Origin of the sequence: Stenotrophomonas sp. S49 (assembly GCF_016624905.1) — a bacterium.
Classification (GTDB): Bacteria; Pseudomonadota; Gammaproteobacteria; order Xanthomonadales; family Xanthomonadaceae; genus Stenotrophomonas.
Genome location: NZ_JACVUD010000020.1, coordinates 1 through 52,457, shown reverse-complemented (window position 1 = coordinate 52,457; position 52,457 = coordinate 1). Strand labels below are relative to the sequence as shown.

The following is a 52,457-nucleotide window of genomic DNA, read 5'->3' as shown; positions in this document are numbered from 1 at the left end:
CCGCCCCCCCCCCCCCCCCCCCCCCCCCCCCCCCCCCCCCCCCCCCCCCCCACCCCACCCCCCCCCCCCCCCCCCCCCCCCCCACTCTACGATGCGGCGTCCCCCTTGTAGAGTCGAGCTTGCTCGACTGATGCGGTGTTGGTATCACGGTTCAGCGCGGGTACGCCAGCAACACCACCAGATCCTCCTCCCCCACCTGCTGCAGCGCGTGCGTACTGCCGGTGCGTGTCAGCAGCGCATGGCCGGCACGCACGTCGTGCTGCTTGCCATCCAGCACGTAACTGCCCTGCCCGCTCACGATGTAGTAGATCTCATCCTTGTGCTGCGGATGCAGGCCGATGCCGGCGCCTTTGTGCAGTACCCGCTTGCGCAGCACGAACGGCAGATCCGCTGCATCGGCGAAGAACGGGTACGCGGTGGTCGGCCCGGCACCGCCATGCGGGCCTGGCTGGGTGCGCTTCACCGCATCCTCGTGCACCACCTGCGAGCCGCGCGCCGCATCGCCGCCCTGCGCGGGCGCCATTACATCGCAGTCGATGTCGCGCCTCAGCGCCGGTTTCAGATCGGCAAGCAAGGGCACCGCCTCGCGCAGTACCAGGCAGGCCACCGCATTGGCGCCGGCCACGCTGAAATGCGTTCCGTCGGCCTTGCCCTGCTCGGGCACGAACAGGAAGTAGGGTCGTGCGCCCTGCTCGCCCAGCGCGCGGATCCAGCGCGTGCTGCGGTCGTTCAGATCGATCAACGCGACCTGCTCGCGTGCCGCCAAGGCCTTCATCGACTGCGTATAGCGGCCATGCGTGTCCAGCAGCGATCCGAAGTCGTACAGCAGGCGCGCCACCGGGGTGATCAGCACCGGCGTGGCGCCGCGCTCGCGCGCCACCTGCACGTAGCGCATCAGCAGGCGCGGGTAATCGCTGTCCGGGTCGGTGTAGCGGCTGGCGTCTTCAAACTTCGCATCGTTGTGGCCGAACTGGATCAGCAGCACATCGCCGCGCCGCAGCTCGGCAGCGATTGCGTCCAGGCGTCCTTCGTCGATGAAGCTGCGCGTGCTGCGCCCGCCCTTGGCGTGGTTGTGTACTTCGAAGCGTGCCGGGTCCAGGTAGCTCTGCAGCGCCTGGCCCCAGCCCGCCTGCGGTGCGCGCTCGGGCCCGTATTCGGCGGCGGTGGAATCACCGGCAATGAACACCCGCACCGGCGCCGCCTGCGCGGCGGTGCATGTCAGCAGCAACAACAACAGCAACAGGGTGCGCATGGCCAGGCCCTAGTAGAGCCGAGCCATGCTCGGCTGCTGTGCGGAAGCGGTGCGGAGCACGTCCGCACCCGCCGTGCGTTGCTTGCCGGGTTACCGCGCCAGCCAGCCACCATCGACCGGCAACACGGCGCCGTTCACGTAGTCCGACGCAGACGAAGCGAGGAACACCGCTGCGCCGGCCAGGTCGTCCGGCGTGCCCCAGCGGCCGGCCGGAATGCGGTCCAGGATCGACTGGTTGCGCGCTTCGTCGGCACGCAGCTGGGCGGTGTTGTCGGTGGCCATGTAGCCCGGCGCGATGGCGTTGATGTTCACGCCCTTGCCCGCCCACTCGTTGGCCAGCAGGCGGGTGATGCCGGCGATGCCGCTCTTGCTGGCGGTGTACGACGGCACGCGGATACCGCCCTGGAAGGACAGCATGGAGGCGATGTTGATGATCTTGCCGCGGCCCTGTTCGATGAAGTGGCGACCGGCCGCCTGCGAGATGAAGAACGCCGACTTGATGTTGACGTTCATCACGTCGTCCCAGTCCTGCTCGCTGAAGTCCACCGCATCGGCGCGACGGATCAGGCCGGCGTTGTTGACCAGGATATCCAGGCCACCCAGGCCTTCGATGGTTTCGCGCACCACGCGTTCCACCGGCTCGATGCTGATCAGGTTGGCTTCGATGGCCAGGCAGCGGCGACCCAGCGCGGTGATCTTCTCGATGGTCTCGGTGGGCGGGGCGATGCCGGCCACGGCGACGTCGGCGCCAGCGGCGGCCAGCGCCACTGCGATGCCCTGGCCCAGGCCGGTGTTGCCACCGGTGACCAGAGCGACCTTGCCTTCCAGGCTGAAGGGATTAGCCATTGCGTGTGCGTTCCTTGGTAGGGGCCTGCGTGATGCAGGCCGAAGGCCACCGGCACCGGGTGCGCGGTGGCAGGGCAGGGCTTACTTGAGCTGGCAGATGTCCAGCACGTGCATGTCGGTGTAATCCAGGTTTTCGCCACCCATCGCCCAGATGAAGGCGTAGTTGCTTGTGCCGGCACCCATGTGGATCGACCACGGCGGCGACACCACCGCTTCGTTGTTCTGCATGACGATGTGGCGCTGCGCGTCCGGTTCGCCCATGAAGTGGTACACGCGGTCGTTCTGGCCCAGATCGAAGTAGAAATAGACTTCGCTACGGCGGTCGTGCAGGTGCGGCGGCATGGTGTTCCAGACACTGCCCGGCTTCAGCACGGTCAGGCCCAGCAGCAGCTGCGAGGACTGGCAGGTGGCCGGCACGATGTACTGGTAGATGGTGCGTTCGTTGCTGGTTTCCAGCGCGCCGCGGTCCAGCGCCACCGCGTCCTTGATCGACAGCTGCTTGGTTTCAAAACGGGCGTGGGCCGGGGTCGAGGCCAGGTAGAACTGCGCCGGGTTGGCGGCGTCCTGCGAGGCGAACACCACGTCCTTGCTGCCCATGGCCACGTACAGGCCATCCTTCGGGCCCAGCGTGTACACGGTGCCATCGACGGTGACGGTGCCGGTGCCGCTGCCCACGTTGATCACGCCCAGCTCGCGGCGCTCCAGGAACGGATGGCCGGCGGCCGAGGCCGGTTCGGTCTGCGCCGGCAGCGCCAGCGGGGCATCCACCGGGGCGGCACCGCCCAGCACGAAGCGCTCGTAGTGGGTGTACTTCAGGGTGATCTGGCCGGCGTGGAACAGGCCGTCGAGCAGATACAGCTCGCGCAGCTGGTCGTTGCTGGCGCCCTTGATGGCGTCGGGATGGGTGGCGTAGTGGGTCTTGCAGTACATGGCTTCTCCAGAGCAGGGGGCGGGCCGAAGGGTTCGGCCCCGGCGCGGTTCGTGATCGATTCTAGCGAGGCTGGTAACCGGTGTCATTTTGCGTCGCACGATAGCGGACTGAAGAGTCACGACCAACGGTCGTGACCCACAAACGGTCGTGACCTACCGGACTGATGCCTTCGGTATCAGTCCTCGGGCGGTTGGCAGGAGTCGCGGACGATCAGGTGCGGGCGCACGCTGGCGATCTGCAGCGCGGCCTGGCCTTCGGGCTGGATCAGCATGGCCGCGGCGGTGCGCCCGGTGTCGCGGGTATGGCGGCGCACCGAGGTCAGCGACGGCCACAGCCGCGAGGCCAGCGGGCTGTCGTCGTAGCCGACGATGGACAGCTGGCGCGGAATGTTGATGCCCGCCCGCAGCGCCACCTTGTAGATGCCGGCGGCCATTTCATCGTTGCCGGTGAAGATGGCGGTGGGCCGGCGCTTGCCCAGCAGCAGTTTCTCGGCCGCGGCCACGCCCGATTCGAAGGTGTAGCCGGCCTCGATGATGCGGTCCTTCGGCAGCTCGATGCCGCGCTGGGACAGCGCGTCGATGAAACCGGCGGTGCGTTCGTGGGCCGAGCGGTAGGCGCTGGGGCCGGTTACCAGGGCAATCTCGCGGTGGCCTAGCGACAGAAGGTAATCGGCCGCTTCGGCGGCACCGTCGCGGTCATGGGTCACCACCATCTGCGAACTGTCATCCAGCGGCAGCGCGGCCACGCGGGTGAAGCGGCAGCCGATCTCGTCCAGCATGTCGGCCAGCGCCTGGTCTTCCGAGGCACGCGGCACCAGGATCACCCCGTGCAGCTTCTGCTGCTGCACGAAGCGGCGCACGCCATCGATGTAGCCCGGGCTGCGGCTGTCGCAGGGGTGCACCACCAGTTCGAAGCTGGAGCCGCGCAGCGCGTCCAGCGCGCCGTACTGCATGTCCACGATGTACTGCGCGGTGGGGTTGTCGTAGACCATGCCGATCAGGAAGGAGCGGCGGAAGGCCAGGCCACGGGCCAGCGGATCGGGCGTGTAGCCGACCTCGCGCATCAGCGCCTCGACCTTGTCACGCGTGTCCTTGCGCACCAGCGGCGAGTTGTTGATGATCCGTGAAACCGTTTTCTTCGATACTCCCGACAGTCGCGCGATGTCGTTGATCGTGGCGGCCTTGCCCTTCGCCAATGCCGGCGTGGCGGCATCGTTCTTGTTGCGCACTGACATGTAGTGAACCCGGTAAGTCTGGGGATTCCAGCGCGCGCTCAGTCCAGCGCGCGATAGCGGAAGCTGCGGAAGGTTACCGCACCGTCGCCGGCCGCATACAGCGCCGGTTTCAGTGCCAGGAACTTGCCCGCCACATTGTGATGGTAACCGGACACTTCCATCTGAACCGGGTACTTCTGCCAGCGCTGGCCATCGGTGCTGGAGTGGATGGTGACGATGTGGCGGTTGTTGGTCACCCGCAGCCACAGCTTGCCGCCCTTTGCGCTGGGCGCCAAGCGGGTGGGGCGCTCTTCGCCGTAGCGGTGCATGATGAACTTCTCGCCGTTGCTGCCCACGCCCACGTACAGGCGGTCGCTGTAGAACAGCAGGGCGCCGCCCACCGCGCCCGGGGCGATGTCCATCTCCACCTCGAACTGGTAGGCCTTGTCGCCGGCGATGGCGGTCAGCGGCGAGCTGTCGCGCGGGGTCTGGCCCTTGCCCTGCAGCACCAGGCCCTGGCCGCTGAAGCCCAGCCGCCGGTACTCGTCCTGGGCCGGGTTGAAGAACGACCACTGCGGGCCAAGCGCCTTGCCGCGGAAATCATCGGACAGGGCCATGCCATGGCGGCCCACCGATTCCCCGGAAGGCTTGCGCAGCGGCTGGCCAAGGTCGCCGCCCTTGGCCACGAACCAGCCATCGTCGGTCCACTCGATCGGTTCCAGCAGAGCCTGCCGGCCCAGCGTCCAATAGCCGTTCTCGTAGCCGTGGTACATCATCCACCAGCGCCCGTCGGTGCCTTCGATCACCGTGGCATGACCGCGCGACCACCAGGGTTCGGCGGCCGACTGCGTGCGCATGATCGGGTTGTTCGGTGCGTTCACCCACGGCCCATGGATCGAACGCGAGCGCGCGGTGATCACCATGTGCCCGGTGGGCGGGCCGGCGGTGCCGCCCACGGCGGTGGTCATGTAGTACCAGCCGTCGCGGAAGTGGATCTTCGGGCCTTCCTGGGCGTAGGCCTCCACGTCCCAGCTTTCCGGGTATTTCCAGCCGTCGTAGACGTGCTTCGGCGTGCCGACCACGCTCAGGCCGTCGTCGGCCAGCTGCACGTAGTCGCCGCCGCTCAGGAACAGGTAGCGCTTGCCGTCTTCGCCCACCGCATGGCCGGGATCGATGTAGCCACCCAGGCCGATGTCGATCGGCTCGCTCCACGGGCCCTTGATGCTGTCGGCCCAGACCACGAAGTTGCTGCGGTGTTCACCGGTACGGGCCGGGAAGTAGATGTAGTAGCGGCCCTGGTGCTTGACGATGTCCGGTGCCCAGATCGCGCCCACGTTGCGGGTGATCGCGTGGCCCAGCGGCTGCCAGTTCACCAGGTCGCGCGAGTGCCAGATCGGCAGGCCGGGGTAGGCGTCGAACGAGGACAGGGTGAGGTAGTAGTCCTGGCCGTCCTTCAGCACCGACGGGTCGGGGCGATCGCCGGCGAACACCGGGTTCAGGAAGGTGCCATCGCCCAGGTCGGCCTGGCGCTGGTTCTCGATGCCGCGCTTCCACGCCGTGGACGCTGGCTGGGCCTCCGCCAGTACAGGCGTGGCCAGCAGCAGGGTGGCGGCCAACAGGGATTTCAGAGCGGTGCTGGACAGCATCGGGTTCCTCCGTGGTGCGGATGCGGGTTCAGGGGGCGCGGTGCCCGGTACGCGCGCGCCAGGCCGGCGCATCGCGGTCAAGCAGGGCCTGCGGCCAGGTGCCGTACCAGTGGTAGCCGGTGCGGCGTTCGCGGCCCACCTGCGCATAGGTCTGCAGGCGCTGGCCCTGGCGGTCGGCCAGCACTACCGTGTTGTCGGCCAGGTCGTGGAAGCGGCCCCACAGCGGCGGCGCGCCGGGGTCGGCCAGCAACTGCCGGTCCTGCGTGCTGCGGTGGTGGGCGAACTGTTCGGCCGGGGCATCCACGGTCTGCAGGCGCAGCCCGTGCAGGGCATTGGCCTGGAACCAGGCAAGCGCGCCGTCGATGGCCTGCACCGTCTGCGGCGACGGATCGGGGATGGACATCAGGTAGCGCACCACGCCCACGCTTTCGTCGGTGACCAGCGCGGCCAGCTCGAACTTCCGCCCCGGTGCGGGCTGCAGCGTGGCGGCATCGTATTGGCCCGCCCAGATCGTGGGCCGGCCCTGCTGGCGCACCTGCAACTGCAGCAGGCAGGCATCGCCACGCTGCACGGCGCTGGCCACCCGTGCACGCCGCGCGGCATCGACGAAGGCGAATCGCGGCGCCGTCTGCACCTGCCGCAGCGTGGTCAGCACGCCACTGGTCACATCGTCGGCGAAGGTGATGCGGTCGTGGTAATCGGTACGCGCCGGCACCGAGTGCGGCCAGCCGCCGCAACTGGCGATCTGCTGGTCGAGGATGAAGTCCAGACCGCGCAGCGCTGCATCGCGATAGCGGCTGTCACCGCTGCGGGTGAAGGCTTCGGCCAGGTAATCCACCTGGGTATAGGTGGTGCGGTTGTCGAAGCTGCCGCCCGGTTCGTCCTGCGCCTTGCGTGCGGCCTCGCAGGCCTCGCCATCCAGCACCCGCAGCGGGTCCTGGTTCACCGGCCAGCCGCCGGAGCGGCGCTGCAGAAGCAACAGGTTGTCGGCAATCTGCCGGTACTGCTGCGGCTGCAGCCGCGCGTAATCCTCTGCATGGCCACTGCGCCAGTGGTTCACCCCATCGTTGAAGCTGGCCACCGGAATTGCCTGTGATGCCGGCGATGCCGGCGGCGGCCCGGCCTGGGCGGCGGCGGCCGCCACGCCCAGGCACAGCAGCAATGGCAGCGTACGCCCGCGCATCATGCGCGCAACGCGGCCGGCAGCCACAGCGACAGTTGCGGGAAGAAGGTGACGATCAGCAGCACCGCCAACGCAGCGAACCAGAACGGCCAGATGGTGCGCATGCTCTGGCCCACCGTGATCTTGCCGATGGAGGTGCCAATGAACAGCACCGAGCCCACCGGCGGGGTCACCAGGCCAAGGCCACCGGTCAGCACCAGCACCAGGCCGAAGTGGATCGGGTCGATGCCATAGGCCTTGGCCACCGGCAGGAAGATTGGCGTGCAGATCAGGATCATCGGCGCCAGGTCCATGAAGGTACCCAGCAGCAGCAGCATCACCACGATCATCAGCAGCACCATGAACTGGCTGTGCGCGAACGACTGCAGGAAGTCCACGGCCGCGGTCGGCACCTGCAGGTAGGCCAGCAGCCAGCCGAACACGGCGGCGGTGGCGATCACGAACAGGATCACGCCGGTGCTGCGCGCGGCGTGGATCACCGTGTCGAAGAACTCGCGCCAACGCAGCTGCCGGTACAGCACGGTGGTCACCAGCAGGGCGTAGACCACGGCAATGGCCGCACTTTCCACTGCAGTGAAGATGCCCGCGCGGATACCGACGAAGAGCAGTGCCACCAGGCCCAGGCCGGGCAGGGCGGAGACGATGCGCAGCAGCACCGCGCGCCAGCCGGGGAAGGCTTCCACGCCATAGCCACGGCGGCGTGCCACCGCGTAGCCGGTCAGCATCAACGCCAGGGTCATCAGCAGCGCCGGAACGATGCCGGCGGCGAACAGATCGGCAATGGACAACCCGCCGCCTGCCGCGGCCGAGAACAGGATCAGGTTGTGCGACGGCGGCACCAACAGCGCCACCAGCGCTGCGGTGATGCTGACATTCACCGCGAAGTCGCGGTCGTAGCCGCGCTTGACCATCTGCGGAATCATGGTACCGCCGACGGCCGAGACGTCGGCGATGGCCGAGCCGGACACGCCGCCGAAGAACAGCGAGGACAGGATCGAGACCTGGCCCAGGCCACCGCGCATGCGGCCGACCAGCGACGAGGCCAGTGCGATCAGGCGTTCGGAGATGCCGCCGCGCATCATGATTTCACCGGCGAAGATGAACAGCGGAATGGCGATCAGCGACGCCGAGCCGGTACCCGCCGAGATCTGCTGCACCAGCACGATGGTCGGAATATCCAGGTACAGCAGCGTGGCCAGCGCCGCGGCCGCCAGCGCGTAGGCCACCGGCACGCCCAACAGCAGCAGCACGGCGAATACGGAGAACAGAATAGTGATGCCCATGGATCAACGATCTCCTTCAGCGTCATCGGCGCCGGCATCGGCCGCCGTCTGGTGCAGTGCCTTCCACGCACGGTTCAGCGCGAACAGCACCATCAGCGCACCGCCCAGTGCCAGCGGCAGGTAGTTGATGCTCTGCGGCAGGTTGGCGCCGGCCGCCTTGATGTCCAGGCCGTCCAGCAGCAGGTCGGTGGACCAGAACGCGATGAAGCCGCCCAGTACCGCCACCACCAGCTGGATCAGCACATCGACGGCGCGGCGCAGGCCGGCGCCCATGTAGGCGTGCAGCAGGAAGAAGCCGAAATGGCGGTTGGTATGCACGCCACAGGCGGCACCCAGGCTCATGGCGGTGGCCAGCAGCAGCAGGGTGACCGGCTCGGTCCAGCTGGGCGAATCGTTGATCACGTAGCGGGCGAACACCTGCCAGCCCTGCACCACCACCAGCCCCAGCAGGGCGGCCACGGCGCAGTAGATGGCAATGTCGGCAATGCGGTCCAGCAGGCGCTGTCCAGGCCCGGCGGCGGGCGTCGTCGTCTCGGTCATGGCAGGGTCCTCAGGCAGCGCGGATGCGATCAACCAGCGCGGCGATATCCGGCTGTTGCAGGTAGTGCTTCAGCAGTGGCTGTGCGGCCGCGCGGAAGGCCGGCATGTCCACGTCGTTGGCTTTCACGCCGTAATCGAGCACGGCGCGGCGCGCGGCGCTTTCAGAGGCATCCCACTGCTCGCGCATCACCGCCACCGAAGCGCGTGCGGTGTGCAGCAGCAATTGCCGGTCATCGGGCTGCAGCCGCTCGAAACTGGCCCGCGACATCAGCAGCACGTCCGGCGCATACGAGTGATCGCTCTGCGACCAGTAGTGCGCGGCCTCGAAATGGCGGCTGGAGTGGAAGCTGCGCATGTTGTTCTCGGCACCATCGATCATGTGCGTTTCCATGCCCGAGAAGGTGTCGCCCAGCGACATCGGCGTGGGGTTGGCCCCGAGCAGGCGCATCAGCTGGATGAAGATGTCCGACGAGGCCACGCGCAGCTTCAGGCCGTGCAGATCCTTCGGTGCAACGATCGGGTGCTTGGTGTTGTAGAAGCAGCGCGCGCCCGAATCGTAGATCGCCAGGCCGACCAGGTCGCGGCTCTCGAAACCACGCAGCACGGCCTCGGCCACGCCATCGTCCAGCGCGGCACGCTGGTGCGCCACCGACTTGAACACATAAGGCAGGCACAGTGCCTGGGTCAGCGGAAACGCGTTGTTCAGCGCACCGGCATACACGCGGGTGATGTCGATGGCACCGAAACGGGCCATGTCGATCGCTTCCGATTCGCGGCCGAGCTGACCCGAGTGGTATTGGCGCAGGCGCAGGCGGCCGTTGGTTTCGCGCTGCAGCGTCTCACCGATCCACTTCACCGCGGTCACGGTGGGGTAGTCGGCCACGTGCACGTCGGTGGCGGTCAGCAGGGCGCCGCCGTCCACGCTGCCCGCCGGCCCACGGCCGCAGGCGGCGAGCATCGGCGTGGCCAGGGCAGCAGCGCCACCGGCCAGGAAATTACGTCGTGTGATCATCTGCGCCCTCCCGCGCGTGTTCACTGGGGCGTGCTGGCGGTTACCCGGCCGGCACGGCCCTGCAGGCAATGTCGCCGAAGCCGGCGAAACGCACCAGCGCGGTCTGCCCGGCGGTGATGTCATGGATGCCGGTCGCGTTGCCGGTGGCGATCAGGTCGCCCTTGCGCAGCGGGCGGCCACGCAGCGCCGAACGGGACAGCGCGAACGCGTAGGCCGCGCGCAGCCCGCCCGGCAGGCGGGTGGCACCACCGGTGCCGACCACTTCGCCTTCGATCAAGGTTTCGGCGCGCAGCGCGGTTTCATCGCGCGTGGTCCAGTCCACGATCTCCGGGCCCAGCACCAGGCCGTTGTTGTTGCCGAAGTCGGATACCACCACGCGCGGGCCGAGCTCATTGATCGTGGCCAGCGGGCTGCTGGCCACTTCCACGCCGATGTACAGGCGGGCGGGCAGGGCTTCGGCCTGCTCGGGCGTCCATTGCACCTGTCCGGCCGGAGCGTCCTCCAACAGCTCCAGCACGTACTCGGCTTCGACCGCCGCGAAGCCGCCGACGAAGATCGGGATGTCCGTTGTTCCACCGGTAGCATTTTTCAGCTGACGAGAAAAAACCGGGCCCAGCAGGCGCTCGTCCCCGGACCCATCGCGGCGCTCGGCGGCGATGTAGCCGACTTTCCAGCCCACCACCTGGTCATCCCAGGCGGCAATGGCCAGGTCCTGCACCTGGTAGGCACTGACCAGGTCGGCCGGGATATCGCCCGGGAATGCGGGCAGGGCCTGCCCGGCGCGGCGCGCCGTGGTGAAGGCGTGGGCGATCGCGGCCGCATCGTCCGGCGGCGGCGTCTGCCCGTGTGTGCCGTGTTCGTTGCTCAAGAACGGTCTCCCTGTGTTTGTTGCACTGCCCATCGACAGCGTCTGCAGGAGGTGTATATGGTAAACCGGTGTCATCGTGCAAGCCGCAGCGCATCAAGTGCCACCGGACCTTGCCTTGGGGCACGCTGTTCCCTGCCTTCGGAGCCCTTGCCTGCCATGCGTCTGCGTCATGTGGTGCTGTTGTTGTGCGGTCTGCTGCTGGCCATGCCGTTGAACGGTGGCGCCACGCCACTGCGCGAGGGCGAACGGCCCGGCCAGGAGCTGGCGGGCGAACAGATCGCGCTGTGGCCGGCCGGGCAGGTGCCCGGCGAGCAGGGGAAGCCCCGGCCGCCACGGGTGGTCGAGCGCAGCCGCGACCCGGCGCAGCCCGACCGCTACGTCGACCAGGTGGACGCGCCCTACCTGCTGGTGCACACCCCCGCGCGCAGCAATGGCCGTGCCCTGCTGGTGATTCCCGGCGGCGGCTACCAGCGCGTGGTGATCGACAAGGAAGACAGCGCCTTGCTGCCGGAGTGGGTGGACCGTGCCGGCTACACGCTGTTCGTGCTGCGCTACCGGCTGCCGCAGCCGGGCCGCGACCGCCAGGCCGCGCTGGCCGATGCACAGCGTGCGATGCGCGTGGTGCGCGCGCAGGCGGCACGGCGCGGGCTGGATGCGCGGAGCGTCTCGGTGATGGGCTTTTCCGCCGGCGGCCACGTAGCGGCACGGCTGGCCACCGGCTTCGATGTTCCGGCCTATCCGGCACGCGATGCCATCGATCAGCGGAGCGCGCGGCCGGCACGGGCGGTGCTGGTGTATCCGGTCATCGACATGGGCGCGCACGCCCACAGCGGTTCGCGCAAGCGCCTGCTGGGCGAACAGCCGGATCCGGCGCTGGCGGCGCAGTATTCGATGCAGCAGCAGGTGCGCGCGGACATGCCGCCCACCCTGCTGGTGCATGCCGGCGACGATGCCGTGGTGAGCGTGCACAACAGCGCGCTGATGGCGCAGGCACTGGCGGCGGCCGGGGTGGAACACGAACTGCATCTGTTCGCGCACGGCGGGCATGGTTTCGGCATGCGCGTTGCGCCCGGTTCCACACTGGCGCTGTGGCCAGCGCTGGCGCAGGCGTGGCTGGCGGGGGGTGAGACGGGGGAGGGGTCTGAGCCCCTCCCCGGTGGAGAGGGGATCCGACCCCGGGGTAGCCGATGAACAACACACCGAACGATCTGCAGCGCCGTCGATTCCTGCGTGACAGTGCGCGCTGGGCGCTGGCCACGGCAACGGTGGCAGCGCTGCCTGCCGCGCTGGCGGTACCCGGCCCGCGCGCAGATACGCAGGTCGTGGCGCGGGTGCGTGGCGGCCGCGTGCGCGGCCAGCGCGAACACGGCGTGCACGTGTTCCGTGGCCTGCGCTACGGCGCCGACACCGGCGCCTACCGCTTCCAGCCGCCGCGCGCCGAGATGCCGTGGCGCGGCATTGCCGATGCACTGGAGTACGGCGCGGCGGCACCGCAGGGCGGCGGCGAAGGCCCGGGCAGCGAAGATTGCCTGTTCCTCAACGTATGGACCCCGGCGCTGAACGACGGCGCGCGCCGTCCGGTGCTGGTCTACATCCACGGCGGCGGCTTCAACAACGGCTCGGGCAGCGACCCGCTGTACGACGGCAGTGCCTTGTGCCGGCGCGGCGATGTGGTGGTGGTCACGCTGAACCACCGATTGAATACCTTCGGCTATCTGTACCTGGGCGCGCTGGGCGACCCGCGCTACGCGATGTCCGGCAACGTGGGCCAGCTGGATCTGGTGCAGGCACTGCACTGGGTGCGTGCGCATGCGGCCGTGTTCGGCGGCGACGCCGACAACATCACCGTGTTCGGCCAGTCCGGCGGCGGCGCCAAGATCGCCACGCTGATGGCCATGCCGGCCGCGCGCGGCCTGTTCCAGCGCGCCTGGACCATGAGCGGACAGCAGGTGACCGCGGCCGGCCCGCGTGCAGCGGCGCAGCGTGCGGCGCTGGCCATGCAGAGCGTAGGTGCGGCGGACATGACGGCGCTGCTGCGCGTGCCGATGGCCGATCTGCTGGCCGCCACCCGGGCCCGCGATCCGTCGCGGGTGGAAGACACGGCGCTGTACTTCGGCCCAGTGCTGGACGAGGTGGTACTGCCGGTGCATCCGTTCTGGCCGCAGGCGCCGGCACAGTCGGTGGCCATTCCGATGGTGATCGGCAACACCCGCGACGAGACCCGTGCGTTCCTGGGCAATGACCCGGCCAACTTCGCGCTGGACTGGAACACCCTGCCGGCGCAACTGGAAAAGCAGCAGTTCGTGGACCTGCTGCCGTCGGTGGTGATCGAGGCCTACCGGCACATGTACCCGCATTACACGGCGTCGGAGGTGTTCTTCGCCGCCACCACCGCCGGCCGTTCGTGGCGCGGCGCGGTGGAAGAGCTGGAGGCGCGCGCACGGCAGCCGGCCGGTGCGGCGCCTACCTGGGCCTACCAGCTGGACTGGCCCTCGCCGGTGGAAGACGGCCGCCTGCGCGCCTTCCATACGCTGGACATCCCGCTGGTGTTCGACAACGCCGGGCTGCCCAGCGCGCGCACCGGTGGCGGCAGCGAGGCGCGCGCACTGGCGGCGCGCATGAGCGACGCGCTGATCGCCTTCGCCCGCCACGGTGATCCCAACCATGCCGGTCTGCCGGCGTGGGCGCCATACACCCTGCCGCAGCGGCGCACGATGCTGTTCGACGTGCACAGCCGCGGCGCCGATGACCCGCGTGGTGGCGAGCGCGAGCTCTACCAGCGCGTGCCTTTCCTGCAACGAGGAACTGCCTGAGATGCGCTTTCTGACTGTCCTGCTGGCCCTGCTGGCGGCCGGCACCGCGCAGGCCGCGATGGATCCTTCGATCAGTGACCGCCCACCGCCCACGCCGATCCGCGCCAGCAAGATCGTGCTGGTCGGCGATTCCACCACGGCGGTGCAGGGGGGCTGGGGACCGCGCTTCTGCGCCGACCATGTGACCTCGTTCGCGGCCTGCCTGAACCTGGCGCGTGGCGGCCGCAGTACGTACAACTACCGTGCCGAAGGCTCGTGGGCGCTGGTCGAAGCGGAAATGCGCACGCCGGGCTACGCCGCCACCTGGGTGCTGATCCAGTTCGGCCACAACGACCAGCCGGGCAAGCCGGGGCGGTCCACCGATCTGCAGCATGAGTTCCCCGACAACCTGCGCCGCTACGTGCAGCAGGTACGTGCCGCCGGCGCCACGCCGGTGCTGCTGACCCCGCTCACCCGTCGCCAGTTCGAAGATGGCACGCTGGTAGATGACTTGGCGCCATGGGCCGACAGCGTGCGCACCGTGGCGCGCGAACTGCAGGTGCCGCTGGTGGACCTGCATGCGCGCAGTCGCGCCCTGGTGCAGGCGCTGGGGCCGGTGCCGGCCATGCAGCTGGCGCAGGCACCGGCCAGCCAGGCGCAGGTGGCCAGCGCGCTGGGCGGCACCACGGTCGGCGCCAGCCCGGCGGTGGCCGGTGCAACGGCGGCGGCGCAGAACGCCGCGCTGGAACCGATGGGACAGGCCAAGCGGGCCTTCGATTACACACACCTGGGTGCGGACGGCGCGGCCGTGTTCGCCAGCCTGGTGGCGACCGAATTGGCCCGCGAGGTGCCGACGCTGCGTCCGTTGCTGTTGCCATGATGTCGTAATTGACCCGCCATTTTCGTTGATGTTCGGCGATAACTGTCGCAATCGGGTGCATCCCACTCACCGCAGCGGGATGACAACATTCTGTTAACCCCGCTCGCCTAGACTGGCTGTCATGGGAGAGCGATTCACACCACTGCCGTTTGCGGGCCGGGAGCGCCTGCTTGCGGCCATCGACGGCGCTGTCTGCTTGGCCGATCCGCGCGCGATCACTGGCGCCCTGCAGCGTGTGCTGCGCGAGGCCATTGCCGATCCACAGATCCAGTTGCCACCCTGCGTACGGCGCCCGGTGGACGGCCACTACGCCCGTCGCGAACTGCACCGCAGCCCGACCCTGGGCTACAGCGTCATCGCCATGTGCTGGGGGCCGGGGCAGGGCACGCCGCTGCACGACCACGATGCCATGTGGTGCGTGGAAGGGGTCTGGCAGGGTGAATTGATTGTTACCCCGTATGCGCTGCTGGAATGCCAAGGCGAACGCCACCGCTTCGCCGCGCAGGAAGCGCTGTACGGCTACCGCGGCAGCGCCGGCAGCCTGATTCCACCGCACGAGTACCACACGCTGCGCAACGCCAGCGCTGACGACGTGGCCGTGTCGGTGCACGTGTACCAGGGCGTGATGGAACGCAGTGCGGTGTTCGATCCGTTGGGCGAGGGCTGGTACCAGCGCCGGGTGAAGATGATGGAGACCGACGCAGCGTGACCGCGTGCCGCCGGACGTGGCACGTCGGCCACGTTGTTCAACCGGCTGCGCGCTGCATTGCTTCGTAGAGTCGAGCTTGCTCGACTGTTGTTGGCGCCATGCAAAGCGCAGTCGAGCAAGCTCGACTCTACGAACGCCAGGGCGATCAGATCCCCCTCAACGCGGCACGTCGGCCACGTTGTTCAACCGGGTCACTTCCTCGCCACCATCGGCCAGGGCCACGCGCACGCGCAGGCCGCTGCGGTCGCCGGCCGGCAACGGCAGCGACACCACCACCGTCTTCGGCTGCAGCTCGGCCGGGGCAGCCATGGCCGGCACCTCGCTGCGCGCGATCTCGCGGCCACGCGCGTCTTCCAGCACGACCACGCCCACGCCAGTGCCAACATGGCCCAGGCTGTGCACGGTTACGTGTACCTGGCGCCCGTCCACGCGCAGATCGCCGCGGCCGATGCCCAGGTCCGGGCGGGTTTCCACCGGCGTACCCGCGCTCACCCGCTCGAACTCGAAGATCTCGGTACGGCCGGGGCGGAACTGCATCGGCACCGCGACGCTGGTTTCCAACTGCACGGTGCGCTCGCGCGGTGTACCGTCGATACGCCCATCACCATCGGCGTCCACGCCGCTGCGCACGCGCCAGATGCCGCTGGCCACGTTCCAGCCGGTCATGTCCGCGGCGATGGTGCGGCTGCCCAGGGTGTAGCTGGTCACCGTGAAGCGCTCGCGCGATGGCGCATGCACCAGCAGGGCGACCTGCTCGGCGGCGGCGTCGCGGTCGAAGCGCCAGCTGACGGTGTGTCCGGGCCAGCTCTGGTTGCGCTTCAACGCGATGCCGCCCAGGCGTGCACGCTGCAGGAACTCGCTGGGCGCTTCCACGCGATCGGACCACCAGTGGCCTTCGGTGTTCATGTATTCGCGCTGCGCCTTGGCCTGTACACCGTCGGCATGCAGTGCGTCGATGTACTGCAGGTCGCCGGTCGCCTGCCAGGCCATCAGGCTGGCGAAGCCGGTCTTGCCGGCCTTGGCATCGGCGGTCAGCTGCGGGTACCAGTCCTCCTGGCGGCCCAGCACTTCCACGTAGTTCTCGCCCAGGTTGGCCAGCGCACCCGGGCCGCCACGGGCCACGCGGTAGTCCAGCGCCTGCAGGTACTTCGCATCGCCGGTCCAGCGCCAGGCGGCCCAGAACGTGTGCATGATGTCGCCGCTGCCGGAACCGTTGTTCAGTTCACCGCCGCGGGTGGCGCCGGTGGCCCAGTTGATTTCGTTGGGCAGGGTGAAGCGGCCCTTGTCGTCGCGGCCGGCGTGGGCCAGGTAGCCGTCGGCCAGGCCGATCACCAGCTTGCGGCCGGTCGGATCGGCGTTGTACTGGCCGAGCAGGAACGCCGGGTGCAGCACCGGGAACGAGTAGGGCTTCTGCCACTGCCAGTTCGGTTCGCGGTAGACCTTGTTGCCGCCGAACCAGTTGCTGGAAAACAGCAGGTGGCCCTGTGGATTGCGCAGGATGATGCGCTCGTCGAACGCCTTCACCGTCTCCATCAACCGCTCCACCGTCAGCGGGTCACCCCAGTTGAGGTAGAGCATGGCGCTGTTGGTGTTGATGCCTTCCTCGTAGGAATGCAGTTCGTCGGTTTCGATGGTGCTCAGGCCGTTGCTGAACATGCCATTGCGGTACACCGCATCGGACAAGGCGGTGAGCGAGGCATTCAGCCGGTCCGGCTGCACGCCCATCAGGGCCAGGCCCGGCCATTGCTGGGTCAGGTCGGAATCGTCGGAGATGCCGCCGCCGAAATCACCGTAGGCCACCTGGCGTTCGTCGATCCACCAGTCCACGAAACGGCGCACGTGGGCCAGGTCCTGCAGCTGGTGGAACGCCCAGGCGGGCACGCCCTTGGGCACCTGCGGGGCGCTGAACGGCGGGCGGCCCTGGCTGTTGTAGCTGATGTAGTTCCAGTACAGCCGGCCCAGTTCGTGGTCGGGGTCGACCCGCAGCAGATCGCTCAGGTCGGCGTACACGCGCGCGTACAGGCGCTGGCGCTTGGACGTGGTGTGCTCTTCCACCAGGAAGCCCCAGTTGTCACGCACCTGGTTGAAGCGGTCGGCCACGTGTTCCTTCAGCGCTTCGGCACGCGGCTTGAACACCAGCCGCACCTGTGCGCCATCCAGCGCGGCGGCATCGAAGCCCGGCGCCGCCGAGGCGATGCTCAGCCACAGGCTGTCGGGGGTCAGGATGCGGTCGCGCAGGTCCAGCCACAGCGTGCGCTTCTGCCCGGGCTGCACCGACACCGAGACATCGATCATGTCGCGCGCCGGCCAGATCGGATCCTTGATGCGGATGTTCAGGGGAATCAGGCCGTCCTGCGTGGCCGGCAGATCCAGCGCGGGCAGGTCGATGGCCACGCCGTCCAGGCCGTCGTGCATGTTTTCCCAGCTGTAGGCCCAGCTGCGGATCAACGGCTGGTTGGCCGGCGCATCGCCCACGCCGGAGGGAATGAGCACGTGCACGATCGGGCGCGGCTGCGCCGGCAGCGTGTCGGCGCCACGGCGGCGTGAACCGGCGCCCTTGGGCAGGGCCATCACCGTGCTGCGTTCGGCGGCCGGATAGCGGCCGTCGATGTAGCGGCGCAGCGCGTCCAGGTTGGTGTAGTCGGGCAGGGCCTGGCTGTCGATGATGTAGGTCTGCTTCACCGTGCCGTCGGGCTCGGCGCCCTCGCTCACGTGGTAGGCCCAGATTTCCTGGATCGGGGTTTCCTGTTCCACATTGCTGAAGCGCAGCACGCCGCCGGACTGCGCGGGAATGTCCTGCACGCTACGCACCACGCCCTGTGCGCGCGTGGCCAGCACCTGGGTGGCATGCGCGGCATCGGCACCGTGGGCCAGGGTGCCGAAGGCCGCACCGCGGATCTCCACCCGGTTCACCGTTTCGCCCACCGGCAGGGTCAGGTCCAGGTGCTGGCCACTTTCGACGTAGGTGTTCCAGTCCGGCAACTGGAAGTAGTCGTTGCGGCCGGGCAGGCGCGAACGGTTGTAGACGCCGGGCCAGGTGGTTTCGGCAATGCCGTCGGTGGCCTTCCACATCCACGCTTTCAGGTCGCGGGTGTCGGCGAACTCGATCTTGCGGATGCGCGTGCCCGCCGCCGACAGTGCTGGCGGGGCGGCGCCTTCCCAGCCGAAGCGGTGGCGCCACGCGCGTTCGTCGGTGGCCGACGCCACCGCGCTGGCCGGCGCCTGGCCGCGCGCTAGTGCGGCTACGGCGGGACCATCCAGCATGCGGTCGTACACGCGGATGTGCTGGAAATCACTGCCGCGCAGGAAGTTGTAGCGGCTCTGCACCTGGTAGGGGGCCATCACCCGCCCGGCCAGGCCCAGCTGGTCCAGCGCGGCATCGAAATCGCCAGTGGCCTGCGTGCGTGCCACCTCGCGCCCGTCGACGAACAGGCGCACGCCCTGGTCCTCGTCCCAGGCGAAGGCCAGGTGCAGCCACTGGTCCGGCCGCGGCGGCGTGTCCATGCGGAACGACACGCGGCTGCGTGCCAGGTTGGCATCGGTCACGAACGCATCGAAGCCGTGGCCGTTCCAGTCGATGCGCAGCCAGGCCATGTCCCAGCTGCTGTGGTCGGCATAGCCCACGCGGAAGATCACGAACGGTGCTTCGCCCACCGCGTAGCGCGGGCGCCAGTCGAAGGCCAGGGTGCCGCGCTGGGCCTGGATGTTGCCGGGTGCATCCCAGGCCAGCACGCCATCATCTTCCCACTGGATCGCCTTGCCCCGTGCGCCGTCGTCCACCACGGCGGCCTTGTCGCGGAAGTTCGGCACCGCCTCGCCCTGCGCCGTCACCGCGGTCAGTCCTTGGTTGGCGTCCACGTGGAACAGCAGCGTGGGCGGTGCAGCGGCGCCCGCAGGCAGGGCGGTGGCCAGCAGCAGCGCGGCCACCAGCAGGCGGCGGCGCGGACGGGACGAAGCAGAAGCGGTGCGGTGCATGGAACCTTCCTTTCAGCAGCATTCGACGGTGCAGCGGTACGGCAGGGCAGGCAGGGGCTCAGAACTTGTAGCGCAGCCCCAGGTAGTACTGGCGACCGGTATGGGTGTAGCGGTCGGGCAGGGACAGGGCCGAGTCCACGTAACGCTCGTCGGCGCTGTCCAGCAGGTTGATCGCCTCGAAGCTGACGGTCAGCTGCTTGTTGAACTTCCAGGACATGTTGAAATCCACGTTCTCCACGCTGTACTTGCCGGTCACGTCGGCAGTGGCGTACTGGTTGCCGTCCAGGTCCCAGACGTTTTCCTGGGTCAGGATCTGGTTGATGTAGGCGTCGCGGTAGCTGGTGGACACACGCGCACTGAAGCGCCCGTCGTCGTAGTACAGGGTGGCGTTGTACGAGTTAGGCGACAGGTTCAGCAGGTCGTTCTCGGTGTAGGTGGTGACGATGGTGTCGCCGCTGCCGGAACTGAAGAGATATTTGATCTTCGAATCGACGTGGGTGTAGTTCAGCTGGATGCCGAAGTTCTTCCAGAAGCCCGGCAGGAAGCTGAAGGGCTGCTGGTAGGTCAGCTCGTAGCCCTTCAACGGGCCGCCCGGCGTGTTGAAGTAGCTCTGCACGTTGAACAGCGAGTTCGGACTGAAACCGGCCGGCAGCAGGTCCAGCGAATAGCCCATGTCCTGCCAGGTGGTCAGCAGGCGGGTGCGCTGCACGTAGGTCTCGATGTCCTTGTAGAACACCGCCGCCGACAGCAGCGCGCCTTCCTGGAAGTACCACTCCGCGCTCAGGTCGTAGTTGGTGGAGCGGAACGGATCGAGCTTGGGGTTGCCCAGGTTGATCGAGTAGTAGCGGTCTTCATCGACGAAGGCGGTCGGGCCACCGCTGACGCTGGGCGACAGGTTGGACAGGGTGGGCCGGGCCATGGTCTTGGCCGCGCCGAAGCGCAGCACGAAGGTGTCGGTCAGGTCCCACGTCAGGTTCAGCGACGGCAGCCAGTCGTCGTAGCGGTGGGCGACGGTGGTGCCGACCAGCAGGCGCTCACCGGCATCGGCGGTGGCGCTGGCCACGCCCAGGAACGGCTCGCATTGCGACGACAGGTCGTTGCTGTTGGCGGCCTGGCATGGCGCATAGCCACTGGCATCGATCTGCGTGCGCACGTAGCGCAGGCCCAGGTTGCCGCGGAACGGCCGGTCCCACAGCTCGGTGTTGAAATCGAGCTGCAGGTAGCTGGCGTAGCTCTTCTCGGTCACGTCGAAGTTGTTGTTCGATGCGCCGTAGTGGCCCACGCCGGCCAGCCGGTAGTCGCCGCCCAGGGTGCCGGTGTTGCAGTTGCAGTAGATATCCAGCAGTTCGGCGATGCGGCTGAAATCGGGAATCAACCACCCGTTCGGCGTGTTGCCGTCCAGGCCCTTGCCGAAGCCGTCCAGGGTGGTGGACAGATCGCCCACGCCGACGCCGTTGGGCAGCGCCTGCGACATGCGCCCGTAGCTGATGTTGCGGTACTCCTGCGTGCTCATGCCGTAGTCCTTGTAGGCCAGGCCGCCGCGCAGGGTGAAGGTGGGCGAGAGGTTGAAGGTCAGGTCGACCTTGGCGGTGTCGAAGCTGTTGTCGACGTACTGCGGGTTCAATCGCACTTCGCTGATATTGCCGCCGCGCGCGGTGCCGTTGGCATTCACCGGTGCGGTGCCATAACCCAGCCACTGCCACGATGCGGCATCGCCCAGCGCGAACGGGAAGGTCATCGAGGGCATGCTGGCGCCGTTGCGCATGTCCAGCACGAAGCCATCCAGGTTGCTGTTGTCGAAGCTGACCATGGAGAACACGGGGCGCTCGAAGCTGGACGAGGAATGGCCGACCAGCGCATCCAGGCGCACTGCGTCGTTGAAGCGATGTTCGAAGTTCAGGCTGGCCTGCTTGAACTCGGTGGTCTCTTCGATCGAGGTCGATTCGGTGCGGAAATCCACGTTGTCGAACACGCCGTAGACCAGGCGGTTCTGCGCATCCACCTGCGCCTCGCGCACGGCGATCTGGGTCTTGCCGCCGTACTGCGCGGTGCGGTGCAGGTTGGCGCCCAGCGAATCCTCGCGCTGATCCTTGTCCAGCCGGGAATACATCAGGTCCAGGTTCAGCAGGCTGTCGGGGCTGAAGCGGAACTGCAGCGCGCCGGTCACGCCCAGCCGTTCGATCTCGTGTTCGGTGCGTACGTAGCGCGGGTAGCGGGGAATCCAGGCGTTGGTCGCGGTCTCGTAGGCGGCGATGTTGTCTGCCGTGGCCGCCGGCCGGTCGATGCCGGTGCCGCAGTGGGTTGCATCGATGCCATAGCTGCCCCAGCCGTTGTTGCGCGCCTGGTTGGCGGCGCTGCCGACGCCCTGTGCGGTTTCATTGCTGGCCGGGTTGCGCGGCGTCTGCGGGTCGTAGCCCACCGGGCTGCAGAAACCGTAGGTGCCGTTGTTGGCGGCGGTGGACTGGTTGGAGTTGCGGTAGTTGCCGTGTTCCCAACGGACCGGGTTGTAGCCTTCCTCGAAAATGGTGCGCTTGCTCCACGCCACCGACATCAGCGCGCCGAAGCGGCCATCGGCCCAGGTGTTGCTCAGCAGCGCCGATACGCGCGGGTCCTTGCTGCGCGACAGTTCGTTGAAGCCGTACTGGCCGTTGAGCGAGGCCTGGAAGCCCTCGAAATCGAACGGCCGCGAGGCGCGCAGATCGACGGTGGCGCCCAGCGAGCCTTCATCCATCTGCGCCGACTGGGTCTTGTTCACCTTGACCCGGCTGAACAGTTCCGAGGCGAACGTATTGAAGTCGAAGCCACGGCTGCGGTTCACCCCGGTGGTGCCGCTGCCGGCGGTGGACAGCGCTTCCAGGCCGTTGATGCGCACGCGGGTGAAGTCCGACCCCAGGCCGCGTACGGAAATCTGCTGGCCTTCGCCGCCTTCGCGGTCGATCGATACGCCGGCAATGCGCTGCATCGATTCGGCCAGGTTCAGATCGGGGAATTTGCCGATGTCCTCGGCGTAGATCGCATCGACCTGTTCAATGCTGTAGCGCTTCTCATCCAGCGACTGCTGCAGGCTTTCGCGGTAGGTGGCCTTTACTTCCACCTTGTCCAGGTCGACCGCATCGGGTGCGGACGCGGCCGCTTCCGGGGTCTGCTGGGCATAGGCAGCCTGGCACAGCACCAGGCCGATCGACAGGGCAAGCACGGCGCGCGGCGCGCGGCCGCGATGAAGCGCGAGCGACGAATCCATCTGAAATCCCCTCCCAGGGTGTCCTCAAGCGTTGCAGGTACGTTGCTGCGTTCGTGCCGGCCTCCTCCGGCACGACGCGGGTGCAACGACGTGCTGACACCGCGGGTCATGCGTGAACGTAACAAAGCACATGGGACGCGGCATCTTGCGCCGCAGCAGTGCGCCGCAGCGGTATGTCGTTGCACGGGAATGCGGCGGCGTGCGCACACGCCGCCGCGGCTGCATCAGAACTTGTAGCGCACGCCCAGCAGATACTGGCGGCCGGTTTCGGTGTACTGCAGCGGCAGCTGACCGGTGGTGGGCGAGTACACCCATTCGTCGGATGCTTCGTTGGTCAGGTTGATGCCTTCCAGGCTCAATTCCAGCTGGTCGCTGATGCGGTAGCGGATCGAAGCGTCCAGCACGGTGGTGCCGGTCATGCCGTGGTAGCCATCCAGGTTGAAGCCGGTTTCCTGGCCCGGTGCCTGGGTCAGGTAATCGCTGCGGTTGGTGGCCGACACGCGGCCTGACCAGACCTCGCCTTCGTAGAACAGCGTGGCGTTCCAGGCGTTCTTCGACGTACCGGTCAGCTGGTTCTTCATCACCGCCACGCCGTTGCCGTTGACGTACTGGATGCTGGTGTCGACCCAGGTGTAGTTCAGCTGCAAGCCCAGGTTCGACCACTTGCCGGGCAGGAAGGTGAAGGGCTGGGTGTAGTTGGCTTCCACGCCGTACAGCTCGCCACCGGGGGTGTTCAGCGGAATGCTGAAGGTGAAGTCATCGTTCACCGTTGCACCGGTGCCGTCCAGCAGGCTGGCGGGCAGGCCGCTGGTGGAATACGGGCGCACTTCGCGGGTGGTCTGCACGAACGATTCGATGTCCTTGTAGAACAGGCCGATGCCGGCCATCGCGCCTTCGTTGAAGTACCACTCGAAGCTCATGTCCACGTTGGTGGCGCGGAACGGATCCAGGTTCGGGTTGCCGCCGGCCACGGTGCGCGCGCCGCCGGCCACGGCCACGGTCACGCCGGGGGTCAGGTTGCCCAGGCCCGGTCGGCTCATCACCTTGGCCGCGCCCAGGCGGATCAGGAAGTCCGGGGTGATCTCGGCCACCAGGTTGAACGAGGGCAGGGTGTCGTTGTACTTGCGGTTTGTGGTGGCCGGCACCAGCACGCCGCCCACGGTGGCCGCGCCACTGGAGGTCTGTTCGGTCTGCACGTAGCGCACGCCGAAGTTGCCCGACAGCGGAATGCTGCCCAGATCGGTGGAGAACTCACCCATCAGCCAGACGCCACGGTCCTTCTCTTCCACGCTGCGGCTGTTGTTGGCACGCGGTGCCAGCGCGAACGTGCCGGTGTTGCTGTAGATGTCCAGCGCGTCGGCCACGGCATCCAGGTTCGGCACCACCCAGCTCGACGGCGAACCGGAGATGCCCTTCAGCCCAGCCTGGCTGGTCAGGTCCACCGGCACGATGCGCGAACCGTTGGCGAACGTGGGTACCGCGCCTTCGCTGGTACGGCGCAGCTCCAGCGTGTCGAAGGTGTAGTTCTTGGCCAGCACGCCGCCCTTCAGGCGGAAGCCGGGGCTGATGTTCCAGTTGAAGTTGACTTCGGCGGTGTCGAAGTCGTTGTCCACGTATTGCGGGCGCAGGCGGATCTCGGCCAGCTCCCAGCCATTGGGGTTGGTCGGGTCGATGCCGTAGTTCAGTACCGGTGCACGGCTGTTGCCACGGTAGTCGTAGCTGTAACCATCCACATCGTACTTGTCCATGATGATGGTGGTCTGCACCGGGTTCTCGTGCTTGGAACGCGAGACGCCCAGCTTGCCGTTCAACGAGAACGCATCGTTGAAGCGATGATCGAAGTTCAGGCTGGCCTGCTTGAACTCGGTGCTCCATTCGTCATGGCGGTTCTCGCTGCGGATATCGACGTTGTCGAATTCGCCGTAGACCAGGGCGTTGTTGCGGATCTCGCCGTTGCGCACCACCATCACCGGCTTGCCGTCGCGGTCGGGGCGGCGGTTGGCACCGGTGGCGGCATCGCGGTTGCGGCTGAACGAGATCGCTTCGATGTAGTGTTCGTCGCGCGTGGCGTCGATCTTCGAATACAGCGTATCCAGCGATATTTCAGTGCGATCGGTCGGCTTCCACTGCAGCGAACCGGTCACGCCCAGGCGCTTCTGTTCGTGTTCCATCTGCACGTAGCGCGGGAAGCGCGGGTGGTATACATCGGCGCTGCGCGCGGCCGGGAACAGCGGGCTGGCGGCAAAGCCACCGTTGCTGGTGCCGTTGGCCCAGCGCCCGGTGTTGGAGCCTTCTTCCAGCGCCTGGCGTTCGGAATAGGCCACCGACAGCAGCGCGCCGAAGGTGCCGTCGGCGAAGGTGTTGGCGATCAGCGCGGCCATGCGCGGGTCAGCCTTTTCAGCCATGGCGTTGAAGCCGGCTTGGCCGCTGGCGGCGAAGGTGAAGCCGTCGTAGTCGAACGGGCGCGCGGTGCGCAGGTCCACCGTGGCGCCCAGCGACCCTTCCTCGACATCGGCCGAGGCGGTCTTGCGCACGATCATCTGCGAGAACAGATCCGAGGCGAACACGTTGAAGTCGAAGCCGCGGCCGCGGTTGGTGCCACCGCTCTGGTCGCCGGCGCCCACCGTGGTCAGCGCTTCCATGCCGTTCAAGCGCACGCGGGTGAAATCCGGGCCCAGGCCGCGCACCGAAATGTTGCGGCCTTCGCCGGCTTCGCGGGTGATGACCACGCCGGGAATGCGCTGCAGCGATTCGGCCAGGTTCAGGTCGGGGAACTTGCCCACATCCTCGGCCACGATGGCGTCGACCACGCCGGATTCGCTGCGCTTGATGTCCAGCGCCTTTTCCACACTGGCGCGGTAGCCGGTGACGTTCACCGTGTCCAGGTTGGTGGCGGTGGGCGCTTCGCTCTGCTGTTGGGCGGCGGCGCTTGCCGAAAGTGCCAGGCTGACGGCCATGGTCAGCAAGGTAACCGGTGTCTTTTTTGCGTGGTTCCGAGAATGCATGCCTTTCCCCTCTCCCAAAGGTCTGGTCTCGCGAGTGTTTCAGCGGAATGACACCGCTGGTCAAGGCGGACGGTAACAGCACCTCCGTGTTCCGGCATCTTGCACCGCAACAGATCTGCAATGTCTCCAAGACGCTTGCGGGACAATGCTTCCGACAGTTTGCTAGGCTGTGCGCACGGCCGGTCGGATCTACAATGACACCGATAGCCAACCGCCACGCGGGTGCGTGGTGCGATTCCACGCCGTGCAGCCGTACGTGCTGGCGGCCAGCGTAAGGGAGCGGAAATGGGTCGTGTCGTGTGTTTCGGGGAACTGCTGCTGCGGATGGGCGCGCCAGGGCGCGAGCTGCTGCTGCAGTCGCCGCAGTTGCAGGTGCATGTGGGCGGTGCGGAAGCGAACGTGGGTGTCTCGTTGTCCTGCTTCGGACATGAGGTGGCCATGGTCAGCACCGTGGCCGGCAATGCGCTGGGCGCGCACGTGCTGGGCGAACTGCGCCGCCATGGCGTGGACACGCGCGGCGTACGCCAGGACCCGGATGGGCGCATGGGCCTGTACTTCCTGACCACCGGTGCGGTGCAGCGGGCCAGCGAAGTGGTCTACGACCGCGCCGATTCGGCCTTCGCCCGCAGCAGCGCCGCCGACTACGACTGGCCGGCACTGCTGCAGGGCGCACAGTGGCTGCACCTGTCCGGGGTCAGCCCGGCGCTGGGCCCGGACGTGGCGCAGGCCACGCTGGAAGCAGCACGTGCAGCGCGCGCCCTGGGCGTGCGCGTGTCCTTCGACGGCAACTTCCGGCCCAAGCTGTGGCAGCGCTGGGGCGGCGATGCGCAGGCGATCCTGCACCAGCTGTTCGCGCAGGCCGACATCGTGTTCGCCGACTACCGCGACATCGAGGTGATCCTCGGCCAGCGGTTCGAGCAGCCCGATGTGGTGGCCAAGGTGGAAGCCGCAGCGGCGGCCGCCTTTGCCGCCTTCCCGCACCTGCAGTGGATGGCCTGCACCCAGCGCCAGGCGATCAGCGTGGACCACCACGCACTGGGCGCGCTGCTGCTGGGCCGCGATGGCACCCGCGCTCAGGCGCCGGTACGCCAGCTGCAGGGCATCGTCGACCGCATCGGCGGTGGCGACGCCTTCGCCGCCGGCATTCTGCATGGCATCCTGTCCGATCTGGATGCCGAGGCCACCGTGCGCTTCGGCCTGGCGGCCGGCGGACTGAAGCATTCGATCGCCGGCGATTTCAACCCTGTCAGCGAAGCTGACGTGCTGGCCCTGGTGGGCGAGGAGCGATTCGATGTCCGGCGCTGATCCGCGCGTACGTGCGGTACTGAAACTGGCCCCGGTGATCCCGGTGTTCACTCCCGATGACGTGGACGATGCGGTGCAGGTGGCACAGGCCCTGTTCCGCGGCGGCCTGCCGGTGATCGAGGTGACCCTGCGCACGCCGCGCGCGCTGGAGGCAATCAAGGCGATGGTGGAGGCCGTGCCCGATGCCGTGGTCGGCGCTGGCACGGTGATGACGCCGGCGCAGATGCAGGCCGCGAAGGCGGCCGGTGCGCGCTTCGCGGTGTCGCCCGGCGCAACGCCCACCCTGTATGCCGCCGCCCGCGATGCCGACCTGCCGTACCTGCCGGGCGTGGCCACCGGTTCGGAGCTGATCGTGGGTCTTGAGCACGGCTTGGACACCTTCAAGTTCTTCCCGGCGGTGCAGGCCGGTGGCGCGGCGTTGCTGTCGGCCTGGCACGGCCCGTTCGCCGATGTGCGCTTCTGCCCGACCGGCGGCATCAGCGTGCAGACCGCCCCGCAGTTCCTGCACCTGCCCAACGTGCTGTGCGTGGGTGGTTCGTGGCTGACCACCGCCGCGCTGGTGCAGGCGCGCGACTGGCAGGGCATCGAAGACCTGGCACGCCAGGCCTCGGTACTGGCCAGCTGAAGGCCACCGCCGTTGGTAGAGTCGAGCTTGCTCGACTGGCCTTTCCCGGCATTTCGCATAGAGCAGTCGAGCAAGCTCGACTCTACGGGCCGGGTGGGTCGCACAAGCCCGGCACCGCCGCGCGTTCACCCCCCGCGCGGTGTGCCCAGCCGCCGGTACAGCGTGCTGCGGCTGATCCCCAGCCGCTTGGCCGCCGCACTCACATTGCCCTCGCACGCGGCCAGCGCCTGGCGCATCGCCGCTTCGGCCATCTCCCCCAGCGCTGCGGTGGACGCCAGTACAGGTGGCACGGTGTCCACCGCGCCGTTGCGCACGACATCAGGCAGCAGTTCCGGGCCCGCCGGTTGGCCGGGCCCGGCCAACGCCACCAAGGTGCGCAGGCAGGCACTGAGCTGGCGCAGGTTGCCCGGCCAGGCACAGGCCACCAGTGCGGCACGGGTGGCAGCCGGCAGGGCCTGGTCGTGGCCCAGCTGCTGCCACAGCGCATCGACCACCGCGCCACGATCGGGGTGCTGGCGCAGCGGTGCCAGGGTCACCACGTGGTCGGCGATGCGGTAGTACAGATCTGCGCGGAAGCGCCCGGCGGCCACCGCCTGCGGCAGGTCGCAGTGGCTGGCGCAGACCAGGGCGAAATCCAGCTTCACCGGCTTGCCGCCGCCCAGCGGCGACAGCTCGCGTTCCTGCAGCACGCGCAGCAACCGGGGTTGCAGCGCAAGCGGCATGTCACCAATCTCATCCAGGAACAGCACACCGCCTTCGGCCTGGCGCAGCAGACCGGTGCTGCCGTGGCGGCGTGCGCCGGTGAACGCGCCTTCTTCGTAACCGAACAGCTCTGATTCGATCAGGCCCTCGGGCAATGCGGCGCAGTTCACCGCAACGAAGGGCCGGCCCGCGCGTGCGCTGCGCGCATGCAGTTCACGTGCGAACACTTCCTTCCCGGTTCCGGTTTCACCCTGCAGCAGCACCGGCAGGCCGGCCTGCAGCACCCGCCCAGCCGCATCAAGCTGCGCCTGCTGGGCGGCGTCGAACAACGGCCCGCGCGGAACTGCCGCGACCACCGGCGGCGCCAGCGGCACGTGCTGCGCCGGCGCACCCTGCGCGCGCCGCATGCCGCGCGGCTGGCGCAGCCCGTAGAGGCGGCGGCCCTGGCGATCCAGCAGCACGCCATCGTCGGCCAACCGTGACAGCGGTTGCTCGAACAAGGCTTCGTACGGCGTTCTTCCGATGTCATGGCGCTCCAGCCCGAACAGGGCCAGGCCGGCACGATTGGCCGCAACCAGGCGACCACCGCGGAAGCCCAGCACGCCCTCCCGCGCGCTGCCCAGCAGCACCGGCTGATGGTGCAGCCGCAACAGCTCGCAGTCGGGCAACCCGTCGGCAAAACCACGGTGCTCGATCTGGGCCACCGCCTGCCGCACCAGGGCCAGTGCGTGCAGGTGGGGCAGGCGTGCGTCGCCGGATACGTCCAGCACCCCCAGGCATTGGCCGTGCGGGTCCATGATCGGTACTGCCGAGCAGGTCAGGATGCCGTGCGGGGCGAAGTAGTGTTCGCCACCGCGGACCTGCAGCGCGCGCCCTTCCACCAGCGCGGTGCCGATCGCATTGGTGCCCACGCTGGTTTCGTCCCAGCGCACGCCCGGCATCAGCGCCACACGGCCGGCCTTGTCCAGGAAGCCGGTGCTGCCTTCGGCATCCAGGATCCAGCCATCCTCGTCGGTCAGCAGCACGATGCTGCCGCTGTGGGTCATCTCCGCCGCCAAGCCTTCCAGTTCGGGCCGGGCCTGCCGCCACAGCCGTTCGCGGCGCTGGCGCAGCTCGCGCAGGCGGCCATCGGTCAGCGGTTCGGCATTGGGTTGCGCATCCACCAGCAGGCCATGGCGCTGGCAGCGCTGCCACGAGTGCAGGATGGCATCGGGCACCGCGCCCACCGGCGCCGCACCGCGTTCGAAGAAGCTGCGCCGGGCACTGCCCAGGCGCGGGTCGGGAGCAAGCGGGGACACCGACAGCCTCCTGTGTCGCATTCTGCGACAGTTGTTTCAGGACCTGTTCCGATTTACAGCACATCGCGCGCCTGCCCGCAAGGAAGGCAACTGCTGCAGCGCCGCAGCCACGCGCCCGGTGTGCAGGCAGCACAGCGCAGGAACCAGTGACGCGCCGCAGCACGCCACAGTTGGCACCGTCCTTGCGCCAGCACGGGCACTACGCCAACCCGTTGGGAGCCCCGCATGAACGCCGTACCGTCCACCCGCCCGCATGCCACCGACCCGCGTTCGATCTTCAAGCCGCGCTACGGCAACTACATCGGCGGCGACTGGGTCGCCCCGCGCAGCGGCCAGTACTTCGACAACACCTCGCCGGTGAACGGGCAGGTGTTCACCGAAGTGGCCCGCTCCAATGCCGACGATGTTGAAGCCGCGCTGGACGCGGCCCACGCCGCCAGGGAGGGCTGGGGCCGCACCCCGGTCGCCCAGCGCGCGCTGCTGCTGAACCGCATTGCCGACCGCATCGAGCAGAACCTGGAACTGCTGGCGCACGCCGAAACCTGGGACAACGGCAAGCCGATCCGCGAAACGCTCAATGCCGACCTGCCGTTGATGGTCGATCACTTCCGCTACTTCGCCGGTGCCCTGCGCGCGCAGGAAGGCAGCCTGTCCGAGATCGATGCGGACACCGTGGCCTACCACTTCCACGAACCGCTCGGCGTGGTCGGGCAGATCATTCCGTGGAACTTCCCGCTGCTGATGGCGGCGTGGAAGCTGGCGCCGGCGCTGGCCGCCGGTAACTGCGTGGTGCTCAAGCCTGCCGAGCAGACCCCGGCCTCGATCCTGGTGCTGATGGAAGTGATCGGCGATCTGTTGCCGCCGGGCGTGCTGAACGTGGTCAACGGCTTCGGCCTGGAAGCGGGCAAGCCGCTGGCCAGCAACCCGCGCATCGCCAAGATCGCCTTCACCGGTGAAACCACCACCGGCCGCTTGATCATGCAGTACGCCAGCCAGAACCTGATTCCCGTCACCCTGGAGCTGGGCGGCAAGTCGCCCAACATCTTCTTCGCCGATGTGATGGCCGAAGACGATGATTTCCTCGACAAGGCGGTGGAAGGCTTCGTGATGTTCGCGCTGAACCAGGGCGAGGTCTGCACCTGCCCCTCGCGCGCACTGGTGCAGGAATCGATCTACGAGAAGTTCATCGAGCGCGTGCTGGCGCGGGTGGCGGCGATCGTCCAGGGTGACCCGCTGGACCCGAACACGATGATCGGCGCGCAGGCATCGAGCGAGCAGCTGGAAAAGATCCTGTCCTACATTGATATCGGCCGCCAGGAGGGCGCCGAAGTGCTGATCGGCGGCGAGCGCAACACGTTGCAGGGCGACCTGGCCGGCGGCTTCTACGTGAAGCCCACGGTGTTCAAGGGCCACAACCGCATGCGCATCTTCCAGGAAGAAATCTTCGGGCCGGTGGTGGCGGTGACTACCTTCAAGACCGAAGAAGAGGCCCTGCAGATCGCCAACGACACGCTGTACGGGCTGGGTGCGGGCGTGTGGAGCCGCGATGCGGCGCGCCTGTACCGGGTCGGCCGCGCGATCCAGGCCGGACGGGTGTGGACCAACTGCTACCACGCCTATCCCGCGCACGCGGCCTTCGGCGGCTACAAGCAGTCGGGCATTGGCCGCGAGAACCACAAGATGATGCTCGACCATTACCAGCAGACCAAGAACCTGCTGGTGAGCTACGCGCCGAAGAAGCTGGGCTTCTTCTGAAGTTTGATCGTGATCAAGGCGCCGGTTCGCCGCCGGCGCCATTCTGTCCGCAAGCGCACTACGGAGATCCATGCATGAACAGAACCATGAAGGCCGCCGTTGTCCGTGAGTTCGGCAAGCCGCTGGTCATCGAAGAAGTGGTGGTACCGCGCCCGGGGGCGGGCGAGGTACTGGTCAAGATCGAGGCCTGTGGCGTCTGCCATACCGACCTGCACGCCGCCGAGGGCGACTGGCCGGTGAAACCGAACCCGCCGTTCATCCCCGGCCACGAGGGCGTGGGGCACGTCGTGGCCGTGGGCGGCGGGGTCGGCCACATCAAGGAAGGTGACCGGGTCGGCATCCCCTGGTTGTACTCGGCGTGTGGCCATTGCGAACACTGCCTGGGCGGCTGGGAAACGCTGTGCGAAACACAGCGCAACACCGGCTACTCGGTCAACGGCGGCTTCGCCGAGTACGCACTGGCCGATGCCAACTATGTCGGCCTGCTTCCCAAGGAAGTGGGCTTCGTGGAGATCGCGCCGGTACTGTGCGCCGGGGTGACCGTCTACAAGGGCCTGAAGGTGACCGACACCAAGCCGGGCGACTGGGTGGTGATTTCCGGCATCGGCGGCCTGGGCCACATGGCGGTGCAGTACGCCCGCGCCATGGGCCTGAACGTGGCGGCGGTGGACGTGGACGATGCCAAGCTGAAGCTTGCCCAGCGCCTGGGCGCGCAGGTGACGGTGAATGCGCGCACCACCGATCCGGCCGCGTTCCTGAAGAAGGAGATCGGCGGCGCGCACGGTGCACTGGTCACCGCGGTGTCGCCCAAGGCGTTCGAGCAGGCATTGGGCATGGTCCGCCGCGGCGGCACGGTGTCGTTGAACGGGCTGCCGCCGGGCAACTTCCCGCTGGATATCTTCGGCATGGTGCTCAACGGGGTGACCGTGCGCGGTTCCATCGTCGGCACCCGCCTGGACCTGCAGGAATCGCTGCTGTTCGCCGCCGAGGGCAAGGTGGCGGCAACGGTCAGCACCGACCGCCTGGAGAACGTCAACGACGTGTTCGCGCGCATGCACGCGGGCACCATTGAAGGCCGCGTGGTGCTGGACTTCGCCGCCTGACCCTCCCGCGCACGGCTGCCGCGCCCGTCCCCCTCTCCCACGGGCGCGGCGACCGTGCAAGGGGTCAGATCCCTCTGCCACTGGCAGACGGCTCTGACCCGCAACGAGGCTCACATGAACGATCTTCCGCCACAGGTCACCGCCACCCTGGCCGCACTGCAGCTGATCGAGCGGCTGCACGCGCGCCACGGCCCGCTGCTGTTCCATCAATCCGGTGGCTGCTGCGATGGCTCATCGCCGATGTGCTTCGCGCAGGGCGATTTCATCGTGGGCGACCGCGATGTCTGCCTGGGTGAGATCGGCGGTGCGCCGTTCCACATCAGCCCCTCGCAGTTCGAATACTGGAAGCACACACAGCTGATCATCGACGTGGTGCCCGGTCGCGGCGGCATGTTTTCGCTGGAGAACGGCGAGGGCGTGCGCTTCCTGGTGCGCTCGCGCTTGTTCAGCGATGAAGAGTTCGCCGCCTTGCAGGCCGCCGGCAAGGCGTAACCCAGCGGTAGAGTCGAGCTTGCTCGACTGGCTTCATCCGTAGAGTCGAGCTTGCTCGACTGGCTTCATCCGTAGAGTCGAGCTTGCTCGACTGGGCTAGCACAGCAGTCGAGCAAGCTCGACTCTACAAGATCAACGTCGCGCACGCTCAACGCTCCCCATGCCCGCACGCCGTACAATGGCGGCATGCCCGAGATGCTCAAAACCATCTTCCTGTCCATCGTCGCCCTGATCGGTGCGCTGCTTGCCCTGGCCCTGGTCAGCAGCGCTGGCGGCTGGCTGCCGTCGTTGTTCGGCCTGCACCCGGGCAGTGAAGCGCAGCTGGGCTGGGACCTGGCCTTCAGCGTGCTGGGCGGCATCGCCGCCATTGCCTTCGCGACCTACTACGCGCCGCGCTGGCCGCGCGCGCATGGCACGTCGGTGTGGCTGCTGCTGGTGCTCGGTGCCGTTTATGGTGTGTGGCTGATGGGCGGCGATTTCCCGCGCTGGTTCGCGGCTTCCCTGCTGCTGTCACTGCCGGTGCAACTGCTGCTGGGCTGGTGGTTCGGGCGCCGTCCCTCGCGCAGCGCAACACAGGCTTAACAATTCCCCCCTAGGCTCGGTGCCCGCCGAACGTCGGCAACGCGGCGCAGGGGCCTGCACCCACGGATAAAGGGGCAGGCGCGGCGTAAGACACCACAGGGAACCGGGAAATCATCCGATGCGTCACCAGATCCGGGAAGCCGCCGCTGCGGCTCCCCATGCGAAGCTTTTGTCCCGCGCCGTGCATGCGGTGCTGATCGGCGGCCTGGCCGTGCTGCCCATCGACGCGATGGCCGAAAAGGCCGCCGATGGCGATACCCGCCAACAGCTGCAGCAGTTGGACACGGTGACCGTGACCGGCAGCTACGCCAAGAGCCTTGAGAAGGCCGTCGACCTCAAGCGCGCCAACATCGGTTTCTCCGATTCGATCGTGGCCACCGACGTGGCCGACTTCCCCGAACAGAACCTGGCCGAAGCGCTGCAGCGCATGCCCGGTGTCACCATCGAGCGCAACAAGGGCCTGGGCAGCAAGGTCAGCGTGCGTGGCCTGCCCAGCGAGTTCACCCTGGTCTCGATCAACAACCTGGCCACGGCCTCGGGCAGTGGTGGGCGCGATGTGCAGTTCGACATCTTCGCCGCCGACGTGGTGCAGACGGTCACCGTGCAGAAGTCGCCGACCGCAGCCGACGAGGAAGGCGGCATCGCCGGTTCGGTCTACATCGAAACCGCCAAGCCGTTCGACTATGCCGAGCCGAAGTTCAGCGCCTCGGCCGAAGCCTCGCATAACTCGATCAACGGCAAGATCGATCCGAAGATCTCGTTCCTGGCCAGTGATACCTGGGGCGACTGGGGTGGCCTGGTGTCGTTCTCCAAGGCCAAGCGCACGAACCGTACTGATTCCAACTCGGGCATCAACTTCCGGCCGATGGGGCGCTTCCTGGAGGCGTCAGGCACGCGCGGCGCGCAGGCCGCGGCGGTGCTGGCGCGCGATGCGGGCATCATCGTGCAGGATCGCATGGACAAGGATGAAACCAGCCGCATCATCTTCCAGGACAAGGTCGGCGACCGCGTCTATCTGAACGAACAGGACCAGTGGGGCGCCACCGCATCGCTGCAGTTCAAGCCCAGCGATACGTTCTCGCTCAGCTTCGATGCCATGTTCGGTGGCTACGACACGCATGAGGACGAGTACGATGCGGCTGCCTATTCGGCCTCCAGCCGCAGCACGCTCGACACCATCCACGACTACGACAGCGACACCCTGTCGGCCTATGGCATCACCGTGCTGAAGGATGTGTCCTACACCGCCACCCAGCACGAGATCCTCAGCAAGGAACGCAGCGCCAACACCGACTACCGTCAGTTCAGCAGCAAGCTGGACTGGAAGGTGGGCGGCTGGGATATCGACGCGCTGGTGGGCTATTCCGGCGCGCGCAAGGATTCGGACTACGCCAACCTGAAGCATGTGGCCTATGCGCCCTCGCGCACGCGCTGGACCGCCAACGGCGGCGAGACCGTGCCCAGTGCAGCCTCCAACGGTTTCAACATGTATGCCTCGCCGGAGAAATACCTGTTCGAGGCCTACGAAACCGAAGTGGAGAACGTGAAGGATGACAAGTACGCCGCGCAGCTCGACCTGCGCCGGCAGCTGGAGCTGGCGTTCTTCCCCGCGCTCAACGCTGTGCAGTTCGGCGCGCGCTATACCGACAAAACCAAGGAACGCGCGTTCGGCAGCGGCAAGATCCAGGGCCCCAGCGCCGGCAGCGTGGCCTGGGTGAACACCCGCACCCTGGCCGACAGCAACCCGACCTGGATCAGCCAGCTGGCGCCGGGCGGTGGCTATCGCCCCAGCGATCTGGACTGGCAGCAGGTGTCCAACGCCTACGCACGCGCGACGTTCCGCTACCCCGGCTACAGCACGCCGATTGATCCGGGCCAGTACTACGAAGTGAAGGAGAAGACCCTGGCGCTGTACGCCATGGCTGATTTCTACTTCGATATCGGCCGCGTGCCGGTATATGCCAACCTGGGTGTGCGCTCGATCGACACCGATGTCGATTCGGCCGGCTTCCACCCGGTGCAGAACGCCGATGGCAGCAACGGCTACACGCCCACGCCGATTTCCAGCAGTGGTGATTACAGCGATGTGCTGCCCAGCTTCAACATGACCGCCGAGATCGCCGATGGCCTGGTGCTGCGCGGTGCCGCATCGGAAACGCTGATGCGCCCGTCGCTGACCGACATCGCCTACCGCCGCACGGTCAGCTGGAGCAGCTTCCGCTTCATGGACGGCAACCCGGCCCTGAAACCGACTACCGCCCGGCAGTGGGAAGTGGGCCTTGAGAAGTACCTGCAGAACGGCGGACTGCTGGCCGCATCGTATTTCTCCAAGAAGATCGATGGCGTGGTGCGGCAGTCGCTGACCGGCATCGTGCCCGGCGTGGAGAAGCTCAACGCCAACGGTTCGCTGGACGGCTACTACGACTTCGAGGTCTACCAGCCGGTCAATGCGGACGGTTCCTACAAGGTGACCGGCGTGGAGCTGGTGGCGCAGCTGCCGTTGTCGATGCTGCATCCGGCGCTGGAAGGCTGGGGCATCAATGCCAACTACACCCAGCTGGACAACTCGCTGACCGGCGCTTCGGACCTGGACATTCCCACCCCGCCGGAAGGCCTTGCCGAGAAGGCGTACAACTTCACCCTGTACTACGAGAACGATCGCTTCAGCGCGCGCGCCTCGTACAACTACAAGGACAAGTACGTCGAGTACATCCACCTGAACATGTACCCGGTCTACCGCGATGCCTATGGTCAGCTGGACGCCTCCATCGGCCTGCGCCTGAACGACACCTGGAAGGTGAACCTGGAAGCGATCAACCTGCTGGATGAAAAGACCAGCGGTTATACGATCAACAAGGCCTTCCCGACCCAGTACGAGTTCTCCGGGCGCCGGGTGACCTTCGGCATCCGCGCGGACTTCTGATCGACGCCGCATTGATCTGGTAGCGGCGGGGGGGGGGGCGGGGGGGGGGGGGGCCCCCCCGCTACCGATTACCGCGCGGCAATACCTGCTGCAACCGTTCGATGCCCTGCCAGGGGTCGGCCTTCAGCCGCTTCGCCCGGGCCAACGCCTTGGGCATCGGGAAGGCATCGGCAGCACTCACCCGCGCCAGCTCGTCCCAGCGCAACGGCACGGCGACGCCGGCGCTGTCGCGTGCCCGCAGCGACCACGAGCACACGCTGGTGGCACCGCGGGTGTTGCGCAGCCAGTCAATGAAGATCACGCCGCTGCGCTTGGCCTTGCTCATCGTCGCCACGTAGCGCTCAGGCTGTTCCAGCGCCATCGCCTGCGCGAAGGCCTCGCAGAATGCCTTGGCCTGTTCCCAATCGGCTTTCGGCTGTAATGGCACCACCACGTGCACGCCCTTGCCACCGGACAACCGCACGAAGCTCTGCAGGCCGACCTGCAGCAGCCGGTCGCGCACATCGCGGGCACCCGTCTTTACCTGCGCCCAGGACACACCGTCACCGGGGTCCAGATCGAACACCAGCCGGTCCGGATGCTCGGGATCATCCACCGTCGTGCCCCACGGATGCAGCTCCAGCGTGTTCATCTGCACCAGCTGCAACAGGCCGCGCGCATCGTCGATATAGACGTAGTCCTCGCGCCCGCTCTTCTGCTGCAGCGGCACGGCATGCACCGCATCGCCCAGGCCCGGTCCGTGGTGCTTCTGGAAGAAGCAGGCTTTGCCGACGCCGTCCGGGCAACGCAGCAGTGACAGCGGGCGAGCGGCAATCTCCGGCAGAATCCAGCGCGCCATCTGCCGGTAGTAATCGGCCACATCCCCCTTGCTGAGCTTCTGCCGCGGGTACACCACCCGCTCGGGATGGCTGATGGCCACGGCAGTGTCATCGCGCCCCGCGGCAGGCTGTGCCACGCCCAGGTCCTGCTTTCCCTTGTCGCTGCGCAGGCGCTTGAAGCTGGCCTGGCGCAGCAGCCCTTCCTTGCCCCAGCCACGGAAGGCGACCTCGGCCACCACCTGCGGCTTCACCCAGCGCACGCTGGACGCTCGCAGCGGGACATGGGCTGGCAGTTCCAGCACCGGCGTCTTCACCGCCAAGGACGCCAGCACGCTGCCCAGCCTCTTCAGGCTTGCATCGTCGAAACCGGTGCCGACCCGCCCCACATAGCGCAGGCCACCGCCATCGGGCGTGGCCAGCAGCAGCGAACCGAAGCCGACCCGGCTGCCCTTCGGTGCGGTGTGTCCGACGATGACGAACTCGTCGCTGTCTTCATGCTTCACCTTCACCCAGCTGCGCGCGCGGGTGTTCACGTAGGGCGCGTCCACCTGCTTGCTGACGATGCCCTCGAAGCCGGCGTCGCCACTGGCGGCGAACACCGCCGGCCCGTGGTCGAGCACGTGCTCGCTGAAGGCGATCGTGCCGGGCTCCTGTCCGATAATTGCCTTCAGCAGCGCCTTGCGTTCGACCAGTGGCGCACGACTGATGTCCACGCCGGCCACGCCGGGCAGGTCGAACACGATGTAGCGCAGGGGCTGCTTCGAACTGCCATCGATCACCCGCTGCAGGGCGGCGAAGTCGCTGCGACCCTGTGCATCGAGCACCACCAGCTCGCCATCCAGGCGCGCATCGCGCACCGGCAGCGCGCGCACGGCCTGGGTGACTTCGGGGAAGTCGGCGGTCCAGTCCAGGCCATTGCGCGAGCGCAGTTTCACCTCGCCCTCGTGCAGGTCGGCCAGTAGTCGATAGCCATCCCACTTGATCTCATGCAGCCAGCGCGCGCCGTCAGGTGCGCTGTCGCGGTGGTCGCTCAACTGTGGCTTGAAGCCGCGCGGGTATGCATGATCACGTGCACCGGCCAGCTTCAGCGCGCGCGCGTGCCAGCGCGCATCGGCCTTGCGGGGCGCGGTGCGTGTCGTGCCGCGCGTGCGGGCCACCGCGCGCGATGGCGTGGCTTCCTGCAGCAGATCATCGGCCTCCGCATCGCGTGCCTGCGCATCATCGCGCTTGATCAGCAGCCACTGCACCTGGCGGCCCTTCATGGCCGTGCGCACCAGCTTCCAGCCGCCAGCCAAGCGCTGCCCGTGCAGCACGAAGTCGATCTTGCCGTCGGCCAGGGCCTGCAGCGGGTCGCCTTCGCAGGCCCAACTGCCGTGGTCGAATACCTGCACATGGCCCGCGCCATAGTGGCCTTCGGGAATATTGCCCTCGAAACCGGCATAGGAAAGCGGATGATCTTCCACCTCCACCGCCAAGCGCTTCTCGCCAACGCGCAACGAAGGGCCCTTGGGCACCGCCCAGCTCTTCAGCACGCCATCCATCTCCAGACGGAAGTCGTAGTGGCGGGAGCTGGCGTGGTGCAGCTGGATGACGAACTGCGGGCGCCGCTTCGGGTTGCCGACCGCCGGGGCATCGTCGGGCTCGGGTGTATGCGCGCTGCCCCCGCCCAGGCGGCGCTTGCGGCGGTACTGATGCAGGGACACGGCTCAGCCTGCCTTGCGGCGCGTTGCAGCCTTCCTGGTCGCCTTGGCGACCTTGGCGGTGGTGCTTTTGCTCCCCTTCTTCGTCTTGCTGGCCTTCTTCGCCGGCGCCTTGCGTGCAGCGGTTTTCTTCGCCGGCGTGCGCGTGTTCGCATCCAGGCTTTTCTGCAGCAGCGCCATGAAGTCCACCACGTTGGTGGTGGCGTCCTCGCGCGGTTCCGGCTCTTCTTCCACGCGGGTGGTGCCGCCCTTGGATTTGATGCGCTTGTTCAGCACCTGTTGCAGGCGCTCGCGGAATTCATCGTGGTACTGCGAAGGGTCCCAGTCGGCGGCCATCGATTCGATCAGCTGGCCGGCCATCGCCGTTTCCTTGGCGGTGATGCGGTAGTCGGCCAGGCTGCCGGTGGGCAGCTTGTAATCTTCCGGATCGACCAGTTCCTGCGGATAGCGCAGGATCATCAGCACCAGCGCATGGCCCTGCGGCATCACCGCACACAGGTACTCGCGGGTGCGCACCACCACCCGCGCAATGCCGGCCTTGCCGGTGTCGCGCAGGGTTTCACGCAGCAGCACGTAGCCCTTCTCGGCTTTCTTGCCAGGCAGCAGCAGGTAGGGCTTCTCGTAGTAGCGTGGATCGATGGCGTTGGCATCGACGAAGGTTTCCACTTCCACGGTTTCGTGGCTTTCCGGTGCGGCCGAGCGGATATCGCCTTCTTCCAGCACCACATAGCTGCCCTTGTCGTACTCGTAGGCCTTGACGATGTCCTTCCACGGCACTTCTTCGCCGGTATCGGCGTTGACCCGCTCGAAGCGGATCGGCTTTCGATCCCGTGAATCCAGCATGCGGAACTGCAGGTCGACCTTGCGTTCACCAGACATCAGCGACACCGGCACGTTCAACAGGCCGAAGGAAAGGGTTCCGGTCCAGATCGGGCGGGCCATGGCGCGCACCTGCATAGCGACGGGGCGCACAGCTTCCGTCGGCCGCCGTGAAACAGCCGTGTCGGGGCCGTGCAGGGCGGGTGGTGCAGGCGCGCGTGGGTTCGGTGCTGCATCACTGCAGCAATGGCCGCACCGCTGCCGTCGGAATGCGGTCCAGCGCGCGCCAGGCGTCTTCCACCACCGGGCGCGCCTGCGCCCAACCCATGCGCGACTGCCCGCGCATCTGTTCCCAGTGCTCGGCCAGTTCCTCGCAGGTGTCGGCGGCATCGCCGCGCGGCCAGTCGGCGGCGTGGGTGGTCAACGCAAAGGCGTACACCGGGCACAGGTCACGCCAGTTGCGGTGGCCGTGGGCACGGCGGGTCTCGTAGTCGTTCAGCATGTACTGCAGGTAGTCCTGCGCCACGGCCTGCGGATCTTCATGGCGACGGCTGCGACGTTGCGCCGGGCGCGGCGCGGCCGGGTCCAGCAGGGCGTTGAACACGGACGGGGCGGGGCGTTCAAGACGGGGCATGGCCGGCTCCTGCAGCGAGGCGGGAGGGCAGGAATACCGGCGGTGCCGTTATCCAGCCGTGACAGATATGTTCATGACGCCGGGTTCGCGGTTCCTTTACCCGCGTGGCGCTGTAGTGGACGCCCCGTCCGCGGAGCACGCCCATGTCCAGCCGAGATCCCCTGCGCCAGACCCACACCCCGGTTCCGGGCGAACAACGTGCCAAGCACGATCTGGCCGATGCCGAAGACCGCGGCGCCGGCATGCCTGCCGAGCACGTGGACGCCCTGCCCGTGGTCCACCACCCTGAACAGGCGGCGCAGGACCGCAAGGACTGTGGCGACCGCCACCGGGGCGGGCAGGAGAGCCCGCTCAAGCGCCGCGAACGCAAGCAGCACGCCAGCGACAACCAGGACCAGGCACTGGAAGAGACCTTCCCGGCCAGCGACCCGACCTCGCCGTTCGTACCGGCCAAGGCACCGGATTGAACGCGTAGCGTCGAGCCTGCTCGACTGCCGTTGGTAGAGTCGAGCCTGCTCGACTGCCGTCGGTAGAGTCGAGCTTGCTCGACTGCTTCAAGACAGCCGAGCACGGCTCGGCTCTACAGAAGCCAGTCGAGCAAGCTCGACTCTACCGGGGCGTGATCGGCAAGGTAATGCGCACGCACAGCCCGCGTCCCCCCTCGCCGTCTTCCAGCAGCAGTTCCCCGCCGTGTGCCTGCACCACGGCCACGGCAATGCTCAGGCCCAGCCCCGTACCGCCGTGCCGCGCGCTGCGCGAGGCTTCCAGGCGCTGGAAGGGCTGCAGCATGCGTGCGCGCTGTTCGGCAGGAATGCCTGGCCCTTCATCGACAATGCTGATGTGGATGGCCCGTGCATCGCTCCAGGCCTTTACCCAGGCGCCGCCGCCATAGCGCCCGGCATTGTCCAGCAGGTTGGCCAGCGCGCGCTTCAGGCTGCGCGGGAAGGCGCGGTAGGCCACGCCCACCTGTCCCTGCAGCTGTACCGCATGCCCGGCCTCGCGTGCATCGTCCACCACCGTGCGCAGCAGGGCGTCGATATCCAGCGGCTCGCGTTCGCCGCGCAGCTGGGTGGCGCTGCTGTAGTCCAGGATCGAATCCACCAGCTCCTGCATGTCGTCCAGATCGGCACGCCAGCGCGTGCGCGCGCTTTCATCAGCCAGCAGTTCGGTACGCAGGCGCAGCCGCGTCAACGGCGAACGCAGGTCGTGCGATACCGCGGCCAGCAGTTCCTCGCGCGCCTGTGCAGCCTGCTGCAGCTGCTGCTGCATCTGGTTGAAGGCCTGCGCGGCCTGGCGGACTTCGCGCGGCCCCTCCAGTGGCAGCGGCGGTGCGTGCAGGTTGTGGCCCAGCGCCTGCGCGGCGGCGCCCAGGCGGGTGAGCGGGCGGGTCAGCCAGCGCACCACCAGCAGGGCCAGCAGCACGATCAGCAAGGTGCGCAGCCCATAGATGCGCAGCAGGTAGTCGCTCAGGGCGTGGCCCGGCTCCAGCTGCAGGCCGGCCTGGCCTTCGCGCACGTCGAACTGCAGCCAGCGGCCGGTGCTGCTGCGCACCCGCACCTGGAACTGCCCGGCCACGTGGCGGGCCGACAGCGCTTTGTCGTCCTCGCGTCCCTGCCCGTCGTACAGGCGCAGGTGCTGCAGGTGCATTTCGCGCGGCGCGCCCAGTTCGCTGGCCAGTGCGGCCTGCAGCAGGTGTTCAACCGCCCGGTCGCGCGCGCGCAGCGGCACCGGGCCACCGTCATCGACCGCGTGCACGGTCAGGTCGGCCGTGGACAGCAACGCGGGGTCGGCACCGGCCAGTGGCGATCCCGGCGCTTCCAGCAGGCGCAGGCTCTGCGCGACGTGGGCGGCGGCCAGCCGCGCGGGAATCTCGGCCACGCGCTCGTAGCGGGCGTCATGCCAGATCGTGCCGGTCAGCAGCTGGGCCATCAGCATGCCGGCCACCAGCACCAGCACCAGGCGGCCGTACAGGGTGCGCGGCCAGCCCTGGCGCGGCTCAGCCATCGGCGTGCACCGGCCCGGCCAGGCAGTAGCCGCGGTGGCGCACGGTACGGATCAGCAGCGGCGCGCGGCTGTCGTGTTCCAGCATCTGCCGCAGCCGGCTGATGCACATGTCGATGCTGCGATCACTGGGCAGGCGGTCGCGCCCGTAGACCTGTTCCACCAGGTAATCGCGTTCCAGCACTTCATCGGGGTGGCGCAGGAACAGCTGCAGCGCGATGAAATCCGTCTCGCCCAGCAGGTGGCGGCGGCCATCGTCGGCCTGCAGCTGGTGGGTGCGCGTGTCCAGGGTCCAGCCGGCAAAGCGCAGCCGCGTGGCCAGCGCCGCTGGTTTCGCCCGGCGCAGCACGGCCTGCAGCCGCAGCAGCAGCTCGCGCGGGTCGAACGGCTTGGCCACGTAGTCATCGGCGCCGTGTTCCAGCCCCAGGATGCGGTCGGCGGCGCGCCCGCGTGCGGTCAGCATGATCACCGGCAGCGCCGTGCGCGCACGCAACTGCTGGCACAGGGCCAGGCCACCCTCGCCCGGCAGCATCAGGTCCAGCACCACCGCGTCGAAGCGCTGGCGATCCAGGGCCGCCCACATGCCCGCTCCCTCGGCGGCGGTCGCGGTGTGCAGGCCATGCCGGCCCAGGTATTCGGCCAGCAGCGCGCCGATTTCCGGATCGTCATCGACGATCAGGATGCGCGCGGTGGCGGCGGCGTTGTCAGTCATTGCTGCATCTTCCCAGAAGCGGCGGCGCCCCGCAGTGCAGGCGCCGCCGTCGGTGGGATCAGAAGCGCGCACGCACGCTGAAGGTGGTGCTGCGCGGCTCGCCGAAGATCAACCCGTCGTAGAAGCCGTACTGGGTGTAGTAGGTCTTGTCGGTCAGGTTGTTCACGTTCACCGCCAGCTGCACGGTATCGGTCAGGGCATAGCGCGCCATCAGGTTCACCAGGGTATAGCCGCCCATCGGCAGGTTGCTGGCGTCGTACCGGCCACCGCCCAGTGGGCGGCCGGGGTTGGTCGACATCACCGTGCCGCTCTGCACCGACAGGCCACCGCCAACGGTCAGCTTCGACAGCGCACCGGGCAGGGTCCAAGTGGTGTTCAAGCGCAGCAGGTGGCGCGGGTCCTGCTGGTAGGACAGGCCATCGACCTGCAGCCAGGTGTAGCCGGCATAGACGTTCCAGCCCTGGGCCAGGCGGCCGCTGATTTCCAGGTCGGCACCCTTGGACTTCACCCCGTCCACCGCGCGGTAAATGGTCAGGCCGGTGTCCGGATGCACCTCGCCGGTGCTTTCGGCCACGTTGTTCTGCTCGTTGCGGAACAGGGCCAGCGCCGCGTTCAGTGCGCCGTCGGCCCATTCGCCCTTGATGCCGGCCTCATAGCTCTTGCCGGTCACCGGGTCGAGCAGGGTGTCGTTGGCATCGCGCACGTTGCCCTGCGGGCTGAACACATCGGTGTAGCTCACATACGCCGAGTAGTTCGCCGCGAAGTCCCAGACCAGGCCGGCGTACGGGGTGACCACCTGCTGTTCGCCGCTGGCCGCGCCGCGGGTGCGCACGTCGGCCTGGGTGTAGGTCTGGGTATAGGTCTTGTAGTTGCTCAGCCGCGTGCCCAGCACCAGCGACAGCGGGTCGGCCAGGCTGAAACGACCGGCCAGGTAGCCGCCCAGGTTCTCGGTGATGGTCTTGCTGCGTGCGGGCGTGCGGAAGGTTTCAAAGCCGGCGTAGCTGCCATCCCAGCTGCGCCAGTCGGCGATCGGCAGGCCCACGGCGCGGTACTGGCAGCCGCTCCACGGCGCCACGCCGGCGATGGTGCAGTTGCCCAGCGCGGCGCTGAAGCTGTAGTCGGTGATCTCGCTGCGGTAGCCGTTGAAGCCCACCATCAGCTGGTGCTCGCGACCGAACAGCTGCAGCGGGCCGCTTGCGCTGATGTCCAGGTTGTCGCGGCGGGTTTCCGATTCGCTGTGGATGGCGTTGAGGAAGGCGCCGCTGCCGTCCGGGTTCCAGAAGCCGGCGAAGCCCTGGTTGCGCGCGGCGTTGTTGACCTTGGCCACGCCGTAGTTGGTGAAGCTTTCACCGCTGTCGTGGGCGAACACCACGCGCAGCGTCCAGTCCGCGCCCAGCCCCTGTTCCACGCTGCCGAACATGGTGGTGTTGTCCCGCTTGGCCAGGCTCCAGTCGGCGGCAGGGTTGGTACTGCGCGACAACTGCGCACGGCTGCCGTCGGCCCACCAGATCGGCACGTTGCTGCCCCACGACGCGCCGCCGTTGCGGGTTTTTTCGTACTGCACGCCCAGGTTCAGCACGGTGGCGCTGCCCAGGTCGGCCTCGAAGCTGGCCAGCCCGGCCAGGCGCTGGATGTCTTCGCGCTGGCGGAAGGTGTCCGAATCTTCGGCACTGACCACGAAGCGGCTGCGCACGCGACCATCGGCGGTCAGCGGCACGTTCACATCGCCCATCAGGCGGCGCTTGTCATGGCTGCCGAGGGTGAGCGCGGCGGCGCCACCGAAGTCGGCGGTCGGCCGCTTGCGCTCCAGGTAGACCGTGGCCGAGGGATCGCCGGTGCCGCCCAGCAGGCCATTGGCACCGCGCACCACCTGCACGTGGTCGTACAGATCCATGTTCAGCGCCGCGCCGCCGCCACTGAAGCTGCTGGCACCGTTCACCAGCATGCCGTCCACCTTGAAGTTGCCGATGTCGAAGCCGCGCGCGCGGAAGGTGGTGCGGCCGGCGTTGTCCAGCGAATAGGTGGTGATGCCGGTGGTGCTGGTCAGCACGTCATCGATGGATTCGATCTGCAGATCGTCCATCTGCTGGCGGGTGACGCTGGTGACCGACTGCGGGGTCTGGCGCACGCTCAGGTCCAGGCCGATGGCGGCGCGGCTGACCGGCAGGGTGTAGCTGTCGGCCTGCGACTGGCGGCGCGCGGTCACTTCCAACCCGTCCAGGGTGGTGGGGTTGGCATCGGCCGGGGCCTCGGCCTGGGCTGCCAGCGGCAGCGCCAGCGCAACGGCCAGGGCAAGGGCGCGGCGCAGGCCAGGCGCATGCGGGCACGGCAGAACAGCGCGCGGCAGGCCCGCGCGGGTGAGGGCATCGGCAGTCACAGGGGGAGTCCTTATCGGAGATTCAAATGGGATCGATTCCCATTTGCGTCATGATAGCGACGCCGTCCTGTGTTCCTGCGTGTGGGAATGTAAGCGTGTGTAACGGGCCGCGCTGCGCGCTCAGCGCCACGACCACTGCAGGCCGACGCTGGCACGGCGGTCCGGTCCGGGTTCGAAGAAGCGACCGTTGCCATCGTTGACGATCACCGAGCCGATGTAGCGCTGGTCCAGCACGTTGTCCAGGCGCGCGAACGCGCGCAGATCTCCACTGGCCAGCGACCAGCGGTGGCCGCCTTCCAGGTTCAGCACGGCGTAGCCGGGCGCGCGTTCGGTGGCCAGATCATTCACCACCACGTCGCTGCTGGCGCTGCCTTCCAGCGCCCACTGCCAGGCACCGGGCGACCACTGCAGGCGCGCATAGGCCTGCTGGCGGGGCACGCCGGGCAGGCGGCTGCCGGCACGCACTTCGGTATCGGGCACGCTGCAGCCGCTGCCGGCACAGGCCAGGTAGCCCGACCGCACCTGCGCCTGCAGCCAGGTCCAGGCCACCTGCAGTTCCAGCTGTTCGGCCAGCGGCTGCCGGTACTGCAGTTCCACGCCCTGGCGGCGGGTGCGGCCGATGTTGCGGTAGGTGCTGCGGCCATTGATGTTGCTGGCCACCGCCAGTTCGTCATCGGTGTCGGCGCGGAACACGCTCACGTCGAACTGGGTGCCGTTCTGTGCATGCCACTTGCTGCCCACTTCCAGGTTGCGGCTGCGCGCGGCGGCCAGGTCCAGCGCCAACCCGGCCTGGCCATCGGCGCGGTAGCCCAGCTCGTTGAAGGTGGGCGTTTCGAAACCACGGCCCACCGCTGCATGCAGGCGCCACTGCGGCGTGGCCTCGAAGCTGACCCCGGCCACCGGGGTGGTGGCCTGGTAGCGGCGGCGGCCGCTGTCGTCCGGGTTGCGGCCAACGATGTAGTGGTCGTCCGATTCGAAGCGCACCGTGCTGTGGCGCACCCCGGCCAGCAGCGACCAGCGCGGGCTCCACTGCCACCAGGCCTGGGCGAACTGGTCCACATTCTGCACGGTGTCGCGCTGGTCGCGGCGCAGCGCACCGCGCACGCCCAGCGTGCTGCCGATGAAGTTCTCGTAACCGGTGCGGTGCTGGCGCTGGCGGTCGGCATTGGCGCCCACCACCACGTCCAGCGGGCGACCGGCCAGATCGCCGCGCCAGCCCCAGCGCGCATCCACGCCGCCGTAGTTGCCGTCCAGATCGATCACCCCGCCGGCATGCAGCGGGTTGGCCTGCGGGCCCGGCGGAATGGCCAGGTACTGGGTCACCTCGCGCTGCCCGCCGTAGCCCATCAGCTGCCAGCGCTGGGCGCCGGTCTCGCGAGTCCAGCGCAGCCCGGCCTGCTGCTGGCTGACCGATTTGCGGGTGTTGTACTGGGTGGCCACCGCGGTGGCCTGGCGCGGATTGGCGGCCACCTGTGCGCGGGTCAGGCCCAGCGGGTCCTGCGCATCGGGCGCGTCCAGCGCGTTCAGCAGCAGCTCCAGGCGGCCACCGGCCAGCTCGCCGCCGATGCGCGCGTTCAACGATTCGCGCCGGGCCCGGCTGTGGTCGCGCCAGCCATCGGTGCGGAAGTGGTTGGCGGCGATGTTGTAGTCGATGCCGGCACTGGCGCCACGCAGCTGCGCACCCACGCTCAGGGTGTTGTCGGCCCCGGCATTGACCCGCAGCCGCCAGGGATCACCGGCCTGGCCCTGCGCGCTCCAGACCTGCAGCACGCCACCGGATGAATTGCCGTACAGCGCCGAGAACGGCCCCCGCAGCACCTCGATGCGCTCGGCACCCAGCAGGCTGGCATGCGACAGCTGGCCCTGCCCGTCGGGCATGGTGGCCGGCACGCCATCCACCACCACGCGCACGCCGCGCACGCCGAAGGTGGAGCGGGCACCGAAGCCACGGATCGACAGCTGGGTGTCCTGGGCGAAGTTCTGCCGGTCCCGTGCCAGTAGACCCGGCACGCCGGCCAGCGCCTCGGAAAGCTGGGCACTGGCGCCGCTGCGGTCGTCGTCCACCCAGACCGTGTCCTGGCTGGCCGGCAGCGCGAACGGGTCGATGCCCTGTACCCGTGCGGCCTGCACCTCCACCGTGGGCAGCACGGTGGTGGTCTGGGCCTGCGCCACGGCGGCAGCCGGCAGCAGGGCGATAAGCAGGGGCAGGCGGCGACGCGCCACGGGCTCGTTCATTGTTCAGCTTCAACCACGGGGGGAAAACAACACGGCATGGTACGGGCTGCAGCGTGACGATGAGCGCCGCGCCGGTGGCACGCTTTGTTACGATGGGACGGTTGCGGCCCACGGCTGCAACCACGCGACCCGCGCTTCTTCTCCCCCTCAAATCGAACGAGTACCGCCGTGTCCTTCTTTGCAAACGTGGAACTGGTCCCGGGCGACCCGATCCTGGGCCTGACCGAGGCGTACAACGCCGACAGCCGCCCGACCAAGGTCAACCTGGGTGTAGGCATCTACTACGACGAAAGCGGCCGCATTCCGCTGCTGCGTGCCGTCAAGCAGATCGAGCAGCAGCTCGCCACCGAAGCAAAACCGCGCGGCTACCTGCCGATCGACGGCCTGCCGGCGTACACCCAGGCCACCCGTGAACTGGTGTTCGGCAAGGACTCGCCGCTGTTGGACGCCGGCCGCGTGGCCACCACCCAGACCGTGGGCGGCAGCGGTGCGCTGCGTGTCGGCGCTGACCTGCTGAAGAAGCTGCTGCCGCACGCCACCATCGCCATCAGCAACCCCAGCTGGGAAAACCACCGCGCAGTGTTCGGCGCCGCCGGTTTCGAGGTGGTGGAATACACCTACTTCGACGCCGCCACCCATGGCGTGAACTTCGACGGCATGCTGGCCGATCTGCAGACGCTGCAGCCGGGCACCGTGGTGCTGCTGCACGCCTGCTGCCACAACCCCACCGGCGCCGACCTCACCGTCAGCCAGTGGAAGCAGGTGGCACAGCTGCTGAAGGACCGCCAGCTGTTCCCCTTCATCGACATGGCCTACCAGGGCTTCGACAAGGGCATCGAGCAGGACGGCGCGGCCGTGCGCATCATCGCCGAGGCCGGCATCGACAGCTTCATCGTCGCCAACTCGTACTCCAAGTCGTTCTCGCTGTACGGCGAACGCGTGGGCGCACTGTCGGTGGTCGCCCCGACCGCCAACGACGCCAAGGCCGTGCAGTCGCAGATCAAGCGCATCATCCGCACCATCTACTCCAGCCCGTCCACCCACGGTGCCGCGCTGGTGGCCGGTGTGCTCAACAGCCCGGAACTGCGCGCGCTGTGGGAACAGGAACTGACCGAAATGCGCGAGCGCATCCACGCCCTGCGTGGCGGTCTGGTGGAAAAGCTGGCCGCCGCCGGCGCGCCGCAGTTCGGTTTCATCAACCAGCAGGCCGGCATGTTCTCCTACTCCGGCCTCAGCCGCGTGCAGGTGGAGCGTCTGCGTGACGAGTTCGGCATCTACGCCGTCGGCACCGGCCGCATCTGCGTGGCCGCACTCAGCCAGAACAACCTGGAATACGTCGCCAAGGCCGTGGCCACCGTCGCCAAGGGCTGAAGCACCGCTGCACTGGTCTGAGAACAAAGGCGCCGAAAGGCGCCTTTGTTTTTGCTCTACCTTTGCCACACCCTCCGCGCTCGCGGCAATGCCTGGATCGCGCGGGCGGGGGAGGCGATGCAGGACCGCAGGCGCCATGGATGGCGCCTACGAGCTTACAGGGATGTACTTGCAGCGTGTCCTGCATCGCCTCCCCCGCCCGCGCGCCTCGAAAACAGGAAGGCGCCGCACAGCGCAACGCTCCTGTAATCGATTTCCCCTCAAACCAATCACGCACGCGCCGCGCGCAGCAGCGACAATAGCCGTTTCCCCGCTGCCAAGGCCCGCCCGCCATGTCCCGTACTTCGCTGACCCGGTACCTGATTCAAGAACAGCACGCCGGCCGCATCAACGCCGACCTGCGCCAGCTGATCGCCGTGGTCGCCCGCGCCTGCACCAGCATCTCCATCGCCGTCAGCAAGGGTGCCCTGGGCGGCGTACTGGGCGATGCCGGCACCGGCAACGTGCAGGGCGAAGCGCAGAAGAAGCTGGACGTGATCAGCAACGAGATCCTGCTGGAAGCCAACGCCTGGGGCGGCCACCTGGCCGCGTGCGCGTCGGAAGAAATGGACCACAGCCAGCCGGTGCCGGACATCTACCCGCGTGGCGATTTCCTGCTGCTGTTCGATCCCCTCGACGGCAGCTCGAACATCGACGTCAACGTCTCGGTCGGCACCATCTTCTCGGTGCTGCGCTGCCCCACCAATGTCGAACTGCCGGGTGATGATGCCTTCCTGCAACCGGGCAGCAAGCAGATTGCCGCCGGCTACTGCATCTACGGGCCCAGCACCCAGCTGGTGCTGACCGTCGGCCATGGCACCCACGCCTTCACCCTGGACCGCGAAACCGGTGAGTTCGTATTGACCACCGCCAACATGCAGATTCCCGCCGCCACCCAGGAATTTGCCATCAACATGTCCAACCAGCGCCACTGGGAAGCACCCATGCAGGCCTACGTGGGCGATCTGCTGGCCGGCAAGGAAGGCGCGCGCGGCAAGAACTTCAACATGCGCTGGATCGCCAGCATGGTGGCCGACGTGCATCGCATCCTGACCCGCGGCGGCATCTTCATCTACCCGTGGGACAAGAAGGAACCGGGCAAGGCCGGCAAGCTGCGCCTGATGTACGAAGCCAACCCGATGGGCCTGCTGGTGGAACAAGCCGGCGGCGCCGCGTGGACCGGTCGCGAACGCATCGTCGACATCCAGCCCAAGCATCTGCACCAGCGCGTGCCGGTGTTCCTGGGTTCGCGCGAGGAAGTGGCCGAAGCGGTGCGCTATCACCAGGAGCACGACGCGAAGAGCGTCTGACGGCGGCCATCCCTACGGCGGTCATGGCACAACGATGACATGACCGCAGGGTGACAGCAGCGGCGGCAAACGGCACCATCAGGCCCTTGCCGCCGAAGGAATGTACGCATGCACGAGCCGGGTCCGGTCGATTTCATCGAAGTCATCCACAACGCCGTCCCCAGCGACGTCTGCGCTGCGATCGTTGCCCGCATGCGTGCCAGCCAGCACCTGAAACCCGGCGCAGTGGGCAGTGGCGTGTTCCCGGAACTCAAGCGCAGCAAGGATCTGCGCATCAGTGGCGCGGATGGCTGGAAGGATGTGGACAGCGCACTGCAGCAGGCGGTTTTCGCCGGACTGTTGACTTATCTACGCCGTTATCCACAGGCGTTGATCGCACCGCTGATGTTGCAGATCCAGGACAGCAACGGCCAGCCGCGCCGACTGTCGGCCGAGGATTTCCCCGACATGGCGCAGGAACAGCTGGCCGACCTGGCCCGCACCTGCCTGCGCCCGGGTGCCATCAACCTGCAGTGGTACGCGGCGGGCGAGGGCGGTTACCCGTACTGGCACTGTGAGCTGTACCCGAAGGACCCGCAGGCCGAGACCCTGCACCGGCACGTACTGTGGACGCTGTACCTCAACGATGAGTTCGAGGAAGGCGAAACCGAATTCCTGTTCCAGGGCCGCAAGATCGCACCGCGCACCGGCAGCCTGTTGATCGCGCCGACCGCGTTCACCCATACCCATCGTGGCAATCGGCCGCAGGGTGGGGACAAGTTCATCGCGACGAGTTGGATCCTGTTCCAGAGCGCGCAGAAGCTGTTTGGGGGGTGAACTTCGGGTCCGCCCGACGCGGCGCAATCTGCTTACGCCGCCATCGCTTCGGTCGCTCCTGCACAGCAGGTCGGCTGGCGTTCCACAAATGATGGCGCGGTCAGGACGCATGCACGACGAACCCTGCCCCCACGGGTGTTACATCCGATTACCTTTTCGGGGGATTCGCCTCGTCAAAGGGAGAATCATCGCTCCCCGGTCTTCCCTCCCATGCTCGCAGTTCAGCGATGTCCGCGCTGTCGGCCTTGATTGCACGATGGATGCTGACAGGAGCGTCACAGTCTTCCGGCCAATCCAGAGGGCTTGCGAGTGTGAAAGTCGCCTCCAACGAAACCTCGATCCAATTGCGCTCGACTGCATCGACGATTACCTGGCCGGACGCGGCCGTACTGTAGCAGCCACTCTTACCAGCAAAGGCACTCGCCCCCTTGCTGAAGAACACACGCGCCCCCTCATCTCCAATCGCGAGAATTTGCCCCGCGCGGAGCACTCCAGGAAGTACAACCGTCAGCTTTGAGAAAGTCGACCTGTCGGCATTCCAGGTGCGCTTGAACTCCCTCACAGCGACCACGGTCTGCGCGCCATCGGAAATTCTGTGGCACGAAAAGGGCAAGCTTCGCGTATCAACTTCAAGGCAATTGTCTTCAATCGATGACGCATGGTTCACAAAGAACGCAGATCGATCCGCTGCGGCGGCTGCCGTCGGAAGCCCAGCCAGCATCGCCAACACAATGAATTGCGCTTGCGGTCTACTCAGCACAATCACAGCCGCCTCCGCTGATCCATTCCTTCTGCCTCTCTGTGCGCGCTGCCGCATCTTCATCTCCACCAGCTGGATCCTGTTCCAGCGCGCGCAGAAGCTGTTTGGGGGCTGACGACTTTGTAGAGTCGAGCTTGCTCGACTGCTCTTTGCTGCGCGCTCAGTCGAGCAAGCTCGACTCTACAAGGCCAGCGCTACGCCCACGGCGATGAGTACGATCACCAGAACGGGCACGACGTAGCGCAGCAGCACGCGGTTGAGGCGCTCGGCCGATCGTTCGTCGTCCTGCACGCGCTGCAGCAACGTCTGCCGGTCCAGATAGCAGCGGTCGGTCGCCACGACCTCGACCAGGCCGTCGTCGATCATGTCGTACAGCACCTCTTCGAGCTCCACGTCGAATGCGGCCAACGGAATCGAGGTCGCCGGCGAAAAGGCCTGCCGCTGTTCGAAGTACTCCAGCACCTGGCGATGCTGCGCCTGCATCCAAGGATGGGTGTTGGCAGCGGAAGCGGCGATCGCTGCGGCAAGTGCGCCATCGTTCACGGGCATCTCCTGTCCGGCCCTTCATGGGCCTCGCCCCGATTCTTGGCCGAAGCAGGGCGCCGCGTCCACCCCGTAGCGTCGAGCGTGCTCGACTGCCGTTGCTTCGTAGAGTCGGGGGGGGGGGGGGGGGGGGGAAAAAAAAAAAAAAAAACAAGACGCAA

At 67.6% G+C, this 52,457-nt stretch carries 38 protein-coding genes; 15 read left to right on the top strand and 23 right to left on the bottom strand.

Annotation, left to right across the window (positions count from 1 at the left end; genetic code table 11):
- Nucleotides 1-151 precede the first annotated feature (151 nt).
- From IAE58_RS06735 to IAE58_RS06690, 10 genes are all read right to left on the bottom strand, one after another.
- Nucleotides 152-1,252 carry a GDSL-type esterase/lipase family protein gene (locus IAE58_RS06735; protein ID WP_199933234.1) on the bottom strand — a complete coding sequence of 367 codons (1,101 nt, stop codon included), beginning with the start codon at nucleotides 1,250-1,252 and terminating at the stop codon, nucleotides 152-154.
- A 90-nt stretch (nucleotides 1,253-1,342) separates the two neighbouring features.
- Entirely contained in the window at nucleotides 1,343-2,098 is a 756-nt protein-coding gene (kduD, locus tag IAE58_RS06730; protein WP_108751714.1) for a 2-dehydro-3-deoxy-D-gluconate 5-dehydrogenase KduD, read from the bottom strand.
- An 81-nt stretch (nucleotides 2,099-2,179) separates the two neighbouring features.
- The gene (gene kduI, locus IAE58_RS06725; RefSeq protein ID WP_199933233.1) at nucleotides 2,180-3,028 is read right to left on the bottom strand and encodes a 5-dehydro-4-deoxy-D-glucuronate isomerase; all 849 of its coding nucleotides are present in this window, start codon (nucleotides 3,026-3,028) and stop codon (nucleotides 2,180-2,182) included.
- 176 nt (nucleotides 3,029-3,204) lie between these two features.
- The gene (locus IAE58_RS06720; RefSeq protein ID WP_108751712.1) at nucleotides 3,205-4,263 is read right to left on the bottom strand and encodes a LacI family DNA-binding transcriptional regulator; all 1,059 of its coding nucleotides are present in this window, start codon (nucleotides 4,261-4,263) and stop codon (nucleotides 3,205-3,207) included.
- 38 nt (nucleotides 4,264-4,301) lie between these two features.
- Nucleotides 4,302-5,888, bottom strand: a complete 1,587-nt coding sequence (locus IAE58_RS06715; RefSeq protein ID WP_199933232.1) for a family 43 glycosylhydrolase — start codon at nucleotides 5,886-5,888, stop codon at nucleotides 4,302-4,304.
- 28 nt (nucleotides 5,889-5,916) lie between these two features.
- Nucleotides 5,917-7,074, bottom strand: a complete 1,158-nt coding sequence (pelA, locus tag IAE58_RS06710; RefSeq protein ID WP_233614823.1) for a pectate lyase — start codon at nucleotides 7,072-7,074, stop codon at nucleotides 5,917-5,919.
- Nucleotides 7,071-8,354 carry a TRAP transporter large permease gene (locus tag IAE58_RS06705; protein WP_199933231.1) on the bottom strand — a complete coding sequence of 428 codons (1,284 nt, stop codon included), beginning with the start codon at nucleotides 8,352-8,354 and terminating at the stop codon, nucleotides 7,071-7,073. Before IAE58_RS06705 ends, pelA begins: the two co-directional genes overlap by 4 nt.
- Nucleotides 8,355-8,357: 3 nt before the next feature.
- Entirely contained in the window at nucleotides 8,358-8,894 is a 537-nt protein-coding gene (locus IAE58_RS06700) for a TRAP transporter small permease (protein ID WP_108754988.1), read from the bottom strand.
- 10 nt (nucleotides 8,895-8,904) lie between these two features.
- Nucleotides 8,905-9,906 carry a TRAP transporter substrate-binding protein gene (locus tag IAE58_RS06695; RefSeq protein ID WP_199933230.1) on the bottom strand — a complete coding sequence of 334 codons (1,002 nt, stop codon included), beginning with the start codon at nucleotides 9,904-9,906 and terminating at the stop codon, nucleotides 8,905-8,907.
- A 40-nt stretch (nucleotides 9,907-9,946) separates the two neighbouring features.
- Nucleotides 9,947-10,774, bottom strand: coding sequence for a 2-keto-4-pentenoate hydratase (locus IAE58_RS06690; protein ID WP_108754987.1), 828 nt, complete (start codon nucleotides 10,772-10,774; stop codon nucleotides 9,947-9,949).
- Nucleotides 10,775-10,978: 204 nt separating this feature from the next.
- On the opposite strand from IAE58_RS06690, the gene IAE58_RS06685 reads away from it, so the two are divergent.
- The 4 genes from IAE58_RS06685 (at nucleotide 10,979) to IAE58_RS06670 (ending at nucleotide 15,155) form a co-directional block, all read left to right on the top strand.
- Nucleotides 10,979-11,965, top strand: a complete 987-nt coding sequence (locus IAE58_RS06685) for an alpha/beta hydrolase (protein WP_199933235.1) — start codon at nucleotides 10,979-10,981, stop codon at nucleotides 11,963-11,965.
- The gene (locus tag IAE58_RS06680) at nucleotides 11,962-13,587 is read left to right on the top strand and encodes a carboxylesterase family protein (protein WP_199933229.1); all 1,626 of its coding nucleotides are present in this window, start codon (nucleotides 11,962-11,964) and stop codon (nucleotides 13,585-13,587) included. Before IAE58_RS06685 ends, IAE58_RS06680 begins: the two co-directional genes overlap by 4 nt.
- Before the next feature lie 58 nt (nucleotides 13,588-13,645).
- On the top strand, nucleotides 13,646-14,446 hold the full coding sequence (locus IAE58_RS06675) for a rhamnogalacturonan acetylesterase (RefSeq protein ID WP_233614828.1): 801 nt from the start codon (nucleotides 13,646-13,648) through the stop codon (nucleotides 14,444-14,446).
- Nucleotides 14,447-14,567: 121 nt separating this feature from the next.
- Entirely contained in the window at nucleotides 14,568-15,155 is a 588-nt protein-coding gene (locus tag IAE58_RS06670) for a cysteine dioxygenase family protein (RefSeq protein WP_199933227.1), read from the top strand.
- Between the two features lie 156 nt (nucleotides 15,156-15,311).
- On the opposite strand, the gene IAE58_RS06665 is transcribed toward IAE58_RS06670, so the two are convergent.
- From IAE58_RS06665 to IAE58_RS06655, 3 genes are all read right to left on the bottom strand, one after another.
- Nucleotides 15,312-19,130, bottom strand: coding sequence for a LamG-like jellyroll fold domain-containing protein (locus IAE58_RS06665; protein WP_199933226.1), 3,819 nt, complete (start codon nucleotides 19,128-19,130; stop codon nucleotides 15,312-15,314).
- A 58-nt stretch (nucleotides 19,131-19,188) separates the two neighbouring features.
- Complete coding sequence (locus IAE58_RS06660) at nucleotides 19,189-22,371, bottom strand: TonB-dependent receptor (RefSeq protein ID WP_199933225.1); 3,183 nt, start codon at nucleotides 22,369-22,371, stop codon at nucleotides 19,189-19,191.
- A gap of 224 nt (nucleotides 22,372-22,595) precedes the next feature.
- Nucleotides 22,596-25,376: a TonB-dependent receptor gene (locus IAE58_RS06655; protein ID WP_199933224.1), complete on the bottom strand. Its 2,781-nt coding sequence runs from the start codon at nucleotides 25,374-25,376 to the stop codon at nucleotides 22,596-22,598.
- A gap of 285 nt (nucleotides 25,377-25,661) precedes the next feature.
- Between IAE58_RS06655 and IAE58_RS06650 the strand changes: the two genes are divergently transcribed.
- Both IAE58_RS06650 and eda read left to right on the top strand, forming a co-directional pair.
- Nucleotides 25,662-26,681 (top strand): sugar kinase, encoded by a 1,020-nt coding sequence (locus IAE58_RS06650; protein ID WP_199933223.1) that lies wholly within the window; start codon nucleotides 25,662-25,664, stop codon nucleotides 26,679-26,681.
- Nucleotides 26,668-27,306: a bifunctional 4-hydroxy-2-oxoglutarate aldolase/2-dehydro-3-deoxy-phosphogluconate aldolase gene (gene eda, locus IAE58_RS06645; protein WP_108751699.1), complete on the top strand. Its 639-nt coding sequence runs from the start codon at nucleotides 26,668-26,670 to the stop codon at nucleotides 27,304-27,306. The genes IAE58_RS06650 and eda overlap by 14 nt, the downstream gene beginning before the upstream one ends.
- A gap of 125 nt (nucleotides 27,307-27,431) precedes the next feature.
- On the opposite strand, the gene IAE58_RS06640 is transcribed toward eda, so the two are convergent.
- A complete protein-coding gene (locus IAE58_RS06640; protein ID WP_325166842.1) occupies nucleotides 27,432-29,306 on the bottom strand; it encodes a sigma-54-dependent Fis family transcriptional regulator in 1,875 nt (624 codons plus the stop codon).
- A 225-nt stretch (nucleotides 29,307-29,531) separates the two neighbouring features.
- On the opposite strand from IAE58_RS06640, the gene adh reads away from it, so the two are divergent.
- The 5 genes from adh (at nucleotide 29,532) to IAE58_RS06615 (ending at nucleotide 36,161) form a co-directional block, all read left to right on the top strand.
- Nucleotides 29,532-31,061, top strand: a complete 1,530-nt coding sequence (gene adh, locus IAE58_RS06635; RefSeq protein WP_199933221.1) for an aldehyde dehydrogenase — start codon at nucleotides 29,532-29,534, stop codon at nucleotides 31,059-31,061.
- A gap of 74 nt (nucleotides 31,062-31,135) precedes the next feature.
- Nucleotides 31,136-32,164: an alcohol dehydrogenase AdhP gene (gene adhP, locus IAE58_RS06630; protein ID WP_199933220.1), complete on the top strand. Its 1,029-nt coding sequence runs from the start codon at nucleotides 31,136-31,138 to the stop codon at nucleotides 32,162-32,164.
- Between the two features lie 114 nt (nucleotides 32,165-32,278).
- Nucleotides 32,279-32,656 carry a DUF779 domain-containing protein gene (locus IAE58_RS06625; protein ID WP_108754975.1) on the top strand — a complete coding sequence of 126 codons (378 nt, stop codon included), beginning with the start codon at nucleotides 32,279-32,281 and terminating at the stop codon, nucleotides 32,654-32,656.
- A gap of 186 nt (nucleotides 32,657-32,842) precedes the next feature.
- Complete coding sequence (locus IAE58_RS06620) at nucleotides 32,843-33,238, top strand: hypothetical protein (RefSeq protein WP_199933219.1); 396 nt, start codon at nucleotides 32,843-32,845, stop codon at nucleotides 33,236-33,238.
- A gap of 169 nt (nucleotides 33,239-33,407) precedes the next feature.
- Entirely contained in the window at nucleotides 33,408-36,161 is a 2,754-nt protein-coding gene (locus tag IAE58_RS06615; protein ID WP_233614822.1) for a TonB-dependent receptor, read from the top strand.
- 61 nt (nucleotides 36,162-36,222) lie between these two features.
- Here the strand turns inward: IAE58_RS06615 and ligD are convergent, their stop codons facing one another.
- The 3 genes from ligD to IAE58_RS06600 form a co-directional block, all read right to left on the bottom strand.
- Nucleotides 36,223-38,682, bottom strand: coding sequence for a DNA ligase D (ligD, locus tag IAE58_RS06610; protein ID WP_199933217.1), 2,460 nt, complete (start codon nucleotides 38,680-38,682; stop codon nucleotides 36,223-36,225).
- A gap of 3 nt (nucleotides 38,683-38,685) precedes the next feature.
- On the bottom strand, nucleotides 38,686-39,621 hold the full coding sequence (locus tag IAE58_RS06605) for a Ku protein (RefSeq protein ID WP_199933216.1): 936 nt from the start codon (nucleotides 39,619-39,621) through the stop codon (nucleotides 38,686-38,688).
- A gap of 112 nt (nucleotides 39,622-39,733) precedes the next feature.
- Nucleotides 39,734-40,132 carry a hypothetical protein gene (locus IAE58_RS06600; protein ID WP_199933215.1) on the bottom strand — a complete coding sequence of 133 codons (399 nt, stop codon included), beginning with the start codon at nucleotides 40,130-40,132 and terminating at the stop codon, nucleotides 39,734-39,736.
- A 143-nt stretch (nucleotides 40,133-40,275) separates the two neighbouring features.
- Here IAE58_RS06600 and IAE58_RS06595 point away from each other — a divergent pair, with 143 nt between their 5' ends.
- A complete protein-coding gene (locus IAE58_RS06595) occupies nucleotides 40,276-40,599 on the top strand; it encodes a hypothetical protein (protein WP_108747923.1) in 324 nt (107 codons plus the stop codon).
- Between the two features lie 142 nt (nucleotides 40,600-40,741).
- On the opposite strand, the gene IAE58_RS06590 is transcribed toward IAE58_RS06595, so the two are convergent.
- The 4 genes from IAE58_RS06590 to IAE58_RS06575 form a co-directional block, all read right to left on the bottom strand.
- On the bottom strand, nucleotides 40,742-42,136 hold the full coding sequence (locus IAE58_RS06590) for an ATP-binding protein (RefSeq protein WP_199933214.1): 1,395 nt from the start codon (nucleotides 42,134-42,136) through the stop codon (nucleotides 40,742-40,744).
- The gene (locus IAE58_RS06585; RefSeq protein ID WP_199933213.1) at nucleotides 42,129-42,845 is read right to left on the bottom strand and encodes a response regulator transcription factor; all 717 of its coding nucleotides are present in this window, start codon (nucleotides 42,843-42,845) and stop codon (nucleotides 42,129-42,131) included. The genes IAE58_RS06590 and IAE58_RS06585 overlap by 8 nt, the downstream gene beginning before the upstream one ends.
- A gap of 58 nt (nucleotides 42,846-42,903) precedes the next feature.
- Nucleotides 42,904-45,222, bottom strand: a complete 2,319-nt coding sequence (locus IAE58_RS06580) for a TonB-dependent siderophore receptor (RefSeq protein ID WP_199933212.1) — start codon at nucleotides 45,220-45,222, stop codon at nucleotides 42,904-42,906.
- A gap of 120 nt (nucleotides 45,223-45,342) precedes the next feature.
- Complete coding sequence (locus IAE58_RS06575) at nucleotides 45,343-47,457, bottom strand: TonB-dependent receptor (RefSeq protein WP_199933211.1); 2,115 nt, start codon at nucleotides 47,455-47,457, stop codon at nucleotides 45,343-45,345.
- 168 nt (nucleotides 47,458-47,625) lie between these two features.
- On the opposite strand from IAE58_RS06575, the gene IAE58_RS06570 reads away from it, so the two are divergent.
- The 3 genes from IAE58_RS06570 (at nucleotide 47,626) to IAE58_RS06560 (ending at nucleotide 50,993) form a co-directional block, all read left to right on the top strand.
- Nucleotides 47,626-48,828 carry an amino acid aminotransferase gene (locus tag IAE58_RS06570; protein ID WP_108751687.1) on the top strand — a complete coding sequence of 401 codons (1,203 nt, stop codon included), beginning with the start codon at nucleotides 47,626-47,628 and terminating at the stop codon, nucleotides 48,826-48,828.
- 332 nt (nucleotides 48,829-49,160) lie between these two features.
- Nucleotides 49,161-50,177, top strand: a complete 1,017-nt coding sequence (locus IAE58_RS06565) for a class 1 fructose-bisphosphatase (protein ID WP_199933210.1) — start codon at nucleotides 49,161-49,163, stop codon at nucleotides 50,175-50,177.
- Nucleotides 50,178-50,285: 108 nt separating this feature from the next.
- Complete coding sequence (locus IAE58_RS06560; RefSeq protein WP_108760793.1) at nucleotides 50,286-50,993, top strand: 2OG-Fe(II) oxygenase; 708 nt, start codon at nucleotides 50,286-50,288, stop codon at nucleotides 50,991-50,993.
- Between the two features lie 148 nt (nucleotides 50,994-51,141).
- Here the strand turns inward: IAE58_RS06560 and IAE58_RS06555 are convergent, their stop codons facing one another.
- Complete coding sequence (locus IAE58_RS06555; protein ID WP_199933209.1) at nucleotides 51,142-51,822, bottom strand: hypothetical protein; 681 nt, start codon at nucleotides 51,820-51,822, stop codon at nucleotides 51,142-51,144.
- A 111-nt stretch (nucleotides 51,823-51,933) separates the two neighbouring features.
- Nucleotides 51,934-52,296: a hypothetical protein gene (locus tag IAE58_RS06550; protein WP_159095420.1), complete on the bottom strand. Its 363-nt coding sequence runs from the start codon at nucleotides 52,294-52,296 to the stop codon at nucleotides 51,934-51,936.
- Nucleotides 52,297-52,457 lie beyond the last annotated feature (161 nt).

What these genes read in the sequence shown, in the direction of transcription:
- IAE58_RS06735 (WP_199933234.1), bottom strand. Translation starts at nt 1,252, where the DNA reads ATGCGCACCCTGTTGCTGTTGTTGTTGCTGCTGACATGCACCGCCGCG.
- kduD (WP_108751714.1), bottom strand. Translation starts at nt 2,098, where the DNA reads ATGGCTAATCCCTTCAGCCTGGAAGGCAAGGTCGCTCTGGTCACCGGT.
- kduI (WP_199933233.1), bottom strand. Translation starts at nt 3,028, where the DNA reads ATGTACTGCAAGACCCACTACGCCACCCATCCCGACGCCATCAAGGGC.
- IAE58_RS06720 (WP_108751712.1), bottom strand. Translation starts at nt 4,263, where the DNA reads ATGTCAGTGCGCAACAAGAACGATGCCGCCACGCCGGCATTGGCGAAG.
- IAE58_RS06715 (WP_199933232.1), bottom strand. Translation starts at nt 5,888, where the DNA reads ATGCTGTCCAGCACCGCTCTGAAATCCCTGTTGGCCGCCACCCTGCTG.
- pelA (WP_233614823.1), bottom strand. Translation starts at nt 7,074, where the DNA reads ATGATGCGCGGGCGTACGCTGCCATTGCTGCTGTGCCTGGGCGTGGCG.
- IAE58_RS06705 (WP_199933231.1), bottom strand. Translation starts at nt 8,354, where the DNA reads ATGGGCATCACTATTCTGTTCTCCGTATTCGCCGTGCTGCTGCTGTTG.
- IAE58_RS06700 (WP_108754988.1), bottom strand. Translation starts at nt 8,894, where the DNA reads ATGACCGAGACGACGACGCCCGCCGCCGGGCCTGGACAGCGCCTGCTG.
- IAE58_RS06695 (WP_199933230.1), bottom strand. Translation starts at nt 9,906, where the DNA reads ATGATCACACGACGTAATTTCCTGGCCGGTGGCGCTGCTGCCCTGGCC.
- IAE58_RS06685 (WP_199933235.1), top strand. Translation starts at nt 10,979, where the DNA reads ATGCCGTTGAACGGTGGCGCCACGCCACTGCGCGAGGGCGAACGGCCC.
- IAE58_RS06680 (WP_199933229.1), top strand. Translation starts at nt 11,962, where the DNA reads ATGAACAACACACCGAACGATCTGCAGCGCCGTCGATTCCTGCGTGAC.
- IAE58_RS06675 (WP_233614828.1), top strand. Translation starts at nt 13,646, where the DNA reads ATGGATCCTTCGATCAGTGACCGCCCACCGCCCACGCCGATCCGCGCC.
- IAE58_RS06670 (WP_199933227.1), top strand. Translation starts at nt 14,568, where the DNA reads ATGGGAGAGCGATTCACACCACTGCCGTTTGCGGGCCGGGAGCGCCTG.
- IAE58_RS06665 (WP_199933226.1), bottom strand. Translation starts at nt 19,130, where the DNA reads ATGCACCGCACCGCTTCTGCTTCGTCCCGTCCGCGCCGCCGCCTGCTG.
- IAE58_RS06660 (WP_199933225.1), bottom strand. Translation starts at nt 22,371, where the DNA reads ATGGATTCGTCGCTCGCGCTTCATCGCGGCCGCGCGCCGCGCGCCGTG.
- IAE58_RS06655 (WP_199933224.1), bottom strand. Translation starts at nt 25,376, where the DNA reads ATGCATTCTCGGAACCACGCAAAAAAGACACCGGTTACCTTGCTGACC.
- IAE58_RS06650 (WP_199933223.1), top strand. Translation starts at nt 25,662, where the DNA reads ATGGGTCGTGTCGTGTGTTTCGGGGAACTGCTGCTGCGGATGGGCGCG.
- eda (WP_108751699.1), top strand. Translation starts at nt 26,668, where the DNA reads ATGTCCGGCGCTGATCCGCGCGTACGTGCGGTACTGAAACTGGCCCCG.
- adh (WP_199933221.1), top strand. Translation starts at nt 29,532, where the DNA reads ATGAACGCCGTACCGTCCACCCGCCCGCATGCCACCGACCCGCGTTCG.
- adhP (WP_199933220.1), top strand. Translation starts at nt 31,136, where the DNA reads ATGAACAGAACCATGAAGGCCGCCGTTGTCCGTGAGTTCGGCAAGCCG.
- IAE58_RS06625 (WP_108754975.1), top strand. Translation starts at nt 32,279, where the DNA reads ATGAACGATCTTCCGCCACAGGTCACCGCCACCCTGGCCGCACTGCAG.
- IAE58_RS06620 (WP_199933219.1), top strand. Translation starts at nt 32,843, where the DNA reads ATGCCCGAGATGCTCAAAACCATCTTCCTGTCCATCGTCGCCCTGATC.
- IAE58_RS06605 (WP_199933216.1), bottom strand. Translation starts at nt 39,621, where the DNA reads ATGGCCCGCCCGATCTGGACCGGAACCCTTTCCTTCGGCCTGTTGAAC.
- IAE58_RS06600 (WP_199933215.1), bottom strand. Translation starts at nt 40,132, where the DNA reads ATGCCCCGTCTTGAACGCCCCGCCCCGTCCGTGTTCAACGCCCTGCTG.
- IAE58_RS06595 (WP_108747923.1), top strand. Translation starts at nt 40,276, where the DNA reads ATGTCCAGCCGAGATCCCCTGCGCCAGACCCACACCCCGGTTCCGGGC.
- IAE58_RS06590 (WP_199933214.1), bottom strand. Translation starts at nt 42,136, where the DNA reads ATGGCTGAGCCGCGCCAGGGCTGGCCGCGCACCCTGTACGGCCGCCTG.
- IAE58_RS06585 (WP_199933213.1), bottom strand. Translation starts at nt 42,845, where the DNA reads ATGACTGACAACGCCGCCGCCACCGCGCGCATCCTGATCGTCGATGAC.
- IAE58_RS06575 (WP_199933211.1), bottom strand. Translation starts at nt 47,457, where the DNA reads ATGAACGAGCCCGTGGCGCGTCGCCGCCTGCCCCTGCTTATCGCCCTG.
- IAE58_RS06565 (WP_199933210.1), top strand. Translation starts at nt 49,161, where the DNA reads ATGTCCCGTACTTCGCTGACCCGGTACCTGATTCAAGAACAGCACGCC.
- IAE58_RS06560 (WP_108760793.1), top strand. Translation starts at nt 50,286, where the DNA reads ATGCACGAGCCGGGTCCGGTCGATTTCATCGAAGTCATCCACAACGCC.